Here is a 57,671-nt window from a genome sequence, read left to right as displayed (position 1 = left end):
ACAGAGAGATTGCAGAGAAGCATATTCATACAGCTATTGCTAACGTAATAAGGGAGGATTATTCCACATGGCATACCTTCTTTATGAATATGGTGACAGGGGAACCGGACCATGGCGCTACCTGCCAGGGATACAGGGATGGATCTGCCTGGGCAAGAGGGCAGGCGTGGGGAGTGTATGGCTGTGCCCTTGCCTACCGCTATACCGGAAGAAAAGAATATGTTGAGGATTTTAAGAATGTGACTGGATATTTTCTGGAACATCTTCCGGAGGATTTAGTTCCTTACTGGGATCTGGAATTTACAGACGGGTCAGGAGAACCAAAAGATTCTTCTTCTGCGTCTATTGCTGCCTGCGGAATGCTTGAAATGGCCAGATATTTACCAGAGTCAGAAGCAGCTTATTATAGTTCCATAGCGGAAAAAATCATGAAATCGGTTGTGGAAGGCTATGCAGTAAAAGATGGAACAAAATCTAATGGACTGGTACTGCACAGTACGTATTCCAAGAAATCCCCCTATAATACCTGTACACCGGAGGGTGTGGATGAATGCAATATCTGGGGAGATTATTTCTACATGGAAGCGCTTGTGCGTCTGTCTGCAGACTGGAATCCATATTGGTAAGCAATTAATTAATGAAAAGAGGCGAATGTTGATGAAGCTTGAAACAAAAGAGGACTACAGACAGCTGATGTTTCGGCTGTTAGATCCATTAAAACCGTTATACAGTAATGGTTGTGCCAGACTGCACTTAGGGGACAGCGGTGTTACTTATCCTGAAGTAAGTCAGGAGATGGAGGCATTTTCCCGCCCCTTATGGGCGTTAGTACCTCTGTGGCTGGGGGGAGGAAAAGGCTATGAAGAAATTTATACCAAGGGATTAAGAAATGGTACGGATCCCCTTCATCCCGAGTATTGGGGCGGTTTTAATGATTATGACCAGAGGTTTGTGGAGATGGCTGCCATAGCAAGCGGTCTGATCTTTACTCCGGAAAAAATCTGGGAACCTTTGGAAGAAAGAGAAAGAGATAATCTGGCAAAATGGCTTTACGGAATCAATGAACATATCATTCCGGACTGTAACTGGCAGTTTTTCATGATTCTGGTAAACGTTGCATTGCAAAAGCTTGGTTATCCATATAGCAGTGAAAAGCTTTTATCAGGTCTCCATAAAATAGAAAGCTACTATATCGGAGAAGGCTGGTACCGGGATGGGGGGTCTAGTCAGAAGGATTACTATATTTCTTTTGCCATGCATTACTACGGACTCTTGTATTCGGTTGCGATGGAAGAAGAGGACCCGAAGCGGTGTAGTGATTTCAGAGAGCGTGCAAAGGTTTTTGCCAGAGATTTTATTTACTGGTTTGATGAAAACGGTGCCGCGCTGCCTTTCGGAAGAAGTCTTTCTTACCGGTTTGGAGAAGCTGCATTCTGGTCTGCTTACTTATTTGCAGGGCTTGACGATATTCCGGCAGGAGTGATAAAAGGGATCTTGTCCCGACATTTTAACTGGTGGCTGGACCAGAAAATGTTTGACCGGGATGGCGTTCTGACTATTGGGTATTCATATCCCAATCTCATCATGGCAGAGCGTTACAATGCACCTGGTTCTCCTTACTGGGGAATGAAGACTCTTTTATGTCTGGGGCTTGCGGATGATCATCCGTTCTGGTTTGCAAAAGAGGAACCCCTTCCACAGCTTGACAGCATAAAGCCGTTAAAGCAGGCTGATATGCTGATGCAGCGGATTGGCAGTGATGTGATCGCATATCCTGCAGGAGTCTGTGAAAAATACGGTCATGGCCACGTGCCGGAAAAATATTCCAAGTTTGCTTACTCCACCCGTTTTGGCTTTTCTGTAGCAAGGAGTCAGATTATACTCCATGAAAACGCGCCGGATTCTTCCCTGGCTTTTGTAATTGACGGCGACGATTATGTTTTTGTGAGAAAATACAGCGATCAGTATGAAGTATTGGAAGACCGGGTTATCAGCAGCTGGCATCCATTTCCGGGGATTTCGGTTAAAACCACCGTCATACCAAAGGAATATGGTCATTTTAGAATTCATGAAATTGAGAGCCGGTATGACTGTACTGCCTACGACTGTGGATTTGCCGTTAAAAAGTTTACAACGGAGTATGAACAAAAGGCAGAGGGAACTGCATCAGTGGTATCAAACGGGGAGCAGAGCTGTCAGCTGACCGGGACCGGTCCTGATGCAGCAGGCTATATCATTGAATCGGATCCCAATACCAATGTGCTTTATCCCAATGCAGCTATTCCGGCAGTCACCTACCGGATAAAAAAAGGAGAAACTGTCAGGCTTGAAACACAGGTGAAAAGCTCTGTAAGGTAACAGAGCTGTATCTTGATATAACCATACAAGACAGGAGGGCGAAGAAGATGTGGATGAATAAAAAGCAGAAATTGAAAGCTTCTTATTACAACAGTTTCTTCGCCCTCATTGTCATCCCGATTCTATGCATCTCACTGCTTTCTATTTTTATTCTACGCGCCCAGATGGTGGATTCCGCAGTATTAAATATCCGCCGCGCCCAGGACAACATCGCATCTGTTCTTGGAAATGAAGTCAAGGATGTTTCTCTTCGGTTATCCCATTTTATATACGTCAATGACAGCGAAATTGTGAGAAATGCTGCAAGGACCAATTCCCATGATCCGGCTGAAAAATATCATTATACCCAAATCCTGACAGAATCCTTTAACTATGCCATGGTTCCGGTGCAGGATATTCTGTCTGCTGTGTTTTATATGAAGTCCGGAGATCACACCTATATGAAATCCGATATAATTTTAAATCCGGATCAATTAAAAACATCACAATGGTATCAGGAAGCACTTTTAGAGCCGAATGTGGTGAAAGTCGGCTTTTATGATTATAGCGTCATGAATTCCAGAAAAAATGCTTATACCCTGACCATAGCAGCCGGGCTGTCTCCAGGGCCAGAGGTGGACCGGGAGGGGGTAATTGAGATGGCTGCGCTGTTTGTCTCTTCTCAGGCAGGACGGCTGATGAAAGAGTATAACAAAGAATCCATGCTTGGATCTGCTATGATTGCGGACAAGTCCGGCCATGTTATTTTTGATGCTGAAGATACAAAAGATCTTCTTCCTGAAACTATTACAGGAGATGAGCGGGAATTCAGCTATCGGATAAATGGAAAACGCTATATGAGAGTTGCAACAGTAGAGCCTGTAACAGGACTTTCAATTATCAGTGTGGTTTCTTATGATACCCTGACAAGCAGTTTTAACCGGACAGCCATGATTTTAATTGGTGTTGTGCTGTTTTTATTTCTGCTTTTTTATCTTTTCTCCAGTTATTTCTTAAAGAGTATCATTGAGCCCATTCACAACACAGTGGAAGGTATGCGTATGGTGGAGGAGGGGAATTTAGAAGTTCATGTACAGCCAAAAGGGCAGGCAGAGCTCCGGCTGATGATTCACTCGTTTAACAGCATGACGAGAAGGTTTAAAACTCTGATGGCAGAAAACGAAGAACAGCAGCAAAAAAAGCATAAGGCAGAAATTCGGGCACTGCAGTCCCAGATTAATCCGCATTTTCTGGTAAATTCCCTGAATTCCATCCGTTTTATTGCACAGATGTCAAAGTATGAGTCTATTGCACGAATGGCAGAGGCACTGATTAAAATTTTATCCGGTTCCTTTCGAAGCAACAATGGATTTTATACGTTAAAGGAAGAATTAGAGGTGCTGGACAGCTTTATTTATCTTATGAAAATCCGTTATTCCGATGGTTTTGACATCGTCTACCAGGTGGATGATGCCTGTCTTCTGGCTCTTGTTCCCAGGCTTATTTTGCAGCCGGTGGTGGAAAATTCCATTGTCCATGGCTTTGACGCAATGATGGAAGAGATGGGAACGATATGGATTGTTGGTGAGAAGAAGGAAGGGTTCCTTTTTTTAGAGATCCGTGACAATGGAAAAGGGATGACCAGGGAGGAGATTTCCAGTCTGCTCTCAGATAATGCGAAGGAGAGTGAGCGCAGGAATGTCGGAATCCATAATGTGCGGACAAGATTATCCTTAAATTATGGGGAACAATGCAGTTTTGTTATGGAAAGCGAACCGGGAGAATATACCCGGACACTCATTCGTATTCCCGTATCAGGAAAGGAGAATGAAACTTGAAACAGGTGCTGATTGTAGATGATGATACGATAATAAGGATCACGCTCCGATCTCTGATTGACTGGAATGAGTTTGGATACTGTATTGCAGCTGATGCCATAAATGGGCAGCAGGCACTGGATTATATCAGAAATAACCATGTAGATCTGGTCATTACGGATATGAAGATGCCGGTAATGGATGGAGTCGGACTTTTAAAAGAGATAAATAAGGAACAGCAAATTCCTGAGGTTCTGGTTTTAAGCGGTTATGATGATTTTAATCTGGTCCGCGACTCCTTCCGCTATGGGGCATGTGATTACATATTGAAGGAAGGGCTTACCCAGGAGGCACTAATTTCCGTATTAGAGAGACTGGACCGGAAGAACCCGGCAGAAGGAAAGGGCAGCCAGGCAGAGGACCATTCTAAAAACAGCCGTTCTGATTCAGTTCTGCTTGCTGAGATGGCGATGGGTAAGCAGCCGGTTTCCGGTAAATTCCTCTCTCAGGATTATTTAGTGATCCAATTTGAGATAGAGGATTTTTATAAAGTATCGGTGCGTTTTGGTGATAATTATGAGGAAGCTCTGATAAAGCCGTTCTTTGATCTGGCAGCCCAGATTCCGAGAGTGGCTTCCCGCTGTATTCTTGGAACTCTGGCTCCATCCCGGTTTTTAATGCTTTACCGGATCAATGATACTGTGCAGTATGAGGAAAATGCAGTCTCAGCCTGCAGGCAGCTATGTAATGTGTGGAAGCATTTTATGAATCTTACGGTATCAGGGGGAGTCAGCAGTCCTGGGCATGGTGAGAACGATTTTCTGGACTGTTTTGAAGAGGCGGGCCGGCAGCTTCGGCTTTGTCCGTTAAAAGGAAAAGGTACACTGTCTGCTCCCTGGGTGAAGAAATCCGTAGCTTATGAAGATGTGAAAAATACAGGAGATTCCTATAAGAAATTACTAAGAGGGCTTTTACTTGGAGATGACCTGATGGTTTCAGGGGAAAAGAGCCGCTTTATTGGGGAACTTTACAGGATCGGATTAGAGGAAGGAAAAGAAATGTGCCTTCGATTAATCTGTGCCCTGGCCTGGGAGTTTTCAGAAAATCATGATGATATTACTGCGATTTTTCCAGAAGCAGTAAACTATTACGAAAAAATAGGGCGGATGGAAGAGATCAGAATTCTGGAATTGTGGATCAATAACTATTTCCGCTGGATCATGGATTATCATACACATCAGTCAGACCGGAAACAGATGGATATGATGAGCAGAGCAAAACGTTTTATTTTAGATAATTATGCGAATCCGGAGCTGACTCTTAAAAGTGTGGCAGGATTTGTGGGATTTAATGAAAAATACTTCAGCACCCGCTTTACAAAGGAGGAGGGGATGACCTTTATCAATTATCTGACGCAGGTACGGATCCGAAAGGCCAGAGAACTGATGGAGACAACGGATTTAAAGATATATGAGATCAGCCAGAGCGTGGGATATAACAATGTGGAGCACTTTACCAGAGTATTTAAAAAGAATTGGGGAGTCAGTCCTGGAAATTACAGGAAATAAATCTGACGAAAGATCAAGTTTTCCAACCATATCTCATGGAGAAGGGTGTCTTGAAATGATAGGATGGGTACATCAATACAAGGGAGGTATTAAAGACATGAGAAAACGTATGCTTGCCATCGGACTTTGCGCAGCGATGGTTATGGGGAGTGCAGCCGGATGTTCTCCTGCTAAAGAGACCGGGGAGACGAAAAAGGAGGGGACTGCTTCGGCAGAAACGCAGGCCGGAAAAGATTTAGAAGGAAGTCTGGTATTTGCTATCTGGGATAACAATTTAATGGATTACATTGATGAAAATGATATGGTTGCTAAATTCCAGGAAAAATATCCCAATGCCGATATTGAAGTGGAAAAAATCAAAGATGACTCAGAATACTGGAATTCAATGAAAATGAGAACATCTGCAAATCAGCTTCCTGATGTTATGTTTAATAAGCCATTTACTTTATCCAGATTTAAAGATTATCTCATCGATCTGTCTGATTTAGAAGCAGCAAAGAATAATGAACTGGCTTCCGGTTATGCCATAGATGATAAGATTCTAGGAATCCCTATGACAGCCGGATATGAATATGTATATTACTGGAAAGATCTGTTTAAAGAGGCTGGAGTAGAAGTGCCGGCTACCTGGGAAGAGTTTGAGGAGACAGCACAGACCCTTCAGGATCATTTTAGCCAGAAGGACCCGGATTTCATGGCAATTGCACTTGGAGCAAAGGATGAATGGCCGGATTATCCGTACATGGAGTTTATGCCTGCTCTCCAGGGAGGAAACGGACAGAACTGGAATGACATGGCAAAGACAGATGCTCCTTTTGCAGACGGAACTGATATTAATAAGGCTTACAACAAGGTAAACAGTCTGTTTAGCAAAGATGTATTTGGTAAAGATCCTCTTGGCATGGGAAATGACCAGGTGACTTCTCTGTTCGCTCAGAAAAAGGCGGCTATGATCGCTTTGGGAGACTGGGGACTTCAGAATATTAAGAGCGGAACGGACGATGTTTCTCAGCTTGGAACTTTTTATCTTCCGGTCAGAGATCAAAAAGAGGATCCTTATCGTGTCATCGTACAGGGGGATTCCTTTATGGGAGTTACAACCCACAGCAAGAATCCGGAACTGGCAAAGGCTTTTGTGGAGTGGTTCTACAGTGAGGACTGGTATCCCGGATATATCAATTATGTGACCAGTGCTTCTTCCATGAAAAACTTCACCAAAGAAAAAGACCCCATTCTTGCTCAGGCAGATGAACTGCAGCCGGATAAGGAACTGGTAATGTATGATGGAGGCGGAGATCAGTTCCAGTCCATTCAAAATGAAATTGCATTCGATTATAAGAAACTGGGAGCTTCTATGTTTACCGATGGTTTTGATTTAAAAACCCAGCTGGATGAACTGAATAGCAAATGGGCAGCTGCCAGGACGAAACTGGGAATTAAATAATTGACAGGGGAAGGGGATAGGGTGTAAGAACCCTGTTCCCTTTTTACAAAACAGGAGGTTTGCATGAGATCACTGGAGAAACAGAGATTAAGATTTATTGTCTGCGCCCTCATCATTCCAATGGTTTTACTCATTGGATTCGTGGTGGTTCCGGCATTTGATTTAATTCGCATGAGCTTTACCAACTGGGATGGTTATTCAAAGAGCTTTGACTTAATCGGACTTGATAATTATCAGGATATGTTTAAAAATAAGGATTTATGGCTTTCATTGCGTAACAACGCAGTTTATTTTTTCGGACATTTGATATTCATCCCTATTGAGCTGCTGTTTGCAGTGCTGCTGACTTCAAGACTTCGTGCAGCAAGATTTTATAAAACTATGGTATTTATGCCCTATATCATAAACGGGGTGGCGATTTCCTATGCCTTTTCATACTTTTTTTCTCCTATAAACGGTGCTTATGATGAGATTCTGACAATGGTTCACTTAGAAGGTTTTATAAGAAACTGGCTTTCTGATCCTAAAATAGTAAACTTTGTTCTCACCTTTGTATCCCTGTGGCGTTTTTCCGGCTACCATGTGATCCTTTTCATGGCAGCACTGCAGTCTCTTCCTCAGGATGTTCAGGAAGCAGCAAGAGTTGATGGAGCCAATGCATGGCAGATGTTTCGGAATATACAGATACCTGCCATTATGCTGATGGTGGATTTTGTTTTGTTTGATAACATCAGAGGAGCTTTGCAGGTATTTGATATTCCATATGTCATGACCAGCGGAGGTCCTGGTTACGCATCTTCGACCTTTACTCTTTATACCATTGATACAGCATTCAAATACAGCAATTTCGGGCTGGCTTCTACGATGGCAGTGGCAATCATGGCAATGATTGTTGTGATCTATCTGATTCAGAATAAGATCATTCACGGACTGATTTTGAAAGGAGGGAAGAAGTGATGAACAAACGTTTTGCACAGCAGGGTTTAAAACAGGTTATCTGTATCTCAATGGTTTTGATTGTTATGGCACCGATTCTCTTAACCTTGTTTGCGGCTTTCAAAACTAAGGCTGACATGGTAAATACTTCGCCTCTTCTTATGCCGCCTGTGGCCAGAATCACATTTGCTAATTTTAAAAAGGTGCTGAGAGACAAATATCTGCTGATTGGTTTTAAAAACACAGGTTTTATTCTGGTTGTCAGCATTTTCTTTAACGTGCTTTTTGGAACTATAACGGCATTTATTCTGGAGCGCTTTGAATTCCGCATGAAAAAGGTGATTTTAAGCCTGTTTTTTCTGGGTATGCTTATACCAAGTTTTGTTACTGAGATTGCGCGTTTCAAAATCATAAATGGAATTGGTCTTTACAATACTCTGGGAGCACCGATTGTGATCTATATTGCATCGGATCTGATGCAGCTTTATATATACCGTCAGTTTATATCCACGCTTCCGGTTTCTCTTGATGAGAGTGCGCTGTTAGATGGCTGCTCGTACTTTGGTCTGTTTACCAGAATTATTTTTCCGCTGCTGGCACCTGCCACTGCGACGGTGGTTATTATAAAGGCAATAACGATTATTAACGATATGTATATCCCATATCTTTACATGCCGAAGAACAAGCTGCGGACGCTGACCACTTTTTTGATGAACTATGCCAATGCACAGCAGGGCTCATGGCAGAAACTGGCAGCAGGAATCATTATTATTATGCTGCCTACCATTGCTATTTACGTTTTTTTCCAGAAGTATATTCTGGCAGGAATTGCTTCTGGTGCAGTGAAAGAATAAATTATACAGGAAATCATAAAAAATGCAATGGATTCTTTTGCTGGTGTCCATTATAATAGACGTAACGTTTTTGTAGAAGGAGGATTTATTAATGGAAGAAAAGACTGCAAAGCTGGAATGGCTGAATGATCCTCAGGTTTTTTCTGTAAACAGGCTTTATGCCCATTCTGATCACCGGTTTTATGAGACAGATAAAGATGCAGTGAATGGTAATATGACTCTTTGCCAGCCGCTTAACGGAACGTGGAAGTTTTCCTATGCGGACAAACCTAAAGAGCGGGCAAAGGAATTTTATCAGAATGATTTTACTGCGGAAGGCTTTGATACAATTGTGGTTCCCGGACATATAGAGCTGCAGGGATTTGGCAGCTGCCAGTATATTAATACCATGTATCCCTGGGATGGAGTTTCTGATTTAAGACCTCCTTTTACGGATCCTGAAAACAATCCGGTAGGAAGTTATTTACGGGAGTTTGAATTAGAGGAGGAATTAAAGAATAAGCGTCTTTTTCTCTCATTTCAGGGAGTAGAGACTGCTTTTTATGTATGGCTGAACGGAGTTTTTATTGGTTATTCGGAAGATTCCTTTACTCCGTCAGAGTTTGAGATCACCCATGCGGTATATGACGGAACCAACCGCCTTGCAGTAGAGGTATATAAAAGAAGCAGTGCAAGCTGGATTGAGGATCAGGATTTCTTCCGTTTTTCCGGCATATTCCGTGATGTGTATTTATATGCAGTTCCCTCCTGCCATGTAAGGGATTTATTTGTGCATGCAGATGTTTCTGAAGATTATAAAGATGGACTTTTACGTGCAGAGTTAAAGCTGATGGGAGAAGTGAAAGGAAGTGTCAGCGCTGTCTTAAAAGACAGAAACGGTAATGATGTGTTATCCTTTGACTCACAGCCGGCAAAAGCAGATACAGAGTTTACCGGCTGTGTACCGGGAGCCCGTTTGTGGAATGGAGAGGATCCTTATCTTTACGAATTATGGGTTTCCGTATTCGATGAGAATGGGAAGATAATGGAGATAATTCCTCAAAAAGTGGGATTTCGCCGGTTTGAAATGAAAAACCGCATCATGTGCCTGAATGGAAAACGGATTGTCTTCCGTGGAATCAACCGCCACGAGTTTAATGTGAGAAGAGGACGGGCCATAACAAAAGAAGATATGCTTTGGGACATCCGTTTTTTAAAACAGCATAACATTAATGCAGTCAGAACCTGTCACTATCCCGATCAGAGTCTGTGGTATCAGCTGTGTGATGAATACGGCATTTATCTCATTGACGAAGCAAACTTAGAAAGTCACGGCTCCTGGCAGAAGATGGGGGCTTGTGAGCCCTCCTGGAATGTACCGGGAAGCCTGCCTGAGTGGAAAGAATGTGTAGTGGACCGTGCAAAATCCATGCTGGAACGGGATAAAAATCATCCCAGCGTTCTGATCTGGTCCTGCGGCAATGAATCCTATGCCGGGGAAGATATTCTGGCCATGGCGGATTTCTTCCGGGAACGGGATCCCGGCAGACTGGTTCATTATGAAGGTGTTTTCTGGAACAGGGAATTTGACCGGACCAGCGATATGGAAAGCCGCATGTATTCGAAACCAGATGAGGTTGAAAACTATTTAAAGGCTGATCCACAAAAGCCATTTATTTTATGTGAATATATGCATGCCATGGGTAATTCCCTTGGAGGCATGAATAAATATACAGATCTGGAGGATCGTTATGAGCTGTATCAGGGCGGTTTTATCTGGGATTATATTGATCAGTCTCTGATGAAAAAAGACGCATACGGGGAAGAGCATATGACTTACGGAGGTGATTTCGATGACCGTCCCACGGATTACAGTTTCTGCGGTGACGGGATCGTTTTTGCAGACCGCACTGCATCTCCCAAAGCCCAGGAGGTAAAATACCTTTATCAGGATCTGCGGCTGATTGCGGATGAAAAGGGAGTAAAAATCGAAAACCGCAGGCTGTTTGAGAGTACCTCTGACTGTGAATTTATTTATACAGTATTAAAGAATGGCGAACCGATCTTCCAAAAGCGGTTTGAAGCTATTGTGGAGCCGTTAAACAGCGGATATACCGCGATTGAACTTCCGGAATGGAATGAAGCTGGGGAGTACGTTTATCAGGTGTCGGCTGTTTTAAAGGAGGATACTTTATGGGCAGACTCTGGCTTTGAAACTGCCTTTGGAGAGACTGTCTGTATGATAGAAGGAAAACCTAAGGCTGTCGGGCGTACAACGTTTAAAGTGGTTTATGGAGATGTGAACATCGGCGTTTCTGGTGACGGATTTAAGATTCTCTTTTCCAGACAGGAAGGAAGTATTGTTTCCATCGTTTATGACGGAAAAGAATGGGTGGGAAGACCTCTAATGCCTGTATACTGGAGAGCCACTACCGATAATGACAAGGGAAATAAATTCTCCGTTAAAAGCTCCATGTGGCTGGGTGCAGGCAGATTTCCTTCCTACAGAAATGAAAACTGTAAAGTGGAAGAAAGACAAGACTGCATCCTGGTAACGTATACCTATCAGCTTTCTACTGTGCCGGAATCTGAGACAGAGGTTACCTATGAAGTGAATGCAGCCGGATCCATCCGTGTGAGAGCGGTATTTAATGGGAAAGAGGGATTGCCTCAGCTTCCTGCTTTTGGCATGAGACTCATAACTCCTGCTGCGGCAAAGCAGTTTACCTGGTATGGCAGAGGACCGGAAGAGAATTACTGTGACCGGAAAGAAGGGGCAAGACTTGGAATCTATAAAGATACTCCAGAAGGAAATGTATCTCCTTATCTGGTTCCCCAGGAATGCGGAAACAGGACCGGAGTACGGTGGCTGAAGGTTTCCGACCGAAAGGGGAATTCCATTGGTTTTCGGGCTGTTGCAGCACCATTTGATGCATCGGTTCTTCCCTATACTGCTGAAGAACTGGAGACAGCCACTCACCAGGAAGAGCTTTCTGCGCCAAGGTATACCGTTATCAGCATTTTCGGAGCCATGCGGGGAGTGGGCGGAGATGACAGCTGGGGAGCGCCGGTTCATCCTGAATTCTGTATTAGCGCTGAGAGAGAGCTGGTGACGGAATTCATCATAGAAAGAATGAGTATGGAAGAATACGATGAATATGATTTTTCATAAAATATGACACACAGTTGTCGTGTTATACATGGTATAATCCATAAAAACAGGTGACAGATCAGTAAAAGGAAAGGAGTTCTTATGCTTGAGAAGATTCCATCTCGCGAAGAGATGATAAGTTTAATCGGTGGGGATGCTTTTCATGCATGGGAAGCTCTCTGCAAAAGAATAGAAGAAGTGTATGATATGGACCGCCTTTGGAATAGCGGTGGTAAGGCCTGGAAGTACGAATACAAATACCGAAGAGGGGGGAAAACCCTCTGTGCACTTTATGCCGGAGAGGGCTGTTCTGGTTTTATGGTTATTTTGGGTAAAGCAGAACGGGAGAAATTCGAGCTGGACAGGCAGAACTATTTACCCTTGATACAGGAAAAGTATGATACGTCCACCACATTCCATGATGGAAAATGGATCATGCTTCCTGTTGACGATGTATCCTTGTTTGATGAGTTTATAAATCTTCTGAAGATAAAAAGACGTCCTAACAGAAAATAGATAATTGGGGGAGGTACCATGAAATATCCGTGGATTGATGGATTTCTAAAGAAAATGAACGGAGTTACCAGTGATTTTAAAGAGGAATGGAACTGGGACAGATATATGATTGACGGAAAGATGTTTGCAGCTGTCTGCAGAGATGATCAGGGGAAGGAAATGCTGATAACCATCAAACTGGACCCTTCTGAAGGGGATTTTTTAAGGCAGCAGTACAAGGACATTATACCAGGATATTATATGAATAAACTTCATTGGAATTCCGTTAAGGCAGATGGGGAAGTACCGGATGATTTATTAAAGGACATGCTGGAAAAGTCCTATTCTCTTATTTTCGCAAAGCTGACGAAAAAAAGGCAGAAAGAACTTTTAGGCGAGGGATGAATGATGAAGTATTTTGGTGAGGGATTAAGTGAGGAACATAAGGCGCTGAATCAGATAATCCGAAAGAAACAACGGACGGAAGAGGCGAAAAAAATTTTTCTGGACATTCATAAACAACTGCACCTTTGGAATATAAAAGAGAGAGAAGAAAATGAAGCAGACAGGTAAACTGCAAAGAACTGCTGAATTACCGCATGGCTGTAGGGGAACGGACCAGAGAGATTGTAAGTCAGCTAACCTTTGAGGACATGAAACGGAATGTGAATGAAGTGGATCTGATGAAAATAAGGGAGGAAGGCGGAGTAACATCACAAAAGGATTCTGTGTGGCTTTTGGAGTTTTGGGGTTCAAAGGATATCGCCGGACTGCTGTTAATGCCACCGACCCGGCATGTGATGCTGCATCTCAATGACTGCTGTAAATGGAAGGAAAAGATCCGAACCAGAACGAAATTTTTCCTGATATAGTTGCCCATAATTACCAGAAATGAATAAAAGTTCAAAATTTGCTTGACAGAATCTTAAATTGGCAGTATTCTTATGATTGTATATTAAATACAATAAAATCAAAGAAAAGGAGGCAGGAACTATGATGCGTAATCATGGAATTAGAAGAAGAAAAAACACAATGGAATATCTATCGATGAATTCAGTCTGCCTCATGGAATATTGTGCCTGTATTTAGGGATGTCAGGACAATTACAGCTTTTTAGCCGAAGCTTTTTTTATGAGTTTACCCGCAGTCTGAATGACTGCGGTTATTTTTTTGTCTATTTGCCGAAAAGACCGCATTTTGCAGTTTTTTCGGCTTTTTACATATATAGGAGAAAAATTCAATTTTATTTTTTAGAAAACAGGAGGAAATGGTATGAAAAATTTGTGGAAGTATGTGAGGAAATATAAGTTCCTTTACGTCCTTGCCCTTGCTGCTATGATTATCAGCATCCTGCTTGATGCAGCAGCGCCCCAGATTACAAAACATATAATTGATGATGTTATCGTGGGAGGACAGATGCAGGTTCTTATGAGACTTTTGCTGGGGCTTGTGGGAATTGGATTCGGAAGAGCGATATTTCAGTATACAAAGGAGTTTATTTTCGACTTTGCCGCTGCCCGGATCGCCTGTGGTCTGAGAAAGGATTTATTTGATCATATCCAGACGCTGTCCGTGGGATATTTCGACAGCCACAATACTGGGGAACTGATGGCCCGTATTAAGGATGACGCAGAACGGATCTGGAATGCATTTGGTTTTGTGGGGATGCTTGTCCTGGAATGTTCCATACACACCATCATTGTTCTTGTCTGCATGCTGCGGTTAAGCCCAATTCTGACTTTGATCCCAATTGTCATTATGCCGCTTATCGCCTGGTATGCTTTAAAGATGGAAAAAGGCCTTGGTGATGTCTATGACAAGATCAGCGAACAGACGGCTGAGTTAAATACAGTCGCTCAGGAAAATCTGGCTGGAGTCAGGACTGTCAAGGCGTTTGCCAGAGAAGATTATGAAATCAGTAAATTCAAGAAACACAACAAGCAGTTTTATGACTTAAATATGAGTCAGGCAAAGTTATTGATCCGGTATCAGCCGAATATTTCATTCCTTTCAAAGTTTCTCATGATGGCAGTGATTGTTGTTGGCGGCATACTTGTAATTGCAGGCAGGATGTCCATAGGTGACCTGGGCGCATTTTCAGAATATGCAAACAATATAATCTGGCCAATGGAAATGGTGGGCTGGTTAAGCAATGATATGGCAGCTGCATTTGCTTCCAATAAGAAAATCAAAAAGATTATGGAAGAGATACCTGTGATTGCAAATCCTGACAAACCAGTCCTTCCGGAGATTGTAAATGGAGAGCTTACCTTTCGCGGTGTAGATTTTCAGCTGGAAGGAAAGGAGATCTTAAGAGATATCAATTTTACATTGAAAAAAGGAAAAACTCTGGGAATTATGGGGGTTACCGGCTCGGGAAAGACTTCCATTGTCAATTTAATTGAGCGTTTTTACGATGTGACAGGGGGAGAAATTCTGATTGACGGAATCAATATTAAGGATCTGCCGCTGCCGTTACTGAGGGGAGGAATCTCAGTCGTTATGCAGGATGTATTTCTCTTTTCCGACAGTATTTCCGAGAATATTAAAACAGGAAATAAGGATGCCACCGAATGGGAAAGTGTTCAGCAGGCTGCGATTTCAGCAGAAGCGCACAGCTTTATTAATAAGCTGTCGGAACAGTACGAAACGGTGATTGGTGAGAGAGGCGTGGGTTTATCCGGAGGTCAGAAGCAGAGAATCAGCATAGCCCGTGCGATTGCAAAGGAAACACCCATTCTCATTCTTGATGATTCCACCTCTGCTCTTGATATGGAAACGGAACGGGAGATTGAATCACATTTATCAGAACTGAAAAACAGTTCCAAGATTGTCATAGCTCACAGAATCTCGGCTGTGCGCCGGGCGGATGAAATTCTCATTCTGGAAGATGGGAAAATCATTGAACGTGGGACGCATGAAGAGCTTATGAAGAACCGGGGGCAGTATTACAAAACCTTTGAGGTTCAGTATGGAAAGGAGGCTGCATTATGTCAGTAAATTCCAGCAGAGTGGATGAGGAACAGAAGGAAGTATTAAAAAAGGATACCATACTCCGGCTGTTTCGTTATCTTCTGGCTTTTAAAAAGAAGATTGTAGTCGTATTGTTTATCATGGCCGGCACCATTACCATCAGTATGCTGGCACCCTTAATCATGGAATACGCAGTCAATGTCTGCGTGGCACAAAAAGATATTAAAGGGCTCCTTCATATAGGTGTTTTCGCATTAGTCTTATTTGCGCTGTTTTTAATGGGTACGAAGGTCCGTATGCATCTAATGGCGGAAGTATCAAACCGGGTGCTTTTAAATATCAGAGAGGAATTATACCGGCATATCCAGTCTCTGGGCTTTGGCTTTTTTGACAGCCGCCCCACAGGCAAGGTGCTTGCGAGAATTATCGGAGACGTTAATTCATTGAAAGATGTTTTATCAGACAGCGTTACCCAGCTGATTCCGGATTTTATTACGGTGATCTGTGTTCTCAGTATTATGCTGATTAAAAACTACCGCCTGGCAATGGCAGCTTTGCTGACGCTGCCTGTGCTGGCGGTTGGAATGTTCTTTATCGAGACAAATGTTCATAAAAGATGGCGGATTTACAGAAAGAAAACCTCGAATTTAAATGCCTATATCCACGAGGACTTATCCGGTATCCGCATCATTCAAAGCTATGCAGCGGAGAATGAGACGAAAGAGGTGTTTCACGATCTGGTAGACCAGCATTACCGTTCATTTATTGATGCAGTGGTGGTTGCGGATGCATTTGGCCCTCTGGTTGAAATTACCTGGGGTATGGGAGGTTTTCTCCTTTATTTTATCGGAATTAATATTGTGGGGGTAGAGAATATCGGTATTGGTACGTTCCTTGCATTTTCCACATACATTGCCATGTTCTGGAGTCCCATTCGTAATCTGGCCAATTTTTATAATAAGCTCACTACCAATATCTCGGCTGCGGAACGTATTTTTGATATTATAGATACGGAAGTTGAGATTAAGGACCGGGAAAATGCCAGTGAACTAAGAACGTTAGAGGGGGAAGTGAGGTTTGAGGATGTCTCATTTGCTTACGGGGATGAGCCGGACCGTCTGATCCTGGATCACGTAAACTTCTCGGTAAAGCCAGGGGAAACTATCGCTTTGGTTGGACCGACTGGCGCCGGAAAGACTACTATTGTAAACCTGATCAGCCGTTTTTATGAGGTGACCAGCGGAAATATCTATATTGATAACCAGGAAATCAGAGGTGTAACATTAAAGAGTTTAAGAAGCCAGATGGGTATCATGACCCAGGATAATTTCCTCTTTTCCGGCACCATACGGGATAATATCCGATACGGACGATTAGATGCACCAGATGAGGAAATCGAAGAGGCAGCAAAAGCAGTCAATGCTCATGAGTTTATCATGAAAATGGAAAAAGGTTACGATACGGTGATCAGCGAACGGGGAGCAGGCCTTTCCATCGGTCAGAGACAGCTTCTGGCTTTTGCCAGAACCATGGTATCAAAACCCGGCATCCTGATCCTTGATGAGGCCACCTCAAGCATTGATACCCATACGGAACTGTTGGTTCAGGAGGGAATTGAAGTGCTGTTAAAAGAGAGAACCTCATTTATCATTGCACACCGGCTGTCAACCATCCGCAAAGCTGACCGCATTTTTGTTATTGATCAGGGAAACATACGGGAGGCTGGAAACCACGAAGAATTAATGAAGCTTCAGGGCGCTTACTATCAATTATACCAAAGTCAGTTCGCCTGACAGCAAAAGGGATTGACCGGACCGGATAAATGAAATAGAATAGAAGGCGAGGTGAATTAAGATGACAGAAGGAGCTTTAGTTCTAGAGGGGGGATCCCTGCGCGGTGTATTTACCGCAGGGGTTTTGGATGTATTTATGGAACAGGATATTGAAATGTCCTATGTAAATGGAGTTTCAGCCGGTTCCATGTCAGGTATGAGCTATGTCAGTAAGCAGATAGGCAGAACCATAAAAGTGGATCTGGATTATATCAAGGACAAACGATTTTTAAGTTTTCGAAATATGGTTAGGAAACGTTCCATTTTTAACTTTGATTTCCTGTTCGGGGAATTGAGCAGCACGCTGGTTCCCTTTGATTATGAGACATTTTATCAGTCTAAACAGATATTTGAAGTAGTTGCAACCCGCTGTAAGACGGGAAAGCCGGTATACTTTGAAAAGAGCACGTGCAAGGATTTTATTGATGCGGTAAAGGCTTCCAGCAGCATACCAATTCTTTCAAGAATGATTACGGTGGGAGGCAGGAAGTATTTAGATGGCGGCTGTTCCATGCCGGTGGCATATCAAAGAGCGATTGATCTGGGATATGATAAGATCGTTTTGGTTCTCACCAGAGAGCCAGGTTACCGCAAACCGCCCCTTGATCAATGGACGAAACGGGGATATGAACGTTATTTTGCACCTCTTCCCAGATTTTTAGAGGCACTTAAGGAAGTTCCCGACCGGTATAACCGGATGCAGGAAGAGATTGACCGTCTTGAGAAGGAAGGGAGAATCTATGTAATTCGCCCGGATCATCATGTGACGGTTCAAAGAACGGAGCAGGACAAACGGAAACTGGAGGCGCTGTATCAGGAGGGAAGACGTTTGGCACTGGATCACATGGATTCTCTGAAAGCTTATTTGAAGTAGAAAGGAAAAAGCGTACAATTTATGAGTATTTATGATACATTAAATTCTATGCAGAAGGAGGCGGTACTTCAGACTGAGGGACCGCTTCTTGTGCTGGCAGGAGCGGGCTCTGGAAAAACCAGGGTTTTAACGCATCGGATTGCATATTTAATAGAAGAAAAGGGAGTGAATCCCTGGAATATACTGGCTATAACATTTACCAATAAAGCGGCAGGGGAGATGAGAGAACGTGTGGACCGTCTGGTGGGATTCGGAGCGGACAGCATCTGGGTTTCCACATTTCATTCTTCCTGTGTGCGTATATTAAGGCGTCATATCGAAAGCCTTGGCTTTTCGACGAATTTTACCATATACGATTCTGATGACCAGAAGACGCTGATGCGCCATGTTTTGAAAAAACTGGATTTCGATCCTAAGGTTTATAAAGACCGGGCGATGCTGGGACTGATTTCCACAGCAAAGAATGAGCTGGTCAGTGCGGCGGAGTTTGAACTTTCTTCCTCTGGTGATTTCCGGCAGCAGAAGGCGGCTCTCGTTTACAAAGAGTACCAGAGTCAGCTGAGAAAGAACAATGCACTTGATTTTGATGATCTGATCATGAAAACAGTGGAGCTGTTTCAGAATAATCCGGAGGTTTTAAACTATTATCAGGAACGTTTCCGCTATATTATGGTGGACGAGTATCAGGACACCAATACGGCTCAGTTCCGGTTCATCAGTCTGCTTGCAGGTAAATATAAAAATCTTTGTGTAGTGGGCGATGACGACCAGTCTATTTATAAGTTCCGTGGTGCCAATATTGAGAACATATTAAACTTTGAAAAGTCTTATAATAGTGCTAAAGTAATTAAGCTGGAGCAGAATTACCGTTCCAGTCAGAACATTTTACAGGCTGCAAATGAGGTGATTCGTCATAACAGAGGCCGAAAGGACAAAACTTTATGGACGTCCAATGAAGAAGGACCGCAGGTTCAGTTTAAGCAGTTTGAAAATGCAGCAGAGGAAGCGGAAGCCATAGTCCGTGACATTTTAAACAGTCCCTCTGATTATCAGGATTGTGCCGTTTTATACAGGACCAATGCCCAGTCCCGTCTGATTGAGGAACGATGTCTGCAGCATAATGTCCCTTACCGTATGGTCGGCGGCGTCAACTTCTACCAGAGAAAAGAAATCAAAGACATTCTGGCGTATTTAAAAACAATTGCCAACGGTAGAGATGATCTGTCTGCCTTAAGAGTCATAAATGTTCCCAAAAGGGGAATCGGAGCCACCAGTATCGGGAAGGTGCAGGCATTCGCTTCCGAGCGTCAGATGGGGATATATGATGCATTCTGCCGGGCGAAAGCGGTGCCGGGACTGGGAAAAGCAGCGGATAAGATCCTGGTATTTACGGAAAAGATAGAAGATTTCAGAAACAGGCTGACAGAGGAGACGTACAGCATTCATGAGCTGATAGAAGATATTCTTGATGAGACCGGCTATCAGAAGGATTTAGAAGCGGAAGGCGAGATTGAATTCCAGACGCGGCTTGAGAATATCGAGGAGCTGGTTAATAAAGCGATCAGCTTTGAAGCAGAACATGAGCATCCGGAATTAAGTGAGTTTTTAGAGGAAGTTGCTCTTGTGGCGGATGTGGACCGTATGGATGAATCGGAAAACCGGGTTACACTTATGACACTCCACAGTGCCAAGGGCCTTGAGTTCCCAAGAGTTTATTTAAGCGGTATGGAGGATGGACTATTCCCCAGCATGATGGCGATCTCTTCAGATAATAAAGAGGATGTGGAAGAAGAGCGGAGGCTTTGTTACGTTGGTATTACAAGGGCTCAGAAGTTCCTCATGATGACTGCGGCCAGACAGCGTATGGTTAACGGTGAAACCAGATATTCAAAGGTCAGCCGTTTTGTGGAAGAGATTCCAGGGGAACTGCTGGATTCGGACAGGCTGGAGCAGAGGCTTTCGTCCAGGGCGAAGCCGGATTTTGACGACAGCAGTCTTCCGTGGGGAAAAGGTACGTCTTCGGGGCGGACCGCAGGTGTCAGCAGCTTTGGACCGGGCAGCAATGCATATGCCTCAAAGTCATCGAAACCGGTATCCACTCCTGGATTTGGAAAAGCGTTCACAGTGGAAAAACCTCTTTCTCTCGGGTATAAAGAAGGAGACCGGGTCAGCCACATCAAGTTCGGACTAGGCGAGGTAAAGGAGATCAAAGATGGCGGAAGAGATTTTGAGGTGACCGTACATTTTGACCAGGCAGGTGTGAAAAAGATGTTTGCTTCTTTTGCTAAACTGAAGCTTGTGAGAGAATAATTAAATATACATAAAATTTTAAAAAAATCTAAAAATGATAGTAAAAAAGGCAATATAATGGTATAATAACTGCTACAGGCAAAGAGAAAAATCTGTGCCGAACAGGATATGAAAGAAAGCAGGGCTCTCAGAAAGGACGTGGAGACATGAACAGATTTGATGCAATGAGCAAAGAAGCTATGGGCAAACTGGAAGATCTTATGAGCTCAAGCAGAGTGAATGATTTGCTTCATAAAAGAGAACAGGAAGAGAAAAAGAAAAACTGTATCCTCTGGATACTCGCAGTCATAGGTGCGGTAGCTGCAGTTGCCGGAATTGCTTATACCGTATATCGTTTCTTTACTCCGGATTATCTGGAAGATTTTGAAGACGATTTTGATGATGATTTCGACGATGATTTCTTTGAGGATGAGAAGATGGAAGAGAGTTCCAAAGAATAAAATCTGGCATTAAAAGGAGAGCGTGCCTCAGAAAGTGAGACACGCTCTTTTACGGTGTATAAATAAAATTAAGAGAATAAAAGGAGTCAGCAAACGTGAAAAAGGGTGAGATATACGAAGGTACAATCGGACGGTTTGATTTTCCCTCCAAAGGAATGATCGAGCTTGCGGAAGGAAAAATTACTGTAAAACACGCACTTCCCGGACAAAAAGTGAGAGTTATGATCAACAAAAAAAGAGGGGGGAAATGTGAGGGCCGAATTCTGGAGGTCTTAGAGTCATCACCCCTGGAATATGCAGAATCTCCCTGCCCTCATTTTGGAATCTGCGGAGGCTGCACTTACCAGACAATCCCTTATGAGGAACAGTTAAAGATCAAGGAACAGCAGGTGAAATCCCTGTTAGACGGTGTTGTGAAAGGGGATTTTATTTTTGAAGGGATTAAGCCAAGCCCGACAGCCGATGGTTACCGCAACAAGATGGAGTTTTCCTTTGGAGATGAATATAAGGATGGACCTCTTTCCCTGGGAATGCATAAAAGGGGGAGCTTTTATGATGTAGTGACAACAACGGAATGTAAGATTGTGGATTCGGATTTCTGCGATATCTTAAAGGCGGCTTTAGGATATTTTGAAGCACTGGGAACTGGATTTTATAAAAAGATGCAGCATACCGGCTATCTGCGTCACCTTCTGGTGCGAAGAGCTGTAAAAACTGGAGAAATTCTGGTTGATCTTGTTACTACAACTCAGGAGGACCTTGATTTAAAGGCTTTTGTAGGCTCTCTGCTTCATTTGAAACTGAACGGAAAAATTGTGGGAATTCTTCATACATTTAATGACAGCCTGGCAGATGTGGTAAAAAGCGACCGGACGGATGTTTTATACGGACAGGATTATTTTTACGAGGAATTGCTGGGACTGAAGTTTAAGATCTCACCATTTTCCTTCTTTCAGACCAATTCACTGGGAGCGGAGGTGCTGTATGAAACCGCAAGAAGCTATGTGGGAGAGACAAAGGATAAGGTGGTATTCGATTTATACAGCGGCACTGGCACCATAGCTCAGATTATTGCACGCGTTGCAAAAAAAGTGGTTGGCGTTGAGATTGTGGAAGAAGCAGTGGAGGCGGCTAGAGAGAATGCTGCTGGAAATGGCCTTGATAACTGTGAATTTATCGCGGGGGATGTATTAAAGGTGATTGACGGGCTGGAAGATAAGCCGGATCTTATTATTTTGGACCCGCCAAGAGATGGGATTCATCCAAAGGCACTGGGGAAAATTATTGACTTTGGGGTGGACAGGCTGGTTTATGTGTCTTGTAAGCCCACCAGTCTGGTGAGAGATTTGGAAGTGCTACAGGAGAGGGGATATGAGGTGGTCAAGGCTTGCTGTGTGGATATGTTTCCTTCAACGGCGAATGTTGAAACCGTTTGTCTGCTTTCAAAGAAACCTTGATTTTAGGCAGGTATATCGGATTATTGAAAAATAATGGGTCTGTGTTTTGGAAAAATCTGTATGGTGTTACTGAATCTCAGATGGGGATGGGGTAACGCCATGTAGTACCTAAATAGGGTTTTGCTAAAAAGTATGGGTCATTCAAAATTGTTCATGCTTATAAGCAAAACCTATCTCCGAGGGCAAATAGTCAGGTCAATAAATTCACGTTGACTAATATTTAAACCACTATGAATATAAACGTTCTTAGGTATTAAGTAGATTTTTTTGAGCATTTCTTCTTTATTTTCACATAATCCAAAATGTAGTTGTCTGTGACAAATTGGGAATGAAGAAACAATATTTGCATATACATCAAGACTGTTTTCGAATTGGATTTGCATTTTCCTTGCCGTATAATAAAACCTCCAAACTGAGAAATATTTTCTTACATCAGTTTGGAGGTTTATACAAGCTTTGGGATAATCTCGCGTTCTATTAACTTAGTGGGATGACCACATCAGAATACTACAGATAATCTATTATATTGTTATCGAAATAGTTACAAGTTACATCTAAAGACCATGTACCTGATCCTGCATGATTTAATTCTATATGTGAATTTGCTCCCAACACTCCTGTTGCTATGTCAGATACATAAGAACTATAATTGGTTCTATAAGAGAAAGAATTGCTTGATGGATATTTTAAAGTGATTTGTTGCTGATGGTTCGCATCTTGACAAGTATAGGCTACACGTTTGCCAGACATTGTTACATGATTATCTGATTTTGTCCATCGACCGCTTACGCTTGTCAATAAGTATCCCTTCTGTCCATTAGAAAGAGTGGTGGTACTATAGTTTATAGTGATAAAGCCATGCACACTTATTGAATCATCCCATTCATCATTGTTCTGCCCGCCTAAAAGATTAATGCTCTGCCCTTTTGTTGCAGCCTCTAAATGCATGTATTGATTTTCAAGAGAGTAAGAATATGTTTTAGAAATACTGCCATCTGCACTTCTTTTTTCTAGCTGTGGTGCTTCAAATGCCTGTACATTATATTGTGTACCATGTGGTCCAGTTAATGTAATAGTACATCTCTCAGCTGGTTTTGATGAAGCGTTAGTATCATTGGCAGCAAAAGCAAATCCTGTATTTGATGTTAATAATGTTACTATAGCAGTACAACACATAATTTTTTTAAAAATCTTGTTAATAATCATATTAATCCTCCTTACATTTGATAAAGACCAATTATTGCTCATACATTTTAGCAAGAACATGCGTTGCTAATTCAAATTGTGATTTTGAGACAAATATTTGATATTGTGTTTCGCTGTCAACTCGTTCCCCATATGATATAAAATTTCCTGTTCGCCTATTTCCACTTCCAGTATACGTACTTTTCACTTTGAAAGTAATCCTATTTTTACCAAGAAGTGTTTGGGCTTTAGCGAATTGCATGGGGTCAAAAGTACTTAAAACTTCTTTTTTTCCCAATAAAAGGTCAATTATAGACATATTCTAATTCCTTTCTCTTTATATCACTTTTTTATTACAACGCATATCTGGTCTTTTTACATAGTTTACACCATAGTAAATAATAACACTAACATGTAATAAATCAATACAAGTGCCAAAATTATACATGTTGAGTGCCAAAATTTGCATTTTCATATCAAGATATGTTAAAAACAGGTCAATAGCATTCCGAGTTTCCCGTTTTGTAAGCGAGCTTCACATTTTGAAATCACCTTCAATTTTTCGTTCAATTTTTGAAACAGAAATTAGACAAGAATCAAAATTGGACAAAGTCTGGTAATTAGGTGGGGTAAATTTTTACCTCACCTAGTAAAAACAGCATCGTAGTTTCGCCATGTAGTATCAAACTTCCGTCAACAGGAACGTTGAAACCGTGTGCTTGCTAAGTCGGAAAGACCGCTAAATCAAAGGTTATCGAGATTTTGAAGTGAACATGTAGGTGTGTTTTAGAGGTGGAATTCCTTACTTCTCAGGATAAGGGGGTAAGGAATTTTGTACGTTATGGCAGAAGTGTGGCGGCGGTTATGGCTTTGGATCGTGCAATCCGGAATATCAGGAACAACGTAGGAAGTGTATACGATGATAGAGAGATTTTAGTATTTTAAAGAAGTCATCTGCACAGAATAGAGTTAGAAGTCCCTTTACTTTATAGAAAAAAAGAGTTATAATAATATCATAATAATGATATGAAAGGAAGTGCAGGGTATGATTATTAAAGCATCAGCGGCATTGAGAAATGACTATACAACGATTTCCAATCTGGCAAAAGAGACAAAAGAACCTATTTATATAACTAAAAATGGTGAAGGTGATATGGTGTTGATGAGCATTGACGCCTTTGAAAAACGGGAGCAAGTTATAGAACTCCGGTCAAGGGTGTTGCAGGCAGAGCAGGAGCGTCTTAGCGGAGCAAAAACTATGAGTGTTTCAGAAGCAAGAAAAGCATTAAGAGAGCGTTTAAATGAAGTATAAGGTGGAAATTCTTCCGTCTGCCTGGGAGGATTTGAAGGGAATTGAAGACTATTATGCAGTGCAGATTGATGCAGAAACGGCATTAAAAGTCAGTGACCATATTTTAGATGCCATTGAACGTTTACAGGATTTCCCGGATTCTGGCTCCCTAACACCTGATAAATGGCTCAATGAAAGAGAATACAGAATGGTGATATGTAAAAAGCATGTGGTAATCTATAAGACAATAGAAACATCTGTCTATGTTTATCATATCGCAGACACGCAAACTGAATATACGAAATTGTTTTATTAGTAAGCAGGTTATAAGAAGCCTTGGGAGTATGGAGTCTCAAGGCTTTGTTTTTGTCTATTTTCAGGAGGAAAGCAGATGGGAATCAGAAGTTTCCATATAATAAAACCTCCAAACTGAGAAATATTTTCTTACATCAGTTTGGAGGATGAGGTAATACATACGTATAAAAGTTTTAGTTATTTTCAAAATATTATCAATTTTTTTGTAACAAAGCTTCACTTTATCGGATATATGGATGAAAATAAGAAAGACTGGAGGAAGCTACCTTGGATGATATTGAGAGAGCCTACAATCAGCATGCAAAGGCGGTGTATAAATACTTGCTTAGCCTAACTCATAATGAAGATTTGGCAGAAGACCTAACACAAGAAACATTCTTTCGTGCTATGCGGACCATAGGCAATTATGACGGGAGTTGTAAGTTGGTAGTATGGCTTTGTCAAATAGCTAAGCACATTTGGTATCAATGGCTGGCTAAGCACTCTCGATGGAAGCAGATTGAGCTTACGGAGGATGTGCCGGGTTATGAATCACCGGAAATATCCACATTGCTTCGAATGGAAAAAACAACCTTATATAAGGCGATTCACGCATTGCCGGAGCCAATGCGTGAGTTGGTACATATGCGTTTGACGGGTGAGTTTTCATTCGCAGAGATTGGCGAGATTTTAGGTAAGAACGAAAATTGGGCACGTACCACGTACTATCGATCTAAACAAAAAATAATTAAGGAAATGGAGAGACTTAAATGAAATGTTCCATTGTAAAAGATCTGTTATCTAATTACATTGACGGTTTGACAAGTGAAGAAACAAATACAGAAATAAGAAAACATCTTGATAATTGCGACAATTGCCGGACGGTTTATGAAGAAATGTCAGTAGTTATTCCCCAAGAAATACCGAATGAAGATAAAAATATCGATTTTCTTAAACGGTTAAAAGCAAAAATGATACATAAGAATATTATGGTTGCCCTTTTGACCTGCATCATCGTATTATGTGGATTAATTATTTTTGCAAAGAATTATGAAATACCACTCCCCTTTGACGTCAACCGCATGTCTGTGGAATTATGTCCTTCTGTGGTTATAACCAATGAAAAAGGTAGAGTTATATGGGAGAAATTGGATACTTCAAACGCTGTGGATGTCAAGCAAAAGGATTCTGGTGATATAATTAATGTGGTTGAAAGAGTTTATAGGGGGATTTCTCAAATTTCTGAAAGTTCAACAGGCAGGGAGGTCAATCGAAATGGAGAGAATGTAAGGGTTATTTACTACTGCTACGCTAAAACGTTGTGGACCAGCCTGCTCTTTGACTCTGACCTTGCAGCTTATAGTGAAAGCGGTAGTAGTACAGGATCAGACATATATGGTGATGGATACGAAACTGTGGACTACAAGCCGCAGATGATAGAGATTTATTATTTACCGGTCAGAAATTTGAATAGACTTGAAAAGCTTTCTGATGAGGAATATGACATGCAGAAAGAAAAGGGCACGTTGGTTTGGAATGGAGTTAATTAATTAGCTTCTACAGAATCTTATCCCACCCAATAATCTACGGTTTGCTTCTGCTATGTAGTAAAAAATCTCCGTCCACAGGAAAGTGAAGACCGTTTGTCCGCTGTCGAGGATACTGACAGGAGTGTGGCTTTTAAAGAATTCAAATCCGGAATGCGGCGCTTCCTGTGTGGTTTGGCGAAAAAGGTACTTCTTGCCAATAATATAGGTCTGCTATGATCTGAAGTAAAAGTCATGCCAGGTACAGAAATTTTAGTACTCATGGCATGGAGCAAGCTGGAATTTTGTTTTATGGGGCTTTACTTTGGAACCTTAATAATAATTGAAAAATTATTTTTGCAGAAAAGCATGATTCAATGGCCTAAGGCTGTCTGTTATATATACTCATTGTTGTTTGTTGTTATAGGCTGGGTGTTTTTTGAATTTACCAATCTGACGGATGCGTTGAGTTATCTGCGGATTATGTTAGGAGTGGGAGGTAATGTACTTATTGAAATCCAAATAGTTACGAAGCTTAAAGCTTATGCCATCCTATATCTTGTATATACTTGACATACAATTAAAAAGGGTGCATACTTATTGTAGATCGAGTTAGTAAAAACTAACCGACATAAAGGAAGTGAAATCGTTTATCAGTTAAAAGAAGTATTAGTAAAGACTCCATCAATAAAAAGAAACAGAACTGTTTCTATCAGCATTAATGATGAAGTTATTTACATATCTGAAAAACGGTATAAAAGATAAAGGAGGCTATGTATAATATGAAAGCAGAACAATTAGAACGAATGAAGCATGGTACAGGATTCATTGCAGCATTGGATCAGAGCGGAGGAAGCACACCGAAGGCTTTGAGAGACTATGGAATAGAGATGTCAGAATACCATGCAGAGGATGAAATGTATGATCTGATTCAGCAGATGAGAAGCCGGATTATCACAAGCAAGGCGTTTTCGTCCAACCATATATTAGGGGCAATCCTGTTCGAAAAAACAATGGAACGTAAAATCGACAACCTGTATACTGCGGATTATCTGTGGGAGAAAAAAGGGATTGTTCCTTTTCTGAAAATTGACAATGGGCTGGATGAAGAAAAAGACGGAGTTCAAATGATGAAGCCGATTCCGAAGCTGGAAGAACTTTTGAACAGAGCGGCCGTTAAAAATATTTTTGGAACCAAAATGCGTTCCGTTATCCATGAAGCAAATGGAGATGGTATTCATGCAATTGTAGAACAGCAGTTTGAATTAGGTCAGAAAATTGCAGATGCTGGATTTGTACCGATTTTGGAACCGGAGGTAGACATTCATAGCAGCAGCAAACAAGAAGCAGAGGAAATGTTGGTTGCGGAAATTAAAAATCATCTAAACAAGCTGGATGATTCAATGAATATTATGCTGAAGGTGTCTATCCCTTCTGTAGCTGGAACTTACAGTGGACTAATGGATGATCCGAGAATTGTGCGAATTGTGGCACTTTCCGGTGGATACAGCCGTAAAGAGGCAAATGAATTGTTGAGGCAGAACCCGAAACTGATAGCCAGCTTTTCCAGAGCACTTCTTTCTGAACTTTCTATAAAGCAGACGCAGCCGGAATTTGATGCGGTATTATTGAAAACAATTATTGAAATTTACGAAGCATCCTTATAGGGAGGGACTGAATATGAGTCATCAATTAGTATTGCTCCGTCATGGAGAAAGTATCTGGAATTTAGAAAATCTGTTTACTGGCTGGACAGATGTTGACTTATCAGAAGCCGGCAAAGAAGAAGCAAGAGAAGCTGGCCGGTTGTTTAAGGAGCAAGGATATGAATTTGATATCTGCTATACCTCTTATCTGAAACGTGCAATCCATACGCTGAATTTAGCTCTGGCGGAAATGGATGCAGAATGGCTGCCTGTAATAAAGGCCTGGCAGCTTAATGAACGTCATTATGGGACCTTACAGGGGTTAAATAAGTCACAGACGGCTGAAAAATATGGAGAAGAGCAGGTGAGAATCTGGCGGCGTTCTTTTGATGTACAGCCACCGTCCCTGGAGCCGCAGGATGAAAGAAATCCCGCGCATCAGAAAGCATATCAAAATGTGGCGGAAAACGAATTGCCGTTAGCGGAAAGTCTGAAAGACACCATCGCGCGGGTTATTCCATACTTTGAGAAGCAGATCAGACCGCAGCTTATGGAAGGAAAAAGGGTATTGATTACAGCGCATGGAAATTCCCTGAGGGCCCTGATTATGTATCTGGAGCACCTTTCCAAAGAGGAAATCATAGGGCTTAATCTGGCAACGGGCATTCCGTTAGTATATAAATTGGATGATACACTTTCGGTCATTGAAAAGCAGTTTTTAGGAAATCCTGATGTGATAGCTGCAAAAATGATGAAGGTAGCAAATCAGGGAAAAAAATCAATATAAAGCGCTGTATAAGATACGTAGGTAAAAAGCATACCATAAGCCACCAAAAGTCATTCTTTGATCTTGGTGGCTTATGGTAGTTTGTAACGCCCCCAAAAAGTTAAATGGATAGACGGGTTGATTTTTTGTAGAGTTCACCATGATATTTACCAAATCCTGTCCCTAATATACCAATTTGCATTGTATTTACTCCTTTTATTTGATATATTTATGGTACTAAATTATTTATGAGAGCAGTATGTCATAAAAGGAGAAATTCAAAATGGAGGTATTGCTTTTGTTGAAGGCTATCAATTAAATCTTGAACAAACGGATGATACACTTAAGACTTTAATAACTAATCTATATGCCATGCCGGAGCAAGAATTCCTGAGTCTTTTAAAATTCCAGAAGATTTTATGCTTAAGAGTTATTGGACTTTTTCGGTTAAGTCTTTTAAAGAGAGTCGAAAAGAAAGTGAATATTATCCAGTCGAGATTAAAGTTCACGAATCACATGGTGCAATATTTTAAAATTATGGTTTAATAGGTATAAAACAGGTTGAAGATTTTGTGATTGGGATGATTAATTTGCATAGAAAAGATGTTGCGGAAGTAGACGTAAGAGCTTTTTTATGCTACGGGCAGATATTATATCCTGATGAAATGAACCGCATCTTAATACATTTTAATCGGAGGTATGTGTAGTGGTCATTAAAAAAATTGGCGAAAACAAAAAGGAAGAGGCATTGGAACTTGTTCTAAGGGGATTTATGAAATATGAGGCTCCTGATTATGCTGATGAAGGTGTTGAAACATTTAAAAGGACAGTAGTATATAACGAAGACTATATTGAACGCATCATAATGTATGGTGCTTATATAAATGATAAAATTGTGGGTGTTATAGCAACGAGAAATAGCGGCAGCCACATAGCATTATTTTTTGTTGACGGACAGTACCATCGAAAGGGAATAGGAAAAAGACTGTTTCAGACCGTGCTTGAACAAAGCACGGCGGATGAGCTAACTGTTAATTCTTCACCATATGCCCAAGAAGTCTATCATCATTTGGGCTTTGAGGATACTGCTTCGGAACAGGTTACAGATGGTATAAGATACATACCGATGACATATAAAAAGAATACATCCGATATTGCATCATTTATTCAAATGCTTGAATATAAAGATACTTCAATAGCATATAAAACCTTACAGGAATTGGAGCGAATATCAGATGAAACAGGGTCTGTATATGCTCATATAGGGAAATTTATAAACATGATAAGCAGTGACAAATATGTGGTTCGGGTGCGTGGTTTCCGGCTTTTTTGCAAACAGGCCAAGTGGGATAGGAATAATATTCTGGATGAAAACATAGATGCTGCCCTGCATATTCTGAATGATGAAAAGCCGACTGCAGTAAGGCAGGCTCTTGCAGCATTATCAGATGTTATTAGATATAAACCGGACTTAAGGGAAACCGTGAAAAAGGCTGTGTATGAAATAAATTATTTGCGGTACAAGGACACCATGCATAGCCTGATTGCAAAGGATATTAGGGTGGTGCTTGATCTGATCAAGGAGATTGGAGAATGTTAATTAGGCTGATTTTATCACGCTTCAGTAGGATAATTCTAATAAGTAGACAACTCCCAGTATGTCAGTTAGACAAATTGGCCTAAATTGTTATAAGTTCAGGAGGCATGTACGATGTCATTGTGATTTTTGGAAATCCTGATAATTATGTTTCCCGTGGGTTTAAAAGCTGTAAAAAATTTGATATTTGCATAAAAGAAGACTTCTATCCAGCAGCCATGCTGGTAAAAGAGTTAACAGAAGGATGTCTGGACAAAAGAAAATGGCGCTATATCGAAAGCGAAGTCTATCAGATTGATGAAAAAGCGATGGAGCAGTTTGATTTGAGTTTTGAAAAAATGGAAAAGAAATTCCAACCAAGTCAGGAAGAGTTTTATATTCATAGTCATTCAAAAATTATATAAGTTTCTGAAGTAATTAAATAAAATGGTAAAGGGAAGCTGGATTTGCCCTTTACCATTTTATTGCATGAGGCTTTCTATTAATTCAATTGTATGCTTGACATACAATTGAAAAGGATGTATACTTGGCACACAATAGGTTAGCAAGAACTAACCGGCGAAAGGAAGCGAAAAGATGAATCAGTCAAAAGGAAATCAAAAGCTTTATTATAAAATGCTTCATCAAAAACGAGAAACAGAGCTGCTTTTAACAGCATTAAGGGTAAAAGTATTTTCGTATCTGGAAAATTGGGAAACTCCAAAATCTGTTGCAGGGAAATCAGACTTAAATGAGCGAAATTTATCTTTTGTGCTAAATGCATTAGCATCCATTGGATTACTTGAAAAAAATAACGAAGCTTATAGAAATACACAGCAGAGTAATGATTTTTTAAATCCAAAAAGTTCAGTTTATTTGGGCGAGAGTATCCTTTTTAGAGAGAAAATGATGTCTCTGCAAAATATCGAAGATCGTTTGATAAACGGTCCTGACAAAAACGTTCTTCATAATAATAAAGGAGTTGAGGTATATGATTTTTATGAGGCTGCTCGGGTGAGTATTCCTGAAATGTATACAGGGCGTGTTCAGTCTCTGATTCAAGCGGTAACAAGCCTTTACAGAACTAAAACCCCCGAAAAGATACTTGACCTGGGAGGAGGCTCAGGGATTCTTGCAATTGAACTTGCAACTACTTTTTCCAATTGCAAAAGTGTTGTTTTTGAGCATCCGAATGTAGCACGGCTCCCACGTGAATTGGTGTCAGAGAGAAACCTCTCCGATCATGTAAGTGTGATAGAAGGAGACTTTAATGCAGATGATATCGGAAAAGGCTATGATTTAATTATTGCCTCAGGAGTATTGGATTTTGCAAAAGACCATTTGGACTGCGTGATGAGCAAGTTATATAACGCTTTAACATCAAATGGTTACTTATATGTTGTTACCCATAATGTCAGTGAGGATTATCAGAATCCGCCTGAGAGTATTCTTGGCTGGTTATCCAGCCATTTGGATGGACTTGATGTGCTGCTTACAAAAAAGGATATTGAAAATGCTTTAACAAGACACGGATTTAAACATATTCATAGTGACGACGATGGTGGAGTATTTGAAGGGCTGCAAGGGGAATTTTACTTAAAAAGAACGGGAGGTTTCCAAGATGGAAAAGTTACAAAAACTTGTGATTAATGATTTTATACAGATGACAGAGCGAATAGCAAATGGAAAGACAAATGTATTAGATTTTGGCTTAGAAGAAATGCAATTTTATCGTGGAGAGATCCACATGATTAAAATGGTGGGTGATTATCCAGGTATATTTATTTCTGAAATGGCACGAAAGTTTAATGTAACACGTGCTGTAGTAGCAAAAACTGTCCGAAAGCTTGAAGAACACGGATTTTTAGAAAAAAAAGAGGATGTCGAGGATAAAAAGCGCTTTTGCCTTTTCCTTACAGAAAAAGGGGAAATAGCTTATAAGCTTCATAATCAGTATCATCAGGAATATGACAGTCCATTGTTTACCTATCTTGAAAGTCTGAATGAAAATGAACTTCATATCATTCAGGAATTTTTAAAACATGCAAATGCTTTGATAGAAAATCATTTTTAAATAACTGGAGGGATAAAATGAAATCTGAAAAAATATTGTTCTTAATTTTATCTTTTGTTTTGACTGTGGCTTTAGCAGGCTGCAGGGGGCCTGAACATGTATCTGTTACAGAGCCTGAAAATCCATCAGTAATAAGAACGATAACCGATTTAGGCGGAAACATCGTGACTGTGCCAGCGGCAGCAGAAATACAGCGTGTAGTCATTATATCTCCACCAACGACATCAGTACTTTTGGGTGTTCTTTCTGATCCGGACATGATTGTAGGGGCTAATTCCAGAGCTTTTACGACTTCAAATACTAAAATTGTAAGCAAGCTTTTTCCCGACTGGAATGGTGTTGATACCTCATTTGTAAGTGAAGGCTTTGTTTCAAATACAGAAGAACTTTTAAATCTTAATCCGGATATTGTGTTTTATTATGGAGAAGCTCAGAAATCTGGCATTGAAAATCTGGGTATACCTATTGTCGATATGATGAAAAAAGGAGATAACAATCCGGAAACGGTTACGATAGCATGGGATAACCTGATGCGTGAGATATTTGAGGCAGATAATTCAGTTTCTCTTCAGAACGAATGGGAAGCTTCCAACAAAAAGGGAGCAGATGCACTTGATACATATATAGGAGAAAAAAAGACTGCACTGTTTCTTTTCAGCAATATGGGAGGGGTGATTTCCGTATATGGAAACGGAACTTATGCAGATACGTGGTTTGAAAAAAGCGGACTTGTCAATGCGGCGGCAGAAATATCAGGACAGGCCGAAGTGAACATGGAACAGCTTTACGAGTGGAATCCCGATTTTATTTATGTATTTATCGGAAGTCCTGCTTCTGCTATGTTGGAAAATAAAATTAACGGACAGGACTGGAGTTTGCTTTCCGCTTTTAAAAACAACACCATCTTTGATATTCCACAGGGAATCTATTCATGGGGTGCACCATGCTCAGATGCTCCGCTTACACCGCTTTGGATGATTTCAAAAAGTTACCCGGAGTTGCTGAGTGAGAGTGATTTTAAAATGATGTTTAAAGATTATTACAGCAGGGTGTACAAAATTACGCTGGAGGAGGAGCTGATTTCTGCTGTGCTTAGTCCGCGACAGTTGCAGAAATAATGATTATGAATAAAAAACTATATATAATTAAATCAGAAGATAAGTATAAATTAAAGTTTATTTTGCTCGTAGGGATTCTTGTTCTTGTAATGGCAGCGTCGCTTTTTGGAGGGCGTTACCATATGGAATATGGGGATGTCTTAAAGCTTATAGAAGCAAAGTTATCTGGAGGTTCGTATCCAGGCTTTGAAGTCGCAGAGCATGTCCTGTTTCAAGTTCGGCTGCCGCGTATTCTGATTGCGTTACTTGTTGGAGCAGGCTTGTCCATAGCAGGAGCTTCACTGCAGGGACTATTTCAGAATCCTCTTGTCAGTCCTGATATTCTTGGTGTTTGTTCCGGCTCTGGCTTTGGTGCGGCGCTTGGAATACTCCTTACATCTGGCATGGGTGTGATAACATCAATATTGTCATTGGCATTTGGACTTATCAGTATGCTCCTGACACTTTTTATGGTTCGAGCCAAGGGGCAGGCTCAAACCATGTCCTATATTTTATCAGGGATTATTGTGACCTCGGTATTTTCTGCTTTAACATCACTGATTAAATATGTTGCTGATGTGAATGATCAACTTCCCACAATAACCTTCTGGTTAATGGGGAGCTTTGCAAATACTGAATTCAATGACTTAAAAATAATTATTTTACCAATTGTTATCGGTATTGCAGGGCTGCTGCTTTTACGGTGGCAGCTTAATATTTTGTCGTTAGGAGAAGAAGAGGCATATTCCCTTGGTGTAAATCCGCAAGCGGCACGAATAGCGGTTATTCTGCTCAGTACAATTATTACAGCTGCCTGCGTAATGGTCTCCGGCATTGTTGGCTGGGCAGGTCTGGTTATTCCGCATATATCCAGAAGGATTATGGGGGTGAACCACAAGGGCTTACTTCCTGCATCTATGCTGCTTGGTGGAACTTTTATGGTAATTGTAGATAGTGTTGCCCGTAATCTTACTGCAGCTGAAATACCAATCGGAATACTGACAGCGTTAATCGGGGCGCCATTCTTTGCATTCATCTATAACCGAATGAAAGGAGAATCATAATGTTGCTTCGTGTAGAAAAAGGAAGTTTTTATTATACATCAGATACACCAATTTTGCAGGATATTACGTTATCGTTGGAAGGAGGCGAGATAATTGCTGTTATGGGGCCAAACGGCATAGGAAAAACTACGTTCTTAAAATGCCTGATGGGGATTTATAAGTGGAAATCAGGTCATTCACTCATTGATGGAAAGGATACCGGCAACGCAAGAAAACAGATTGGATATGTACCCCAGGCACACCTATTTTCTTTTCCGTATTCAGTCAGGGATATGGTTGTGTTTGGCAGAGCTAAGTATCTGCCGGCATTTGCATCTCCTGGAGAAAAGGATTATGAGTATGCCGATAAAGCATTGGAAGAGGTAGGCATTTCAGCAATCAGCGATAAATCCTGTAATCAGTTAAGCGGCGGACAGCTTCAAATGGTGTTGCTTGCCCGTGCGTTAGTAGGAGAACCTCAATTGCTGATATTGGATGAGCCGGAATCTCACCTCGATTTTGGAAATCAGATCACAATACTGAAAATAATAAAAAGATTAGCAAAAGAAAAAGGAATTGCCTGTGTGATGAATACACACTATCCAAATCATGCGCTAAATATTGCTGATAAGACCTTACTTTTAAAAGGAAACAAATTTCTTGTAGGGAAAACGGATCAAATACTTACAAAAGAAAATATACGAGAGTATTTTGGAGTCGATTCCATCATTGTAACAGCACAAAAGGATGACAGAGAGATTAATGCCTTTGTATTAACTGATTTGATTTAATTGGTGAACCGCTCAAGACAGCATGAAAAATTGAAAATAGAAGTTGGAGAAAATTACTGGGGTTATACGGCGGATCTTTTCGACTCAAGAGGCCTTAAAGTAAATAAAATATTGACTTAAAGTTAACTTAAGGGTTTATAATAATATATATTCGGTAAGGATATCCCAAAACATTCTGTTGATTTTAACTTGATTAAATGAGGAGGAAAACTATCATGAGATATATGAAATTGGGTAAATCTGATTTGCAGGTGCCGGCAATTGCAATTGGCTGTATGCGTATTAATGCGCTAAGTACAACCGACGCAGAACGTCTGGTTCAGACTGCTCTGGAAGGTGGAGTGAATTTCTTTGATCATGCGGATATTTATGGAGGAGGAACTTGTGAAGAATTGTTCGCAAAGGCCATACACATGAACAGTACTGTCAGAGAAAAGATAATTCTGCAATCCAAATGCGGCATACGAAAAGGGTATTTTGATTTTTCTAAGGAATATATCCTGGAGGCAGTAGACAACAGTCTGAAACGTCTGAAAACCGATTATCTGGATGTGCTTCTTTTGCATCGTCCGGATGCTTTGGTTGAGCCAGAGGAGGTTGCTGAGGCATTTGATAAGCTTTACAGTAGTGGGAAAGTACGTAATTTCGGTGTATCAAATCAGAATCCTATGCAGATACAGCTGTTGGAAAAATTTTTAAATCAACCGATTATAGCAAACCAATTACAGCTTAGTATCACCAATTCTACTATGATATCTGCTGGGCTTCATGTCAACATGTCAGATGACACTGCCATCAACCGTGATGGAAGTGTACTTGATTTTTGCCGTTTAAAAGATATTACGGTGCAGCCTTGGTCTCCTTTTCAATATGGTTTTTTTGAAGGAGTTTTTCTGAATAATGATAAATTCGTGAATCTGAATGCAGTGATTGATAAAATAGCAGCAAATTATGAAGTGTCAAATACCACCATTGCATTAGCGTGGATACTACGTCATCCGGCTCATATGCAGCCTGTGACAGGAACGATGAATGCTGACAGGTTAAAAGATTGTATGAAGGCAGCAGTTATTTATCTGACCCGTGAGGAATGGTATGAAATCTATTGTGCAGCCGGTAATGTTTTACCATAGGTGATGGTGATATGGTACTGATGAGCATTGACGCCTTTGAAAAACGGGAGCAAGTTTTAAACGTTTAAATGAAGCTTAAAGTGGAAATCCTTCTTTCTGCCTGGGGGGATTTGTAGAGAATTGAAAACTATACGAAATTGTTTTATTAGTAAGCAGGTTATAAGAAGCCTTGGGAGTATGGAGTCTCAAGGCTTTCTTTTTCTCCTTTTTAGAGAGATGTATTTATGGTAAATATGAGTGATCTATATATCATTTGCAATCTTCTGCAAAAATATTTCTCGTTTTGCCTGAGCACCCTTGGAAACATCTCCGCAGTGAATCCATTTTGCATGATTCAAACCAATTCCCTTCAAAGTAGCATTGATGAATGTTTTTTGAATAAGGTTTCCCGCAAAATATTTTAAATACCAACGGGGAGACTGACCGGTTGTTATCACTTTTGTTGATTTTATATGGGTTAATTTCCCCTTTAAACCTGTACTTGATTCCGTATATGCAAAATTTTTTAACATCACTTTATCAAAAAAACCTTTTAATATGGCAGGAGTATCAAACCACCACACAGGAAATAGAAAAATAACTTCATCGGATTTTGTTAATATATCCTGATATTTTGTGACCAAAGGATCTTTATGCTGACCTTTGGAAAACAAAGCCAATTCCCCTTCCGACATAACAGGGTTAAAATTATCTTTATTTAAATCTATGATATGATATTGTTTCCTCTTTTTTTTAAGTGCAGTTGTTATCGTATTCAGTATGGTCTTATTGAAGCTTCCATGCCACGGGTGGGCGAAAATAATTGTTACCATGTGAATCCCCTTTCTTTAAATGTTATTATTGCTTTATAATCTCTGTTCCCAATGTATAGGCGGCTCTTTTTGCCTGCACATTATCAGTAACCGGTTTCTCATATGTGCTAATATTCAGATTTTGTATCAGCTCCATCCCAAGATACTTTGACAGCATCTCCAAAGATTGGACGATATTCATGACTCCTGCACTGGTTTCATCGATATCACCAAAAGTGGTGAGTAATACAACTTTTTTATTTAATAACGTTTGGTGGTCAACTGCATGGAGACGGTCCAAAAAAGTTTTTAGCTGGCCAGTCATATTAAAAACATACACAGGTGTAGCAAAAATTAAAACATCTGCTTTTTCTACACTTTTACAAATCTCCGTCATATCATCTTCAATAATGCATGGACTTTGACGGCTTCTCTGACAGGCATTGCATCCTTTACAATGCTGTATATTTTTGGATTGGAGATATATGTTTTCAATCTGAGGTGATGGAGTCAGATTTTTTACTCCTTCTAAATATTCATCTAATATAACAGATGTATTGCCATGCTTTCTGGGACTTGCTAAAATTGATAGTACATTCATGATTTTTTATTCCTTTCAATTTAATGGGGTGAATGCAATGCTTTAATGCACACTAATGCACATATAACTGCTTTTAAAAAGGCTTTCCGCCTTTTTAAATCATACCTGTATTATTTTTTTTAAATTGTCTGTTGTTATTTTAAATTTTTCAAGAATATATTTATCGTTCAGTTGATAAAAAATATTTCTGCTTTCTTTTATTTTATCAACGATCCCATATCTGTACATTAAATCCAAGTGTCTGGAGATGACAGAACGATCCTGTGTGAAATTCTCTGAGATATCTTTAATATTCTTTCTGCCATTTATAGCCAGATATTTCATAATATCGCATCTTACTGGATCAAATAATGCCTTAAAAAATTCAAAATCTATGCTTTCTTCAATTTGCCTGGTACAATCAATTAGTAACTCTTCATTATTCATGTTATCACCCTGTATGTATTATATATGCACACACATGCACTTGTCAATGGTAATTTTGACTTTTATATGTATTTGTTATAAACTAGCAGTAGCTCATTTTCTTAACGAGGATTCTCTCAATATTTCCATAAACAAGATAATAACAATTTCAATTTAAATGGAAAGGTTTCTATGTTTCATAATAAAAAGGAGGAAATGCATGAAAAAACTATCGCTTGATGATTATATAAGATTGAGAAAGCTGGTTCACCGCAGTGCAAGACCGCTTGATTTTACCAAGTGGAACTATCTTTTTGAAAACGGAAGCTGTGAGGACTTCCTTTCGGTTCTGTCCAGTTACCAGAATGAGGATGGAGGTTTTGGATACAACATTGAGTGCAATAACTGGAATCCTGATTCATCCCCTTATACGGTATGCATTGCGCTGGATTATCTGGATACGGCAGGTGATTATGTTAGTAACATAAAAGATATGATGGTAACGGGGATCATCAAATACCTTGCCTTTGGAGCATATTTGTTAAAAGACGGCTGGGTGGGGATGCAGGGAATCCCAACTAACAATAATTTTGCTCATATGCCATGGTTTCATTATGACCCGAAGAAAGCCAACGAAGCCGACACCGGAGTGACCAAACGCCTTTCCGCCTTTTTACTCAAATATGCAGACAAAAGCAGCGATATATATCAAAAGGCGGCGGAGCTGAAAGACAAGCATAAACTGTATGTAAAAACTCTCCTTAATGGCTATCCTGACTATGATCCGACATCATTTGATCCGGCATCATTTGACCCGGCAACATGGAACTTGTGGCAGCCATTGCCCGTACACTTTGTCGGCTCGCCTGAAAGTGAGCATTATCCAACAATTAAAAATGTTGTAGATATAAATCTGGATGCGATTGTAGAAACACTGTGCAATACGAGTGAACTTCATATAATGCCAGAGGAAGATTTAAACGCATTTGAAACGAATTTTCCTCACCCGGATGGCAAGCGCTGGTGTAGCACGGAACAAGCTATCGGAAATTATTATGGGAATGCACAAAGTATCACCTCTAATTTGGATATATTGAAAAAGTTTGACAGACTGGATTTTTCTTTAGAGAACCTGAAGCGTTCAGTGTTGTGATAATCGCTTGAATTTTGTTATATTATACATGCATATTGCATAATTTTTTAATGTATATAATCATCTATTCAGAAAGGAGAATTTTTGTCATGGTTTGCTTCAACTCAGGATATTCCCCAATCAACAAGCATACAGACGTTTTTAAATACTTTGAATTAAAACCATGAACAATTAGGAATTACGGTATAGTACAATTATACAACTACCGGAATTCCTTTTTTATTGCCCTTAAAATGGGTGGAAGGCTGCTCCGTGGTTTGAATAATGGAAAAGTGTGAGGATAAGTCAGAAACCAGACATTTGGGAGCAAAAAATAACAGGCATGTGCTTTTAGTTGAATATTTATTGTAATATGGTAAAATAGAAGGAACTTATTAAGATTATTTTTGAGAAAGATTAGAACAATACCAGAACCTTTTTATCAGCGAAGCTTTGTTATGGGATATATTTAGAAATGGGGAGAACGCAGGGAATGAAAATAAAAATAATTGGATCGGGTGGCTGTGTCAGTACACCGAAACCATGCTGCAGATGCAGCGTGTGCACGGAAGCCAGAGTTAAGGGGGTTCCATATGCGAGGACCGGCTGCAGCTTATTTATTGAAGATGGGAACGTTTTGATTGATACACCCGAGGATATTAATTTATTCGCTTAATCATTCCAATATTGAGAGAGTGGATTATGTTTTGTACAGTCATATGGACCCAGATCATACAATGGGTATGAGACTATTTGAACAATTAAAAATGGACTGGTTAAGTGACTCTATAGGTATAAAATGCAGTGATCCGGTAAAAGTTGTTTCCTTACCAACCGTGCTGGAAGATCTGAAAAAACAGGGTACAAAGTACGGTTCAGCTCTTGATTACTATGCTTCATGTGGTTTGATAAAACTGCAGGCGGACAATTTCCTGAAGTTAGACAGTATAAATATTGAAATGATTCCTGCTAATGAAGATAAATCAGTTACAATTTTTCTTATTAGCGAAAATGATAAGAAAGTAATCTATGCGCCATGTGATGTTAAACCATTTCCGGATAACGATAAATTCTATGATGCAGAAACTCTAATCATAGGAAATACAATTATTGGTGATGTATTAAAAAATGGTTTTGTCTTAAAGGAGGATAATCCATTAAGAGATGAACTATTTGTCATGGAGGAAATTGTGGCATTAAAGGAAAAGTATCATATTAAAAAAGTTATTATAACTCATATCGAGGAAGATTGGGGGAAATCTTATGACGAATATCTGGAACTGCAAAAAACATACAATGGTATCTGTTTTGCTTATGACGGAATGGAGGTATTAAATGTTTAAAATCCGATATGCTAAAGAATCTGATATAGCATTTTGGCTTATGTATGATAAGCACCTGAGTGAGAACGAGCTGCTGTTAAAAATCCGTGACAGGCGGGGATATATAATTAGTGATGAGGATAAAACGATAGGGGTTATGCGGTACAATCTGTTTTTGGATGAGATACCATTTCTTACTATGATTTATCTGGATGAATCCTGCCGTGGCAAAGGATTTGGTACACAGGCGATGATGGTTTGGGAACATGAAATGTCTGAGCTTGGCTGTAAAATGGTTATGACATCAACTCAGGTTGACGAAGAAGCCCAGCATTTCTACAGAAAGCTGGGATACAAAGACAGAGGGAGTCTTTTTTTAGATAACACACCATTTGAACAACCACAGGAATTGATTATGTTAAAAATTTTATAGTATAATAATCATCAAAAGATGTAAAATTGAGGGGGATAAATATGAATACAGATTTTATTAATTTGACAACAGAAAATCTTGCAGATGAGCATTTATGCTGCATTATCCGTAGTAAAAAGCTGCATCCTGGCGTTGAGGCAAAACGCCAATGGCTTTCAGACCGCATTAAGGAAGGTCATGTTTTCAGGAAGTTAAATGTAAAAGGCTGTGTTTTTATTGAATATGCACCTTTGGAAACGGCATGGGTACCTATCGTTGGGGACAACTATTACTATGTGTATTGTTTATGGGTTACCGGGACTCCTAAAGGGAATGGATATGGCAGAGAACTGATGGAATATTGCTTAACCGATGCCAAGGCAAAGGGAAAATCCGGTGTTTGTATGCTGGGGGCAAAAAAGCAAAAGTCATGGCTTTCTAATCAATCATTTGCAAAAAAGTTTGGATTTGAGGTTGTTGATACCACCAAGGATGGATATGAGTTACTTGCGCTTTCTTTTGACGGAACAACACCAGAATTTGCACCAAATGCAAAAACCAGTAAAATTGAAAGTCAGGATCTGACAATTTATTACGACATGCAATGCCCTTATATTTGTCAATACATTGAAACGATAAGACAGTATTGCGAAGTGAATGAGGTTTCTGCATCTTTCATTCAGGTGGATACTCTGCAAAAGGCCAAAGAATTGCCTTGTGTTTTCAACAATTGGGGCGTGTTTTATAAAGGAAGCTTTGAGACGGTTAATTTACTTAATGAAGACTACTTAAAAAGAATACTTAAAAAATAAATAAGCCATGTCAAGAGGAGTTTATATGCACATCCATTTATAAATGATTTAAAAGGAGATTTGATTATGAAATATAAAGGATCCTGTCTTTGTGGTAAAGTTACTTTTGAGATTGAAGGAGAATTTGAAAATTTTTTTCTTTGTCATTGTGAGCGATGTCGTAAGGATACCGGTTCAGCCCATGCCGCTAATCTATTTTCTTCTTCAGCCAGGTTAAGATGGCTGTCTGGTGAAGAAAAAGTTAAAATATTTAACTACCATTCGGAAGGTCACATAAAAAGCTTCTGCTCTGATTGTGGGTCAGCGCTGCCAAATCTTCAGTTTGATGGAAAGCTGCTGGTTGTACCCGCTGGGAGTATTGACAATGACATACACATGAAACCTCAGGGACATATTTTTTGCTTGAATAAAGCAAATTGGGATAATGATTTAGATAGCGTACCTAAATTTGAAGAACTGCCTTTTAATACAGCGGAGTAGGATTAGTACATACAAATTATAGCTCTTTATCAATAGTTGGGGCGGGATTCTTATGAAGCCCGCCCCCTACTTACGTTTAGAGCTGTTTTTCTATAATGTTCAATGAAGTATGCGGGTCCGGAACCGACTGATGTTTCCCAATAGAGGCATTGCCTGCTGCGGTGATAGGAAGGAAAAAAATAATAGTGTTCCAAAAATCTTCAGTATAGAACCCAAATTTTGAAGAATGATATGCCAATTTTGGAGCCTAAAGTGTATAATTTTGGCACATTGGTTGAAAAGTTAGTAGAGTTATGATATAAGCAAGAAACAGTGGCTTTTTTAGCCTTAACAGAATATCAGAAAGGGGTGTGGAGAATCTACTACTGGGGGCAAGACAAACAGTTACATTTTGGAAAAAGCAATCTTCTAATTTATCTTCATGAATTGGGAGCTAGGGGAGTAAAGGGGAAAGAATATGGAAAACATACATATCGTTGTTTGTGATGATGAGGTAAGTGCTGTAAAATTAATTAAAGAAAGATTAATTTTAATACTTACCCCACTAATTAAGTTTGCTTGTTATGAATATACCGATCCATATGAAGTTGTTAATCTTGCGAAAGATACTCATATAGATTTATTATTGATTGATATTGAGATGCCTGATATAAAAGGCTTTGATGTGGTAAAGGAAGTAAGAAGGCATAACAATCAGATACTGGTTTTATTTATTACTAACATGGACATGTACGTATATGAATCTTTTAAATTCCAGCCATTTAGATTTATCAGAAAATCTCATATGGATGAATTGAATGAGGCATTGGTCAGTGCTGTTACTATTATTAAAAATAATATGGAAATTTTTAATATACCTATTAATCTTGTTACCAACAAGGAAGTTAAGGTCAACGATATTATCTATTTTGAATCTCTGCATAATAATGTAAAAGTTGTTTTAAATGGAGATTCTTATGTATATCGATCTACTCTAAAACATATAGAGAAACAACTGGAAGGCAAAAAATTTGTCCGTATACATAGTGGCTTTTTAGTAAATTTAAAATATGTTTATCTTATCAGGGAAACTATTGTTGAAGTTAATTGTAGTAATAAGAAGATTTTGCTTCCGCTAAGTAGAAATCGTAGAATTAATTTAATATCTGAATATAAAAGGAGTTTGCGATAAGATTAATTATGAGTATATTACAATTCAGCCTTCTTATATTTGACTGTTTTTTGGCAGTTTTTTTCTTACTTCGTTTTAATGGTTATAATTGGATTGACAAGCCTGACAGTGAAAATATTCAGCCTAAGTTAATTAACTTTCTATATCATATTGTTTTTATTGTAGTTATTTTAATCACGCTTAGCAATGACATCTCTGAAGAACGTTATGGTTTTATATTGGTTGTTATCGGCTTAGTAACCAGTCAGTTCATTTACTATTATATGTATTTTAATCTAAAAAATAAAAAATGTATTAAAAATTTTAATTATCTGTTAATGCAGATGAATCAACATGATCAGCAATTTTTAGAAGATAATAAGCGGCAAGCTGATAAAATTGCCCGAATTAAACACGATATTAAAAATCATTTAACATATATAGCATTCAATATAGAAAACCAGAATTATGAGGTTGCAAAAAAATATATATCAGAATTGATAAATAATACGGATTTAAATAATAATTTTATTAAACTTACTGACAACTCTCTTAACTTTATCATTAACCATAAACTTAGTCAGGCTCATAAAAAGAATATTAAAATATATGCCCAGATAGAAGATCTAAAAGAACCATACATAGAAGAATTCGATTTATGCATATTACTCTGTAATATTCTTGATAATGCAATAGAAGCTGTGGAAAGGCAAAAAGAAAAACAGATCCATATTGAAATATATAAACAAGCTGGATATCAGACATATTTTATAAAGAACACTATTGAAACTTCGATATTAGGAGTAAATTCTAATCTTAGAACTACAAAAAACAAAAAAAAGGATCATGGGTATGGAATACCACAAATAAATGATATTATTAAAAAATATGATGGGTATATCGATATCTATGAAATGGAGAAATACTTCTGCATTAAAGTACTTATTCCTGCTTCTTAGAATCATAAGATCAAAATAGGAAACCCATTTTAATAAAATATAGAAAAATCAGGGATAAGCCTTTTTAATAAAAGCCTTATCCCTGATTTTAGTTGTACTGATTTAATCACGTAATTATAACCTGGGTCTTTATATGCCGGGGAAGTTGAGACATTATATCCCAGAAAACTTTCAAATATCCCACTTTATTGATTATATATTAAATATACTATAAATTATAAAGTAAATAATAGTTAATTATATTGATATTAAGCATTTGTTTTAATGTTTAATATAAATAATACATATCTAGAAAGGTGGTGAAAATATGAATAAGGAGAAGAAAAATGTAAAGCAGGGATTTGCGATTCCTGAAGATAACCGTGTTAAGCTTCAGGTCAATAGTAAAAGCAGTGCCAACTGCAACCGACCCGGTGGTTTTTTATGGGGGTCCAATGGTAAAAGCAATTGTACCTGCTAATAATTCCTGAAGGCTTTAACAGGAATTGATTTATTTAAAGCGCTGCGGCTATGTTTTGATACTCAATACATTGCCGCAGCTTGCTTCAGAAAGGAGACTATTTATGGTATTAGAATATAACAATCAAATTAATTTTACCACCAGATACAGTTCTATAAAAATAGATCATTTTAATTTAGTTCTATTTCCTGAGTTTAAGAATTATTTTGTGACAGATGATGAAGGAATGGATTGCTTTCAAAAGCTATATGACGGTATGAGTATTGGTGATGCCTTTGAATATTATAGCACCAAGTTCGATCATTGTACGGAAGAAGAGGTACGTCAGAAGTACCAGAAGCTTCTTGGTGATATTGTGCATGCCAATAAACATACTGAGCCTTTTGATACTGCTGATGAGATACTTGATATCAAGTTTGACATGACATATAGATGCAATGCAGAATGTGTTCACTGCTTTGCAACTGAATTTCCAGATATGATGAGTGCAGATACCAATACATTTTGCAGGGCTTTTGACGAACTGCTCAATATTTTTCAACATAAGCCTAAGGTAGCAATATCAGGTGGTGAACCGCTGCTAAATGCAGAATTGTTAACAGACTTTGTTCGTTACATAAAGCCAAACACAGCGGGTATAACTCTTTTAACCAATGGATTTCTAATCAGTGACTGGCTTGATAAAGATGAAAGCAAAATCAACTTTTTATTGGATAATATAAGTGATTTTCAGATAAGTCTTGATGGCTTTACAGAAGAAATTTATGATAAAATCCGAGGTAATGGTAATTTTAAAAAAGTTATGAATACATTGCATTATCTAAATGAAAAGGGAATTAGCCTTAATATACATACTACAGTTACAAGAATTAATGAAAAAGATATCAGAGAAAACTTTATTCCCTTTTTGATAAAAAACCGCTCCTTATTAAATGATAGAAATCATTTCTCCTTTTCCATCGCCAGAGCTGTTGGCAGAGGAAGGGATCTGGCGGAACAGGGACTTATCAGCAGTTATACGGATTTTGAAAAACTATTATTTGATGTACATACCCAGCTTATAAAAAATAATTTATGTGATTCTTCTCCTATGCCTATTACCTTCCGGGAAATATGTGGAATTGGAAAGCAGATAACCGTATCACCTGATGGCAGCTGCTATATGTGTGGAATTCCTACCTCTGAAATTCTTGGAAATGTGCTCACTGACGGATATGAACTCATCAAAGAGCGGACGTTAAATACCAGAAACCTTTACCATCTGAATAAGTTTGATCTCTGCAAGGACTGTGATGTAAGGGGGCTTTGTATGGGGGGGTGCCGTGTTTATAATAAAACCTTAAAAGGGGATTATTGTGTTCCTGCATGTAACGATGATTATAAGGAATCAATCTATCGAATGCTGATAAGAGAATACGAAATAGGTATGGTCAATATATGATGACTATTATTAAGCGATCAGAAAATATGCGTGTGGAGTTTATGGATTTTAATCGGAATGAATTTATCCTATGGAATGAGCAAACCAAATCTATTTATTATTTCATGCGACGTAACCTTGACAATCATAACCAGACTTTTAATTTATTTAGCAGATTATTCCATAAAAATTCTTTTCTTGCAGTATTGCTTATTAATGACAATATTGAAGGGTTGATTACATGGAAGAGAATTAAAAGGGCTGGTGATTGGCTGGTACATATTGATATTCTGATTATTTCAGATGAATTTCGGGGAAGCAAAAAGATGTTTTTCTTTATTGAACAGGCTTTTTTGTTTTTAAATTCTTGTTTTGAATACCCGGGACAAGAAATTTTACTTATAGCGGAAACAAGATACAATTCTGTATATAAGTATATTGATAAATTTTTTACTATATTACCTCCGCCTGGATTAAATACCGATAGTCATACAGATCGTGATAAGTTAATGCTTTTGTTTTATAAGGAATTCGTCAATCATTATTTGCAGGGGATGTATTACAATGAGGATACCCATACGATTCGTTTGAAAGGTTTAGAACCGGCAGATTCGGATATCTATGCCGAATCTAAATACCTTGGTAAATTAAATCTCACGTTAGATGAATACAGAGTATTATTTTGCCGAATTAACAAAGTACAGATTCAGAAAATAAAAAAGATTCACAAAGTAGAAGTTTTCAATAACGCAAAATTCTTAGAAAGCTGCCTTCTTTTGAATCAGGTTAACAAAGATGGTCCTGGAAGAAATAAACATACCATGGTGGCTATTATTGATACTGGCATCAGTCAAAGTAGAAGTGGAAATATCACAGGTGGAATTCATGTTTTTTATGAAAACGGAAATGTAAAAACAGATAATAATTTTTATTCTGAGGAAGAACATGGAAACCTGGCAGTGAGAATAATAGAAAGCATATATCCTGATGCAGAATTATTTATTGTAAGAGCTCTCTCCGATGGAGACTGCAGATGTGAAAATATGATTGAAGGTATATATTTGGCAGCTGATTCTGGTGCTGATATCATTTCAGTTGGCGGTGCAACCTCATCTCTTGATTTTAGAGACAGTTTACAGAATGCGTGTGATTATGCTGTATTAAAAGGTTGTATTGTCATTGCTCCCCGGGACATTGAGACTAAAAAGGAATGCTATCCATTTTCTTTTTCTAATGTTATGGGTATCGGAATTACTTCTATTTATAATATGATACTGTTGGACAAAACTTTAAACATAGTAAAGGCAACTCCGGAATGGATTGATTACGATGATAATTCTGAGAAAATGATAGGAAATGTTTCGCTTGGTTCCAGCATCGCAAACTATTTTATTACAGCCTTGGTTGCGAAACTGTGGAAAACTTATTCTTTAACTGGTTATGAAGATCTTTGGGATCAATTAGAGAGAATTGGAATGCCGTCGGGAGAAATTGAACATTACTTATTTGATGAGTGAAGAATTTATCAGAGGCAGGCTTATACAAGGAGGTAGCAGTTGAAAGAATATTGGATCAGATTAAGGGAAGGCGGTATGGCAATTAAGAGTATCATGTACTTTTTACCATCCAGAAAACGTGTCATATTCGCCATCCTTGCTGCCTTGTTTGAAATTGCGGCTACTGTTGTAACACCAGTAGCTGTCATGGATATGATTGACAATCCTCTTATGGATGCTCATATGAGCATCCTCAATTATTTACCTGTTCTTATGATTTTATTTATAAAACTGCTTATTTCATCTTTTCACTATCTCATGCTTTCAAATCTGGCAGCAGGTTTATTGAAGAATCTTAGACTTAAAATTTGGGAAAAGATATTACGGCTGCCAATTCACTTTTATGATTCTTCCAGCAATGGTGAAACCATGAGCAGGATAACTAATGATACTGTAGTCATTAAAGATTTTTTCACTACTGAGACATTTTCCATTATATCTGGTATTGTTTACCTGGTGATAATAGGTGTTATTATTTTTACCATTGACTGGAAAATATCACTGCTGATCTTTTTATCGGTTCCTGTTACTCTTATATTGATTTCATTTATAGCACAACAGGAATATAATATATCTATATCTATCCAAAGAGAAACTGAAGAATTCCAGAATAGGATCAATAAGGTTCTTTATGAAATCAGAACAATAAAAACCAGTCAGGCAGAGAAGTATGAAAGTACTCAAGGGCAAAAAATAATAAAAAATTTATTTCACCTCAGTATCCTGGAAAATAAAATTTTTGCTTTTATTCAGCCATGTGCCAACATCTTACTTCTGTTTCTGTTTCTGGTTATCTTTGGTTACTGCAGCATTAGGGTCTCCCAAGGAAGCTTATCAGCGGGACAATTTTTGGCTATCATTTTTTATCTTTATGAGCTGACTGGTCCGGTCACTATCTTTGGAAGCTTCTCTGCTAAGCTTTTAAAATTCATGGTATCTGCGGATAGAATCAACCAGCTCCTTGGTGAAGAAGAAGAACCTGTAATATCAGGAGAATTGTCAGAACATCTTTTAGCTTCTAAGGATATTGATGTGCAGGATTTAAGTTTTGGATATTATGATAAGAGGATGATACTTCAATCCATTAATTTCAAGATTCGCAAAGGATCTGTAACAGCAATCATTGGCGAAAGTGGTGTAGGAAAGACTACCTTTTTTCTTTTATTGGAAAGATTTTACCAACCATCCTCCGGTAATATCTGTTATGGAGGTGTACCTATTGAGGATTTTGCTCTTTATGAATGGAGAAAGAAGATTGCATATGTCTCTCAGGAAGCCCCATTAATGCAGGGAACAATTCATCAAAACCTGACCTATGGGATTGATAATTGCAGTAATGAAGAACTTATTCAGGCCTTATCAGACGTGGGCTTGCTTGAATTTATTGAAGGACTTCCTCAAGGGTTACATACTAATGTGGGTGAACGGGGAACAAATCTGTCAGGAGGACAGCGACAGAGAATAGTAATAGCCAGGGCACTAATTAGAAACCCTGAAATTTTACTTTTGGACGAGGCTACATCACATCTTGACAGCACTTCAGAATTTCTGGTTCAAAATTCTCTGAACAGGCTGATGAAGGGACGAACAACAATAATAATTGCTCACCGTTTATCAACCATTCGAAACTCAGACCAAATTGTTATTTTTAAAGATGGAAAGATCTCGGGAATCGGATACCATGAGGATTTGTTAGAGAATAACAGCTTGTATTGCTCTTTAGTAGCAAAACAGGAGAAAAGTTATAATATGCCTTGAGAGTATTGATATCTCAAGGCATTTTTTGGCAAATTTTCAGAAAAAAAGGGCATGAGGAATAAAGTGATCCAACCGTATATAGAAGATTATGATGGAAATACTTTATATTGCATAATCATTGATTCAGGTTACAAACAGTCTGGAATTAGTAAATATGTATATATTTACTCGATTCAGCACTGTTTATTTGTATAGAAATCTACAATAGTTGATCGGCTAAATTGACAAATTAAGGATTTAAAGTTAAACTATAGTAGATATAATTTAGGAGGTAAAGGTTTGATAGATGAAAAGAGAGAAATTGAATCGAAAAAAATTTTAGCAGCGAAGTTAAAAAAAGCAGAAAAAGAAGCACGTAGAAAAGCAATTAAAAATCGTAAACCGTTTAAGGGATTACAGATAAGACTTACACCTTCATTATTTGATGAAGAAGGACGACAGGAACCAGGTGAGAATAACTGGTCAGGCCATGGTTTCGATATACATCCACAGGTTACATTGATATCCGTTGCTCTATTGTTTGTTTTTATATTACTAACTTTAGTATTTCCGATTAAAGCAGAACATATATTTTCGGAATTGATGACAGGCGTTATAAAGAATGCAGGTTGGTTTTTTGTCGTAGCAGCGAATATTTTTATCATAGCAGCGTTATATTTTGCATTTGGCAGATTTGGTAATATTAAGATTGGGGGAAATAATGCACAGCCTGAGTTTAGTAAGTTTGGCTGGTATGCGATGCTGCTTAGTGCTGGGATGGGAATTGGTCTGTTATTCTGGAGCGTTGGAGAACCGATTAGCCATTTACAGAATCCGTCGCCTATGTTTGGAGGGATCGAGAAGGGGTCCGCGGTGGCAGCACAGGCAGCAATGGCAACTACATTTTTTCATTGGGGATTTCATCCGTGGGCAATTTATTCTATAGTTGGATTGGGACTCGCCTTTTTTTCTTATAATAAAGGATTGCCATTGACAATCAGATCTGTATTTTATCCCTTGATAGGAAATAAGATCTATGGAATTTTAGGAAATATGATAGATGTTTTATCAGTGCTTGCAACACTCATTGGACTAGCAACATCATTAGGATTGGGAGTTGCACAGGTTAATGCTGGTCTGAATTATTTATTTGGAATACAAATGAGTACGGGGATACAGATCGTGCTTATCATAGTTATAACCGGGTTTGCTACCATTTCTGTTGTTCTGGGACTTGATGGTGGAGTAAAACGGCTCAGTGAGATTAATATGATAATGGCTGGTGTATTTATGATTGTTGTATTGATTGTAGGACCAACCGTATACATTTTAGGTGGATTCTCCCAGAATTTAGGTTTTTATATTTCAGGGCTTCTGGAAATGAGTTTTTGGACTGAGACCTACCGCGACACCTCCTGGCAAGGTAAATGGACAATTTTCTACTGGGCATGGTGGATTTCATGGTCTCCGTTTGTTGGAATGTTTATTGCACGTATTTCAAAAGGACGAACTGTCAGAGAATTTATATTAGGTGTTATGCTGATTCCATCTTTGCTGTCTTTTTTATGGATGAGCGTGTTTGGGGGAACAGCATTATATCTGCAGACGAATAATATTGGAGATATTGCAACTGTCGTTTCACAGGATGTATCAGTAGCTCTGTTTGCCATGCTGAAGCATTTACCATGGTCATCACTGCTATCTACTGTGGGAATTATTCTGGTAACAGTATTTTTTGTTACGTCCTCAGATTCCGGTTCTTTGGTGGTTGACCATTTGATATCAGGTGGAAAGCTTGACTCACCAGTTCCCCAACGTGTCTTTTGGGCTGTTATGGAAGGAGTTGTTGCGGCAACGCTGTTGATTGGAGGAGGCTTAAGCTCACTACAGACGGCCTCTGTCATGACAGGCTTACCTTTTGCTATTCTCTTGATTTTGCTCGTTTATTCCTTAAAGATTGGATTACAGGAGGAATATGAAATTGAAGAAGCAGTGCGAAAAAGCCTGGTAAAAGTTGAAAAAGCACATTTCCTGAATGAGGCGATTTCTGAAGTGCTGCAGGAAGAAAAAGCATTAATTTCTGATAATGCTGAAGTTAATAAAATAGAAGAAGGAAAAAATAATTTTTAAATAATTAAATCTTTCTCACATCGGCATCTGCTGTTTCACATATCCCCTTTCGCTTTGCATGGGCATATCAGAAACGGCAGGTGCTTTTTCGTAATATCAGTTTCCAATCACATACCAGTTGACATTTGGTTTAATTAGACTATAATTAACAAAGGGGTATAGTCTAATTAGACTAATGATGTATTAAATTATTATAAACAAAAGAAAGGATATAAAATAATGAAATCTTTTTTAATGATAGGGCAGTCTAATATGGCTGGAAGAGGCTTTATACATGAGGTACCGCCTATTTATAATGAAAGAATACAAATGTTACGTAATGGCAGATGGCAGATGATGACCGAACCCATTAATTATGATCGCCCTGTTTCAGGAATAAGTCTCGCTGGTTCATTCGCAGATGCATGGTGCCGTCAGAATCAGGAAGAGGTGATTGGTCTGATTCCCTGTGCGGAAGGTGGAAGCGTATTAGATGAGTGGGCTGCAGACGAGGTGCTATTTAGACATGCGGTAACGGAAGCTAAATTTGCGATGCAAAGTAGTGATTTAGCAGGAATTCTGTGGCATCAGGGAGAAAGCGACAGTATAAATGGTAACTACAAAGTATATTATAATAAATTATTATTAATATTTGATGCCCTTAGAAAAGAATTAGATGCCCCGGATATTCCAATTATTATTGGTGGCTTAGGTGATTTTTTGGGCAAAGAAGGATTCGGGAAAAATTGTACGGAATATGAATATATTAATCAAGAGCTACAACGGTTTGCATTCGAGCAGGATAATTGTTACTTTGTCACAGCTACAGGTTTAACTTCCAATCATGATGGTATACATTTTAATTCAATTTCTCAAAGGAAATTCGGGATACGATATTTTGATGCTTTTTCTAATAAGCATCATGTATTGAAACCATTGATAAATGAAGATGAATCACTAAGCCTTCTTCAATCCAGGACATATACCAAAACAGAAAAGGGATATATAAAAAGTATGGAGTTTGCTATGGGGAAAATATCATATGACGAATTTTTATCTCATGTCATGTAAATCAATTATGTTTTAGAGGAGGTAATTTTGATACCATTACTAATTTTAGGTTTATTAAAGCAAAACCCTGGATCTCATGGTTATGAATTATTAACCTTAATGGAAGAGCGGCACTATAAATATATTGTGAATTTTACGAAAGGATCCTTTTATTACAATCTTCAGCAATTAGATGAGAAACAATATATAAAAAAGGTTAACCCGACAGAGAGTACAAGAGAGACAAATAATTATATTATCACGGAAGCAGGTAACAGGGAATTTGAAAAGCTGATGTTTAAATATGGTTCTAAAACCGATTATGTAAATTTGTCTTTTTATACAGCTATGCTGTTTGGTAATGAGTATAATGATAATGAGCTAAAAAAATTAATAGAAATACAAATTGAACAATCTAAAAAGAAAATATATCTATTAGAACAATCAATTCAGCACGATGAAACTATCTCTGATTATTTTAGAAAAATGCTGGAAAATTCACGTTCTCATCACTTGGTAAATATTCAGTGGTTTGAAGGGTTATTAAAGGATATGGTTAACCCGATTGTTTAATTAAAATAACTTAAAAGACCCTTTTAGTTAAAAACGGATGAACATCGCCGTTTTTTTAAAACAAAAGGGTCTCTTTTGTTGACAGCATATAAGCAAGGGATTACACTGAGAAATAACATATGGAAATATTTGGAAATTACCAAAATATTACAAGGAGGGGATGTTATGAAAAGAACATGTATGGTTACTATGTGTGCAGTGATTATTTCTCTAAGTGTGAGTGGCTGTGCCAAAAACGTCAGTAATCCGGCATCAGAATCAGCAAAACAAACAGACACGAAGGCAGAACCAACCGATTTAAGCGGTCATACGCTTTCTGTGTACTGCGGTGCAGGAATGACAAAACCATTTCAGAAGATTGCCGATGAATTCAAGACCAGGACCGGATGTGATTTAGAGATCACCTTTGCTAATGCAGGTCAGATTCAGACCCAGATCAATACTGCAAAAGAAGGGGATTTGTTTGTTGCAGGTTCTGCAGATGAGCTGAAACCAGTGAGCGATGTAGTTACGGCAAGCAAAGACCTGGTCAAACACATACCAGTTCTTGCTGTCAAAAGCGGTAATCCATTAAAGATAACCAGACTTTCGGATCTGTCGGAAAAAAATGTACGTCTGGTCTTAGGTGATACCAAGTCCACACCCATTGGAAAAATCTCAGACAAGGCACTTACTGATGCAGGGGTGCTTGATCAGGTAAATGTAATAGCAAGGACTACCACAGCCCCGGAAATCTTTAATGCCCTTAAAGTAGATGAATGCGATGCCATAATTGTCTGGAAAGAGAATGTGACGGATTCGTCTGTAGAAATCGTGGATACGGATGAGATGCAAAAATACATAAAAACCATTCCGGCTGCATCCCTGTCCTATTGTGATGACACTCAGGCACTTACTGCGTTTCTTAACTATCTGGATTCTGATAATGCCCATACAATCTGGGAAAATTTTGGCTATGAGGTGATAAAAAATAAATAACAGAAGGAGAAACATTGAAAGACAGACATTCCTACAACATCTTTGATCTTTTATCAATTATGATAACCGCGGGTATCGTGCTGTTTATTTTATTTGCACTTCTTTCCATTATAATTGGAGGATTTCCTTATTTGAACGAAGCCCTCCGGTCCAGGGAGGTAAGATTTTCTATTGGGTTGAGCATCTATACGGCAAGCATTTCCACCAGTATTTGTGCGATTCTTGCTGTTCCATGCGCATATGGTCTTACCAGAACAGCCATGCCGTTTAAAAAGGCGTCTCAGATTATAATCGAGATGCCATTAGCCCTTCCTTACCTGGTGCTGGGACTGTGCCTGCTGGTGGTATTTTCCTCAGACTTTGGGAAAACTTTAAAGAATCTGGGCTTTAAGGTTGTGTTTGACAGAAAAGGAATCATATTGGCGCAGCTGACGGTTAATCTGCCTTTTGCAGTAAGGCTGATGAAAAATGCCATGTCACAGATTGATAACAGGCTCGAATTCATTGCCGGTACGCTGGGAGCCAGCCGCTGGGAACGGTTTAGCACCATACTTCTCCCTTTGTGCGGACAATCCATTATCACGATGATCGTGCTCGTCTGGTCCCGCGCGCTTGGAGAATTCGGAGCAACGCTGATGCTGGTGGGTGTTACGCGGATGAAAACAGAGACTCTGCCAGCCAGTATTTATTTAAATATATCTACAGGAGAGAATGGCATGGCAATGGCCTGTGCTATCATTTTACTGATAATTTCAGCAATGTCTCTTGCTGTTACTACTTTTCTTGGAGGAACCACCAGACGTCATACACGGATAAAGGATGTGAATCAATAATGGTATCAGCAGTTGAAGTGAAAAATGTTTTCTTAAAAATGGGTGATTTTCAATTAAAAAACATATCATTTGATATTCAAAGGAAGGAGATATTCGCAATCCTGGGAAAGACCGGAGCAGGAAAAACCCTGCTTCTGGAGTCAATCGCGGGGTTTTACCGGAACCTGGAAGGGGGGATTTTTCTGGAAGGGAAGAATGTTCTTAAGATTCCACTGACTGAACGTAAAATAGGCTTTGTCTATCAGGATTATGGTCTTTTTCCTCATATGACAGTGAGAAAGAATATCTCTTATGGCTTAAAAATGCAGAGAAGGTCCAAAATGGAAATTGCAGACAAGGTGGATCATATGGCTGGGATTATGTCCATATCCCACATATTGGAACAGTATCCGGACACATTAAGCGGAGGAGAAAAGCAGCGCACGGCTTTGGCCAGGTCACTGGTGTTAGACCCTGGCGTTCTGCTGTTAGATGAGCCATTTTCTGCTTTGGATCCGGTAACCAAGGCAATTATGTATCAGGAACTTTTAAAAATTAACGAGCAATTTGACTGCGCGATTTTATTTGTGACCCATGACTTTACAGAAGCCCAGAAACTTGCCCACAGGATTGGAATCATGGATAGAGGCTGTTTAAAAGCGGTGCGTAACAGCGATGAGATTTTTGATTCCTATGAATATGAAGAATTAAATCATTTTTTTGGTATTATGAAAGGAGCGTGTGTATGAACCAGAAAGAGTTAATGGATTTATTAAAGAATAAGTTTAAGGCTCTGGTGGAAGAAAACAGTCTTACCATGGATGAGGTACATATTGTGTCAAAGAGCCTGACACCGGAAGAAGCAATCGGTAATACCAGCAGAAAGGATTTCCCTATCCTCACTGGCAGGGAAGTGATGCTGCAGGCAGAATATCAGGGGGCGAAAGGACAGGCATTTACTGATGCACCATCGGAGTTTAAAGGAACTCTCAGGGAGATCCTTACATTGGATCTGGATAAGGATCTCCATAGCCGGGGGCTTTTTATTGCATCATTGAATGCAGTTATGGCAAAACTGGGGCTGACTGAACATACGATTCACTGCCGTACGGAGGAACCGGAAAATTGTGCAAAAGAAATACTTGAGATTGTTAAAAGAGACTATCAAGATAAAAAAATTGCACTTATTGGATATCAGCCTTCCATTCTGGAAGCATTATCCAAAGACTTTACAGTACGCGTTCTTGATTTAAATACAAAAAATGTAGGACAGATCCGGTATGGGATAGAAGTGGAACACGGAATCGATGATTATAAAGAGGTTGTGCTTGACTGGGCAGATGTGGTATTATGCACAGGAAGTACATTGTGTAACGGAACGATTGTTCAGTATTTTGATATTGGGAAAGAAGTAATATTTTTTGGGATAACGGTTGCCGGAGCTGCAAAACTGCTTGGGCTAAAACGATTATGCCCATGTTCTGCTTAATGTTGGCAGCAGATGATAAGTTAATTAATGTAAAGAATATGAATTCTGAAATGAGAGGGGAAAATGAGCAAATACAATGCCTTATGGGAATACGTAAAGAAGAATGGCAGTCCGTCATTCAAACTGACTTTTGATGAAATTAGTGAGATTGCAGGGATACCTCTGGATCACTCTTTTTTGACATACAAGAAGGAGCTGGCTGAATATGGGTACCAGGTAGGTAAGATATCTATGAAAGAAAAGACTGTTATTTTTAATAGTTTATAAATAGGGAGAATTCCATGGTGGAAAAAGCAAAAAGTGAGAGGAAATTTACTGAAACCATGGTTATTCAGATTGGGCCACTACATAGGATCTGCCATTTGTGGGAAGGCACAGGGGTAATCTCCTTTGGAGTTTATGCCTGCAGCCCGGAAGCCTCTTCATTTAAAGCAGTATTTACACATATGGAAGTTATGGAGTGTATGTGGAAGGAACATAAATAAATTATAGACTGAGTAAGTAAGGGTTGTCGCGTCAGCGTCAGCCCCTTTT

Annotated in this window: 60 protein-coding genes (1 of these 60 running past the window's edge); 55 read left to right on the top strand and 5 right to left on the bottom strand. The window is 39.2% G+C overall.

Features of this window, described 5'->3' with window-relative positions; translation table 11 throughout:
- The 18 genes from RZO55_RS12370 to rlmD all read left to right on the top strand — a co-directional run.
- On the top strand, positions 1-626 hold the 3' portion of the coding sequence (locus RZO55_RS12370) for a glycoside hydrolase family 88 protein (protein WP_318064594.1). Its footprint begins 556 nt before the window's first position; 626 of the gene's 1,182 nt are visible here — the last part of the coding sequence; its start codon lies off the left edge, out of view; its stop codon occupies positions 624-626.
- On the top strand, positions 547-2,358 hold the full coding sequence (locus tag RZO55_RS12365; protein ID WP_318064593.1) for a DUF2264 domain-containing protein: 1,812 nt from the start codon (positions 547-549) through the stop codon (positions 2,356-2,358). Before RZO55_RS12370 ends, RZO55_RS12365 begins: the two co-directional genes overlap by 80 nt.
- 47 nt (positions 2,359-2,405) lie before the next feature.
- Positions 2,406-4,175, top strand: a complete 1,770-nt coding sequence (locus RZO55_RS12360) for a sensor histidine kinase (protein WP_318064592.1) — start codon at positions 2,406-2,408, stop codon at positions 4,173-4,175.
- Positions 4,176-4,180: 5 nt separating this feature from the next.
- Positions 4,181-5,722, top strand: coding sequence for a response regulator transcription factor (locus RZO55_RS12355; RefSeq protein ID WP_318064604.1), 1,542 nt, complete (start codon positions 4,181-4,183; stop codon positions 5,720-5,722).
- 97 nt (positions 5,723-5,819) lie between these two features.
- Entirely contained in the window at positions 5,820-7,166 is a 1,347-nt protein-coding gene (locus tag RZO55_RS12350; RefSeq protein ID WP_318064591.1) for an ABC transporter substrate-binding protein, read from the top strand.
- A 63-nt stretch (positions 7,167-7,229) separates the two neighbouring features.
- The gene (locus tag RZO55_RS12345) at positions 7,230-8,123 is read left to right on the top strand and encodes a carbohydrate ABC transporter permease (RefSeq protein WP_318064590.1); all 894 of its coding nucleotides are present in this window, start codon (positions 7,230-7,232) and stop codon (positions 8,121-8,123) included.
- Positions 8,123-8,956 (top strand): carbohydrate ABC transporter permease, encoded by an 834-nt coding sequence (locus RZO55_RS12340; RefSeq protein WP_318064589.1) that lies wholly within the window; start codon positions 8,123-8,125, stop codon positions 8,954-8,956. Before RZO55_RS12345 ends, RZO55_RS12340 begins: the two co-directional genes overlap by 1 nt.
- Positions 8,957-9,047: 91 nt before the next feature.
- On the top strand, positions 9,048-12,107 hold the full coding sequence (gene lacZ, locus RZO55_RS12335) for a beta-galactosidase, LacZ type (protein ID WP_318064588.1): 3,060 nt from the start codon (positions 9,048-9,050) through the stop codon (positions 12,105-12,107).
- Between the two features lie 81 nt (positions 12,108-12,188).
- Positions 12,189-12,602 (top strand): DUF3788 domain-containing protein, encoded by a 414-nt coding sequence (locus RZO55_RS12330; RefSeq protein ID WP_318064587.1) that lies wholly within the window; start codon positions 12,189-12,191, stop codon positions 12,600-12,602.
- Positions 12,603-12,620: 18 nt separating this feature from the next.
- Positions 12,621-12,986, top strand: coding sequence for an MmcQ/YjbR family DNA-binding protein (locus RZO55_RS12325; protein WP_318064586.1), 366 nt, complete (start codon positions 12,621-12,623; stop codon positions 12,984-12,986).
- On the top strand, positions 12,987-13,154 hold the full coding sequence (locus RZO55_RS12320; RefSeq protein ID WP_318064585.1) for a hypothetical protein: 168 nt from the start codon (positions 12,987-12,989) through the stop codon (positions 13,152-13,154).
- 26 nt (positions 13,155-13,180) lie between these two features.
- The gene (locus tag RZO55_RS12315; protein ID WP_318064584.1) at positions 13,181-13,453 is read left to right on the top strand and encodes a hypothetical protein; all 273 of its coding nucleotides are present in this window, start codon (positions 13,181-13,183) and stop codon (positions 13,451-13,453) included.
- Between the two features lie 400 nt (positions 13,454-13,853).
- The gene (locus RZO55_RS12310) at positions 13,854-15,581 is read left to right on the top strand and encodes an ABC transporter ATP-binding protein (RefSeq protein ID WP_318064583.1); all 1,728 of its coding nucleotides are present in this window, start codon (positions 13,854-13,856) and stop codon (positions 15,579-15,581) included.
- Positions 15,572-17,347, top strand: a complete 1,776-nt coding sequence (locus RZO55_RS12305; RefSeq protein WP_318064582.1) for an ABC transporter ATP-binding protein — start codon at positions 15,572-15,574, stop codon at positions 17,345-17,347. The genes RZO55_RS12310 and RZO55_RS12305 overlap by 10 nt, the downstream gene beginning before the upstream one ends.
- A gap of 61 nt (positions 17,348-17,408) precedes the next feature.
- On the top strand, positions 17,409-18,260 hold the full coding sequence (locus RZO55_RS12300; RefSeq protein ID WP_318064581.1) for a patatin-like phospholipase family protein: 852 nt from the start codon (positions 17,409-17,411) through the stop codon (positions 18,258-18,260).
- Between the two features lie 21 nt (positions 18,261-18,281).
- The gene (gene pcrA, locus RZO55_RS12295; RefSeq protein WP_318064580.1) at positions 18,282-20,570 is read left to right on the top strand and encodes a DNA helicase PcrA; all 2,289 of its coding nucleotides are present in this window, start codon (positions 18,282-18,284) and stop codon (positions 20,568-20,570) included.
- A 146-nt stretch (positions 20,571-20,716) separates the two neighbouring features.
- On the top strand, positions 20,717-21,010 hold the full coding sequence (locus RZO55_RS12290; protein ID WP_318064579.1) for a DUF4366 domain-containing protein: 294 nt from the start codon (positions 20,717-20,719) through the stop codon (positions 21,008-21,010).
- 95 nt (positions 21,011-21,105) lie between these two features.
- Positions 21,106-22,467, top strand: a complete 1,362-nt coding sequence (rlmD, locus tag RZO55_RS12285; protein WP_318064578.1) for a 23S rRNA (uracil(1939)-C(5))-methyltransferase RlmD — start codon at positions 21,106-21,108, stop codon at positions 22,465-22,467.
- A gap of 507 nt (positions 22,468-22,974) precedes the next feature.
- Here the strand turns inward: rlmD and RZO55_RS12280 are convergent.
- Together RZO55_RS12280 and RZO55_RS12275 are read right to left on the bottom strand one after the other, a co-directional pair.
- Complete coding sequence (locus tag RZO55_RS12280; protein WP_318064577.1) at positions 22,975-23,673, bottom strand: hypothetical protein; 699 nt, start codon at positions 23,671-23,673, stop codon at positions 22,975-22,977.
- 31 nt (positions 23,674-23,704) lie between these two features.
- Complete coding sequence (locus tag RZO55_RS12275; RefSeq protein ID WP_318064576.1) at positions 23,705-23,971, bottom strand: hypothetical protein; 267 nt, start codon at positions 23,969-23,971, stop codon at positions 23,705-23,707.
- A 473-nt stretch (positions 23,972-24,444) separates the two neighbouring features.
- On the opposite strand from RZO55_RS12275, the gene RZO55_RS12270 reads away from it, so the two are divergent.
- The 16 genes from RZO55_RS12270 to RZO55_RS12195 all read left to right on the top strand — a co-directional run bounded on the left by RZO55_RS12270 (position 24,445) and on the right by RZO55_RS12195 (position 36,889).
- Complete coding sequence (locus RZO55_RS12270; RefSeq protein WP_318064575.1) at positions 24,445-24,597, top strand: hypothetical protein; 153 nt, start codon at positions 24,445-24,447, stop codon at positions 24,595-24,597.
- A 100-nt stretch (positions 24,598-24,697) separates the two neighbouring features.
- A complete protein-coding gene (locus RZO55_RS12265; RefSeq protein WP_318064574.1) occupies positions 24,698-24,964 on the top strand; it encodes a type II toxin-antitoxin system Phd/YefM family antitoxin in 267 nt (88 codons plus the stop codon).
- Entirely contained in the window at positions 24,954-25,259 is a 306-nt protein-coding gene (locus tag RZO55_RS12260; RefSeq protein WP_318064573.1) for a type II toxin-antitoxin system RelE/ParE family toxin, read from the top strand. The genes RZO55_RS12265 and RZO55_RS12260 overlap by 11 nt, the downstream gene beginning before the upstream one ends.
- 266 nt (positions 25,260-25,525) lie before the next feature.
- Positions 25,526-26,011, top strand: a complete 486-nt coding sequence (locus RZO55_RS12255) for an RNA polymerase sigma factor (RefSeq protein ID WP_318064572.1) — start codon at positions 25,526-25,528, stop codon at positions 26,009-26,011.
- The gene (locus RZO55_RS12250) at positions 26,008-26,787 is read left to right on the top strand and encodes a zf-HC2 domain-containing protein (RefSeq protein WP_318064571.1); all 780 of its coding nucleotides are present in this window, start codon (positions 26,008-26,010) and stop codon (positions 26,785-26,787) included. The genes RZO55_RS12255 and RZO55_RS12250 overlap by 4 nt, the downstream gene beginning before the upstream one ends.
- 231 nt (positions 26,788-27,018) lie before the next feature.
- Positions 27,019-27,336 (top strand): hypothetical protein, encoded by a 318-nt coding sequence (locus RZO55_RS12245; RefSeq protein WP_318064570.1) that lies wholly within the window; start codon positions 27,019-27,021, stop codon positions 27,334-27,336.
- A 209-nt stretch (positions 27,337-27,545) separates the two neighbouring features.
- Complete coding sequence (locus tag RZO55_RS12240; RefSeq protein WP_318064569.1) at positions 27,546-28,430, top strand: fructose bisphosphate aldolase; 885 nt, start codon at positions 27,546-27,548, stop codon at positions 28,428-28,430.
- Positions 28,431-28,443: 13 nt separating this feature from the next.
- A complete protein-coding gene (gpmA, locus tag RZO55_RS12235) occupies positions 28,444-29,196 on the top strand; it encodes a 2,3-diphosphoglycerate-dependent phosphoglycerate mutase (RefSeq protein ID WP_318064568.1) in 753 nt (250 codons plus the stop codon).
- 685 nt (positions 29,197-29,881) lie between these two features.
- Entirely contained in the window at positions 29,882-30,775 is an 894-nt protein-coding gene (locus tag RZO55_RS12230; protein WP_318064567.1) for a GNAT family N-acetyltransferase, read from the top strand.
- A 104-nt stretch (positions 30,776-30,879) separates the two neighbouring features.
- The gene (locus tag RZO55_RS12225; RefSeq protein WP_318064566.1) at positions 30,880-31,176 is read left to right on the top strand and encodes a hypothetical protein; all 297 of its coding nucleotides are present in this window, start codon (positions 30,880-30,882) and stop codon (positions 31,174-31,176) included.
- A 172-nt stretch (positions 31,177-31,348) separates the two neighbouring features.
- A complete protein-coding gene (locus tag RZO55_RS12220) occupies positions 31,349-32,401 on the top strand; it encodes a methyltransferase (RefSeq protein ID WP_318064565.1) in 1,053 nt (350 codons plus the stop codon).
- Entirely contained in the window at positions 32,373-32,825 is a 453-nt protein-coding gene (locus RZO55_RS12215; RefSeq protein ID WP_318064564.1) for a MarR family winged helix-turn-helix transcriptional regulator, read from the top strand. The genes RZO55_RS12220 and RZO55_RS12215 overlap by 29 nt, the downstream gene beginning before the upstream one ends.
- A 17-nt stretch (positions 32,826-32,842) precedes the next feature.
- A complete protein-coding gene (locus RZO55_RS12210; protein ID WP_318064563.1) occupies positions 32,843-33,943 on the top strand; it encodes an ABC transporter substrate-binding protein in 1,101 nt (366 codons plus the stop codon).
- Between the two features lie 5 nt (positions 33,944-33,948).
- Positions 33,949-34,986, top strand: coding sequence for a FecCD family ABC transporter permease (locus tag RZO55_RS12205; RefSeq protein WP_318064562.1), 1,038 nt, complete (start codon positions 33,949-33,951; stop codon positions 34,984-34,986).
- The gene (locus tag RZO55_RS12200; protein ID WP_318064561.1) at positions 34,986-35,756 is read left to right on the top strand and encodes an ABC transporter ATP-binding protein; all 771 of its coding nucleotides are present in this window, start codon (positions 34,986-34,988) and stop codon (positions 35,754-35,756) included. Before RZO55_RS12205 ends, RZO55_RS12200 begins: the two co-directional genes overlap by 1 nt.
- Before the next feature lie 215 nt (positions 35,757-35,971).
- Positions 35,972-36,889 carry an aldo/keto reductase gene (locus RZO55_RS12195; RefSeq protein ID WP_318064560.1) on the top strand — a complete coding sequence of 306 codons (918 nt, stop codon included), beginning with the start codon at positions 35,972-35,974 and terminating at the stop codon, positions 36,887-36,889.
- 242 nt (positions 36,890-37,131) lie between these two features.
- Here RZO55_RS12195 and RZO55_RS12190 read toward each other — a convergent pair whose 3' ends face one another.
- The 3 genes from RZO55_RS12190 to RZO55_RS12180 all read right to left on the bottom strand — a co-directional run bounded on the left by RZO55_RS12190 (position 37,132) and on the right by RZO55_RS12180 (position 38,707).
- Positions 37,132-37,701 carry an NAD(P)H-dependent oxidoreductase gene (locus tag RZO55_RS12190; RefSeq protein WP_318064559.1) on the bottom strand — a complete coding sequence of 190 codons (570 nt, stop codon included), beginning with the start codon at positions 37,699-37,701 and terminating at the stop codon, positions 37,132-37,134.
- A 25-nt stretch (positions 37,702-37,726) separates the two neighbouring features.
- Complete coding sequence (locus RZO55_RS12185; protein ID WP_318064558.1) at positions 37,727-38,281, bottom strand: flavodoxin family protein; 555 nt, start codon at positions 38,279-38,281, stop codon at positions 37,727-37,729.
- 99 nt (positions 38,282-38,380) lie between these two features.
- Positions 38,381-38,707 carry an ArsR/SmtB family transcription factor gene (locus RZO55_RS12180; protein ID WP_318064557.1) on the bottom strand — a complete coding sequence of 109 codons (327 nt, stop codon included), beginning with the start codon at positions 38,705-38,707 and terminating at the stop codon, positions 38,381-38,383.
- A 199-nt stretch (positions 38,708-38,906) separates the two neighbouring features.
- On the opposite strand from RZO55_RS12180, the gene RZO55_RS12175 reads away from it, so the two are divergent.
- The 21 genes from RZO55_RS12175 to RZO55_RS12075 all read left to right on the top strand — a co-directional run bounded on the left by RZO55_RS12175 (position 38,907) and on the right by RZO55_RS12075 (position 57,622).
- Complete coding sequence (locus RZO55_RS12175) at positions 38,907-39,839, top strand: hypothetical protein (protein ID WP_318064556.1); 933 nt, start codon at positions 38,907-38,909, stop codon at positions 39,837-39,839.
- A 472-nt stretch (positions 39,840-40,311) separates the two neighbouring features.
- Positions 40,312-40,494 carry an MBL fold metallo-hydrolase gene (locus RZO55_RS12170; RefSeq protein ID WP_318064555.1) on the top strand — a complete coding sequence of 61 codons (183 nt, stop codon included), beginning with the start codon at positions 40,312-40,314 and terminating at the stop codon, positions 40,492-40,494.
- A 43-nt stretch (positions 40,495-40,537) separates the two neighbouring features.
- Positions 40,538-41,161 carry an MBL fold metallo-hydrolase gene (locus RZO55_RS12165; protein WP_318064554.1) on the top strand — a complete coding sequence of 208 codons (624 nt, stop codon included), beginning with the start codon at positions 40,538-40,540 and terminating at the stop codon, positions 41,159-41,161.
- Complete coding sequence (locus RZO55_RS12160; protein ID WP_318064553.1) at positions 41,154-41,573, top strand: GNAT family N-acetyltransferase; 420 nt, start codon at positions 41,154-41,156, stop codon at positions 41,571-41,573. The genes RZO55_RS12165 and RZO55_RS12160 overlap by 8 nt, the downstream gene beginning before the upstream one ends.
- Positions 41,574-41,614: 41 nt before the next feature.
- Positions 41,615-42,364 carry a GNAT family N-acetyltransferase gene (locus tag RZO55_RS12155; RefSeq protein ID WP_318064552.1) on the top strand — a complete coding sequence of 250 codons (750 nt, stop codon included), beginning with the start codon at positions 41,615-41,617 and terminating at the stop codon, positions 42,362-42,364.
- 66 nt (positions 42,365-42,430) lie between these two features.
- Positions 42,431-42,844 carry a GFA family protein gene (locus RZO55_RS12150; RefSeq protein WP_318064551.1) on the top strand — a complete coding sequence of 138 codons (414 nt, stop codon included), beginning with the start codon at positions 42,431-42,433 and terminating at the stop codon, positions 42,842-42,844.
- 457 nt (positions 42,845-43,301) lie between these two features.
- A complete protein-coding gene (locus tag RZO55_RS12145) occupies positions 43,302-44,015 on the top strand; it encodes a LytR/AlgR family response regulator transcription factor (protein WP_318064550.1) in 714 nt (237 codons plus the stop codon).
- 8 nt (positions 44,016-44,023) lie between these two features.
- On the top strand, positions 44,024-44,953 hold the full coding sequence (locus RZO55_RS12140; protein ID WP_318064549.1) for a sensor histidine kinase: 930 nt from the start codon (positions 44,024-44,026) through the stop codon (positions 44,951-44,953).
- A gap of 307 nt (positions 44,954-45,260) precedes the next feature.
- Positions 45,261-45,413, top strand: a complete 153-nt coding sequence (locus tag RZO55_RS12135) for a hypothetical protein (protein ID WP_318064548.1) — start codon at positions 45,261-45,263, stop codon at positions 45,411-45,413.
- A 103-nt stretch (positions 45,414-45,516) separates the two neighbouring features.
- On the top strand, positions 45,517-46,854 hold the full coding sequence (locus RZO55_RS12130) for a radical SAM/SPASM domain-containing protein (protein ID WP_318064547.1): 1,338 nt from the start codon (positions 45,517-45,519) through the stop codon (positions 46,852-46,854).
- A complete protein-coding gene (locus RZO55_RS12125) occupies positions 46,851-48,350 on the top strand; it encodes a S8 family serine peptidase (RefSeq protein WP_318064546.1) in 1,500 nt (499 codons plus the stop codon). The genes RZO55_RS12130 and RZO55_RS12125 overlap by 4 nt, the downstream gene beginning before the upstream one ends.
- A gap of 75 nt (positions 48,351-48,425) precedes the next feature.
- The gene (locus RZO55_RS12120; protein ID WP_318064603.1) at positions 48,426-50,147 is read left to right on the top strand and encodes an ABC transporter ATP-binding protein; all 1,722 of its coding nucleotides are present in this window, start codon (positions 48,426-48,428) and stop codon (positions 50,145-50,147) included.
- 279 nt (positions 50,148-50,426) lie between these two features.
- Positions 50,427-52,256 (top strand): BCCT family transporter, encoded by a 1,830-nt coding sequence (locus RZO55_RS12115; RefSeq protein WP_318064545.1) that lies wholly within the window; start codon positions 50,427-50,429, stop codon positions 52,254-52,256.
- Between the two features lie 216 nt (positions 52,257-52,472).
- Positions 52,473-53,306 carry a sialate O-acetylesterase gene (locus tag RZO55_RS12110; RefSeq protein ID WP_318064602.1) on the top strand — a complete coding sequence of 278 codons (834 nt, stop codon included), beginning with the start codon at positions 52,473-52,475 and terminating at the stop codon, positions 53,304-53,306.
- 27 nt (positions 53,307-53,333) lie between these two features.
- Positions 53,334-53,858 (top strand): PadR family transcriptional regulator, encoded by a 525-nt coding sequence (locus RZO55_RS12105; protein WP_318064544.1) that lies wholly within the window; start codon positions 53,334-53,336, stop codon positions 53,856-53,858.
- A gap of 165 nt (positions 53,859-54,023) precedes the next feature.
- Positions 54,024-54,836, top strand: a complete 813-nt coding sequence (modA, locus tag RZO55_RS12100) for a molybdate ABC transporter substrate-binding protein (protein WP_318064543.1) — start codon at positions 54,024-54,026, stop codon at positions 54,834-54,836.
- Positions 54,837-54,850: 14 nt separating this feature from the next.
- Complete coding sequence (locus RZO55_RS12095) at positions 54,851-55,669, top strand: ABC transporter permease (RefSeq protein WP_318064542.1); 819 nt, start codon at positions 54,851-54,853, stop codon at positions 55,667-55,669.
- The gene (locus tag RZO55_RS12090; protein ID WP_318064541.1) at positions 55,669-56,397 is read left to right on the top strand and encodes an ATP-binding cassette domain-containing protein; all 729 of its coding nucleotides are present in this window, start codon (positions 55,669-55,671) and stop codon (positions 56,395-56,397) included. The genes RZO55_RS12095 and RZO55_RS12090 overlap by 1 nt, the downstream gene beginning before the upstream one ends.
- Positions 56,394-57,137 (top strand): Rossmann-like domain-containing protein, encoded by a 744-nt coding sequence (locus RZO55_RS12085; RefSeq protein WP_318064540.1) that lies wholly within the window; start codon positions 56,394-56,396, stop codon positions 57,135-57,137. Before RZO55_RS12090 ends, RZO55_RS12085 begins: the two co-directional genes overlap by 4 nt.
- Positions 57,138-57,200: 63 nt before the next feature.
- Positions 57,201-57,404, top strand: coding sequence for a hypothetical protein (locus tag RZO55_RS12080; protein ID WP_318064539.1), 204 nt, complete (start codon positions 57,201-57,203; stop codon positions 57,402-57,404).
- A 14-nt stretch (positions 57,405-57,418) separates the two neighbouring features.
- A complete protein-coding gene (locus RZO55_RS12075) occupies positions 57,419-57,622 on the top strand; it encodes a DUF1349 domain-containing protein (RefSeq protein ID WP_318064605.1) in 204 nt (67 codons plus the stop codon).
- Positions 57,623-57,671: the final 49 nt, after the last annotated feature.

This window comes from Clostridium boliviensis (assembly GCF_033342255.1).
Classification (GTDB): Bacteria; Bacillota; Clostridia; order Lachnospirales; family Lachnospiraceae; genus Lacrimispora; species Lacrimispora boliviensis.
This window is presented reverse-complemented; position numbering and strand designations above follow the sequence as displayed.

What these genes read in the sequence shown, in the direction of transcription:
- RZO55_RS12340 (WP_318064589.1), top strand. Translation starts at nt 8,123, where the DNA reads ATGAACAAACGTTTTGCACAGCAGGGTTTAAAACAGGTTATCTGTATC.
- RZO55_RS12330 (WP_318064587.1), top strand. Translation starts at nt 12,189, where the DNA reads ATGCTTGAGAAGATTCCATCTCGCGAAGAGATGATAAGTTTAATCGGT.
- RZO55_RS12135 (WP_318064548.1), top strand. Translation starts at nt 45,261, where the DNA reads ATGAATAAGGAGAAGAAAAATGTAAAGCAGGGATTTGCGATTCCTGAA.
- RZO55_RS12210 (WP_318064563.1), top strand. Translation starts at nt 32,843, where the DNA reads ATGAAATCTGAAAAAATATTGTTCTTAATTTTATCTTTTGTTTTGACT.
- RZO55_RS12075 (WP_318064605.1), top strand. Translation starts at nt 57,419, where the DNA reads ATGGTGGAAAAAGCAAAAAGTGAGAGGAAATTTACTGAAACCATGGTT.
- RZO55_RS12350 (WP_318064591.1), top strand. Translation starts at nt 5,820, where the DNA reads ATGAGAAAACGTATGCTTGCCATCGGACTTTGCGCAGCGATGGTTATG.
- RZO55_RS12200 (WP_318064561.1), top strand. Translation starts at nt 34,986, where the DNA reads ATGTTGCTTCGTGTAGAAAAAGGAAGTTTTTATTATACATCAGATACA.
- RZO55_RS12300 (WP_318064581.1), top strand. Translation starts at nt 17,409, where the DNA reads ATGACAGAAGGAGCTTTAGTTCTAGAGGGGGGATCCCTGCGCGGTGTA.
- RZO55_RS12315 (WP_318064584.1), top strand. Translation starts at nt 13,181, where the DNA reads ATGGCTGTAGGGGAACGGACCAGAGAGATTGTAAGTCAGCTAACCTTT.
- RZO55_RS12275 (WP_318064576.1), bottom strand. Translation starts at nt 23,971, where the DNA reads ATGTCTATAATTGACCTTTTATTGGGAAAAAAAGAAGTTTTAAGTACT.
- RZO55_RS12290 (WP_318064579.1), top strand. Translation starts at nt 20,717, where the DNA reads ATGAACAGATTTGATGCAATGAGCAAAGAAGCTATGGGCAAACTGGAA.
- RZO55_RS12265 (WP_318064574.1), top strand. Translation starts at nt 24,698, where the DNA reads ATGATTATTAAAGCATCAGCGGCATTGAGAAATGACTATACAACGATT.
- RZO55_RS12325 (WP_318064586.1), top strand. Translation starts at nt 12,621, where the DNA reads ATGAAATATCCGTGGATTGATGGATTTCTAAAGAAAATGAACGGAGTT.
- RZO55_RS12220 (WP_318064565.1), top strand. Translation starts at nt 31,349, where the DNA reads ATGAATCAGTCAAAAGGAAATCAAAAGCTTTATTATAAAATGCTTCAT.
- RZO55_RS12365 (WP_318064593.1), top strand. Translation starts at nt 547, where the DNA reads ATGAATGCAATATCTGGGGAGATTATTTCTACATGGAAGCGCTTGTGC.
- RZO55_RS12205 (WP_318064562.1), top strand. Translation starts at nt 33,949, where the DNA reads ATGAATAAAAAACTATATATAATTAAATCAGAAGATAAGTATAAATTA.
- RZO55_RS12145 (WP_318064550.1), top strand. Translation starts at nt 43,302, where the DNA reads ATGGAAAACATACATATCGTTGTTTGTGATGATGAGGTAAGTGCTGTA.
- RZO55_RS12125 (WP_318064546.1), top strand. Translation starts at nt 46,851, where the DNA reads ATGATGACTATTATTAAGCGATCAGAAAATATGCGTGTGGAGTTTATG.
- RZO55_RS12130 (WP_318064547.1), top strand. Translation starts at nt 45,517, where the DNA reads ATGGTATTAGAATATAACAATCAAATTAATTTTACCACCAGATACAGT.
- RZO55_RS12090 (WP_318064541.1), top strand. Translation starts at nt 55,669, where the DNA reads ATGGTATCAGCAGTTGAAGTGAAAAATGTTTTCTTAAAAATGGGTGAT.
- RZO55_RS12175 (WP_318064556.1), top strand. Translation starts at nt 38,907, where the DNA reads ATGAAAAAACTATCGCTTGATGATTATATAAGATTGAGAAAGCTGGTT.
- RZO55_RS12140 (WP_318064549.1), top strand. Translation starts at nt 44,024, where the DNA reads ATGAGTATATTACAATTCAGCCTTCTTATATTTGACTGTTTTTTGGCA.
- RZO55_RS12320 (WP_318064585.1), top strand. Translation starts at nt 12,987, where the DNA reads ATGATGAAGTATTTTGGTGAGGGATTAAGTGAGGAACATAAGGCGCTG.
- RZO55_RS12195 (WP_318064560.1), top strand. Translation starts at nt 35,972, where the DNA reads ATGAGATATATGAAATTGGGTAAATCTGATTTGCAGGTGCCGGCAATT.
- RZO55_RS12250 (WP_318064571.1), top strand. Translation starts at nt 26,008, where the DNA reads ATGAAATGTTCCATTGTAAAAGATCTGTTATCTAATTACATTGACGGT.
- modA (WP_318064543.1), top strand. Translation starts at nt 54,024, where the DNA reads ATGAAAAGAACATGTATGGTTACTATGTGTGCAGTGATTATTTCTCTA.
- RZO55_RS12155 (WP_318064552.1), top strand. Translation starts at nt 41,615, where the DNA reads ATGAATACAGATTTTATTAATTTGACAACAGAAAATCTTGCAGATGAG.
- RZO55_RS12190 (WP_318064559.1), bottom strand. Translation starts at nt 37,701, where the DNA reads ATGGTAACAATTATTTTCGCCCACCCGTGGCATGGAAGCTTCAATAAG.
- gpmA (WP_318064568.1), top strand. Translation starts at nt 28,444, where the DNA reads ATGAGTCATCAATTAGTATTGCTCCGTCATGGAGAAAGTATCTGGAAT.
- RZO55_RS12150 (WP_318064551.1), top strand. Translation starts at nt 42,431, where the DNA reads ATGAAATATAAAGGATCCTGTCTTTGTGGTAAAGTTACTTTTGAGATT.
- RZO55_RS12165 (WP_318064554.1), top strand. Translation starts at nt 40,538, where the DNA reads ATGGACCCAGATCATACAATGGGTATGAGACTATTTGAACAATTAAAA.
- RZO55_RS12120 (WP_318064603.1), top strand. Translation starts at nt 48,426, where the DNA reads ATGGCAATTAAGAGTATCATGTACTTTTTACCATCCAGAAAACGTGTC.
- RZO55_RS12185 (WP_318064558.1), bottom strand. Translation starts at nt 38,281, where the DNA reads ATGAATGTACTATCAATTTTAGCAAGTCCCAGAAAGCATGGCAATACA.
- RZO55_RS12260 (WP_318064573.1), top strand. Translation starts at nt 24,954, where the DNA reads ATGAAGTATAAGGTGGAAATTCTTCCGTCTGCCTGGGAGGATTTGAAG.
- RZO55_RS12280 (WP_318064577.1), bottom strand. Translation starts at nt 23,673, where the DNA reads ATGATTATTAACAAGATTTTTAAAAAAATTATGTGTTGTACTGCTATA.
- RZO55_RS12245 (WP_318064570.1), top strand. Translation starts at nt 27,019, where the DNA reads ATGCCAGGTACAGAAATTTTAGTACTCATGGCATGGAGCAAGCTGGAA.
- pcrA (WP_318064580.1), top strand. Translation starts at nt 18,282, where the DNA reads ATGAGTATTTATGATACATTAAATTCTATGCAGAAGGAGGCGGTACTT.
- RZO55_RS12225 (WP_318064566.1), top strand. Translation starts at nt 30,880, where the DNA reads ATGTACGATGTCATTGTGATTTTTGGAAATCCTGATAATTATGTTTCC.
- RZO55_RS12080 (WP_318064539.1), top strand. Translation starts at nt 57,201, where the DNA reads ATGAGCAAATACAATGCCTTATGGGAATACGTAAAGAAGAATGGCAGT.
- RZO55_RS12345 (WP_318064590.1), top strand. Translation starts at nt 7,230, where the DNA reads ATGAGATCACTGGAGAAACAGAGATTAAGATTTATTGTCTGCGCCCTC.
- RZO55_RS12160 (WP_318064553.1), top strand. Translation starts at nt 41,154, where the DNA reads ATGTTTAAAATCCGATATGCTAAAGAATCTGATATAGCATTTTGGCTT.
- RZO55_RS12360 (WP_318064592.1), top strand. Translation starts at nt 2,406, where the DNA reads ATGTGGATGAATAAAAAGCAGAAATTGAAAGCTTCTTATTACAACAGT.
- RZO55_RS12310 (WP_318064583.1), top strand. Translation starts at nt 13,854, where the DNA reads ATGAAAAATTTGTGGAAGTATGTGAGGAAATATAAGTTCCTTTACGTC.
- RZO55_RS12170 (WP_318064555.1), top strand. Translation starts at nt 40,312, where the DNA reads ATGAAAATAAAAATAATTGGATCGGGTGGCTGTGTCAGTACACCGAAA.
- lacZ (WP_318064588.1), top strand. Translation starts at nt 9,048, where the DNA reads ATGGAAGAAAAGACTGCAAAGCTGGAATGGCTGAATGATCCTCAGGTT.
- RZO55_RS12215 (WP_318064564.1), top strand. Translation starts at nt 32,373, where the DNA reads ATGGAAAAGTTACAAAAACTTGTGATTAATGATTTTATACAGATGACA.
- RZO55_RS12085 (WP_318064540.1), top strand. Translation starts at nt 56,394, where the DNA reads ATGAACCAGAAAGAGTTAATGGATTTATTAAAGAATAAGTTTAAGGCT.
- RZO55_RS12240 (WP_318064569.1), top strand. Translation starts at nt 27,546, where the DNA reads ATGAAAGCAGAACAATTAGAACGAATGAAGCATGGTACAGGATTCATT.
- RZO55_RS12180 (WP_318064557.1), bottom strand. Translation starts at nt 38,707, where the DNA reads ATGAATAATGAAGAGTTACTAATTGATTGTACCAGGCAAATTGAAGAA.
- RZO55_RS12305 (WP_318064582.1), top strand. Translation starts at nt 15,572, where the DNA reads ATGTCAGTAAATTCCAGCAGAGTGGATGAGGAACAGAAGGAAGTATTA.